This window comes from Polaribacter marinivivus (genome assembly GCF_042651285.1).
Taxonomy (GTDB): Bacteria; Bacteroidota; Bacteroidia; order Flavobacteriales; family Flavobacteriaceae; genus Polaribacter; species Polaribacter marinivivus.
In genome coordinates, this window is record NZ_JBHSCY010000001.1 from 1 (window position 1) to 52,791 (window position 52,791).

Genomic DNA, 52,791 nt, shown 5'->3' on the forward strand with positions numbered 1-52,791 from the left:
TTATCAACCAAATAAAATTAATGAAAAAATTAAAAAATTTAAACACCTAATATCAACACTTTTAAAATCAATATCTTAAAACCAAAAAAAATATTAACCAAATGAAAAATATAGCTGATTTAGTTATATTTAGATTGTTAAATACAAATTGAGATAACATTATATTGTATTAAAAATTGTTTTCTAATATCTTTGCACCCTTAAATAATTTTTTATTAAATGATTGAAATTACTTTACCTGATGGTAGTATTAAGAAGTTTGAAATAAATAGCACTCCTTTTGATGTAGCTAAAAGCATAAGTGAAGGTTTAGCAAGGAATATTATTTCTGCTAGTTTTAATGGCGAAACAGTTGAAACAACGACCCCTTTAACTTCAAATGGCTCATTAATACTACATACATTTAATGATGAAGCTGGTAAAAAAGCTTTTTGGCATTCTTCCGCACATGTTTTGGCTGAAGCTATAATAAGTTTTTATCCTAAAGCTAAATTAACTATAGGACCTGCTATTGATAATGGATTTTATTATGATGTTGATTTAGGTGAAGAAACAATTTCTGAAAAAGATTTTGGTTCTTTAGAAAAAAAGTTTTTAGAAATAGCTAGAGGAAAGCACGAGTTTAAAATGCGTGAAGTTTCTAAAGCTGATGCATTGGCATTATATAAAGAAGAGAACAATCAATATAAAGTTGAGTTGATTGAAAACTTAACAGACGGAGAAATTACTTTTTGCGACCACAGCAACTTTACTGATTTATGTAGAGGAGGACATATACCAAATACAGGCTTTATTAAAGCTGTAAAAATAATGAATGTTGCAGGGGCTTATTGGAGAGGTGATGAAAAAAACAATCAACTAACTCGTGTTTATGGTATTAGCTTTCCAAAACAAAAAATGCTTACAGAGTATTTAGAATTGTTAGAAGAAGCAAAAAAACGTGATCACAGAAAATTAGGTAAAGAATTAGAATTATTTACATTTTCTCAAAAAGTAGGACAAGGTTTACCTTTATGGTTACCTAAAGGTGCAGCTTTAAGAGGACGATTAGAAAATTTCTTAAAAGAAGCACAAAAGAAGGCTGGTTACGAAATGGTTATGACTCCGCATATAGGACAAAAAGAATTATATGTAACATCAGGTCATTATGAAAAATATGGAGAAGATAGTTTTCAAGCTATTAAAACTCCAAAAATGGATGAAGAGTTTTTATTAAAACCAATGAATTGCCCTCATCATTGTGAAGTGTATAACTTTAAACCTTACTCTTATAAAGATTTACCTAAACGTTTTGCAGAATTTGGAACAGTTTATAGGTATGAGCAAAGTGGAGAATTACATGGTTTAACACGTGTAAGAGGATTTACACAGGATGATGCTCATATTTTTTGTACACCAGAACAATTAGACCAAGAATTTAAAGAAGTAATAGATTTAGTGCTTTATGTTTTTGGCTCATTAGGATTTGAAGATTTTACTGCTCAAGTTTCTATCAGAGATATGGAAAACTTAGATAAGTATATAGGTGATGTAGAAACATGGGAAATTGCAGAAAATGCAATTATTTCTGCTGCTAAAGACAAAGGTTTAGATTTTGTAATTGAAGAAGGAGAAGCAGCTTTTTACGGTCCAAAATTAGACTTTATGGTTAAAGATGCTTTGGGTAGAAGTTGGCAATTAGGAACAATTCAAGTGGATTACAATTTACCTAAACGATTCGATTTAACTTATAAAGGTTCAGATAATGAATTACACAGACCTGTAATGATTCATAGAGCACCATTTGGTTCTATGGAAAGATTTATTGCTGTTTTACTAGAACACACAGGTGGTAATTTCCCTTTATGGTTAACTCCAGAACAAGTTATTATCCTGCCAATCAGTGAGAAATATCAAAATTATTCAGAAAAAGTTTTAGAATCGCTAGAAAATTCCGAAATTCGCGCCCTCATAGACGACAGGTCTGAAAAGACAGGAAGAAAGATTAGAGATGCAGAAGTAAGCAAAATACCATACATGGTTATTGTTGGTGAAAAAGAAGAAAATGAAGCAACTGTCTCTATTAGAAAACATGGAGAAGGCGATTTAGGAACTTTTACAATAGAAGAATTTGTAAAAATGATTAAAGACGAAGAAAAGAAAACAATAAAAAAATTTAAATAAATAAAGATTTTTATTATATTTTAGTTTAAAAATAAGTTTAATTAAAATTTAGAAGTTATAGCAATACGTAGAAGTCGGTCAAGAAGACCATTAAGAGTAATCAAAGAAGATCAACATAGAATTAATGAAAAAATAAAATATGTTGACGAAGTTCGAGTTGTAGGAGAAAATGTAGAAGTTGGTGTCTACCCTATAGCACAAGCCAAACAAATGGCAGAAGAACAAGGTTTAGATTTAGTTGAAATATCACCAAAAGCTAAACCACCAGTTTGTAAGATCATCGATTATAAGAAATTCTTATATGAACAAAAAAAACGTGAAAAAGCTTTAAAGGCAAAAGCCACTAAAGTTACCATTAAAGAAATACGTTTTGGACCACAAACAGATGAGCATGATTACGAATTTAAAAAGAAACATGCTATAAAGTTTTTACAAGATGGAGCTAAATTAAAAGCATTCGTATTCTTTAAAGGTAGATCTATTATTTTTAAAGAACAAGGTCAAATTTTATTATTAAAATTAGCTCAAGAGCTTGAAGAATATGGTAAAGTGGAGCAATTACCAAAATTAGAAGGTAAACGTATGATTATGTTTATCGCTCCTAAAAAAACAAAATAAATATTCTGCTAAAACCAGAATTTAAAATAATAAGTAAGTAGTTTAAATAGAAGGAGAAATGCCTAAATTAAAAACAAAGTCTAGTGCTAAAAAACGATTTAAAGTTACAGGTACTGGAAAATTAAAAAGAAAGCACGCGTTTAAAAGTCACATCTTAACAAAGAAGTCTAAAAAACGTAAATTAAAGTTAACTCATGACACTTTAGTACATAAAGCAGATGAGGCTAACATTAAGCAACAATTAAACTTAAAATAAGTTTAAAAAGGGAATTAATATTAATAACCATGGAGTTAGGCAAAAAACAGAAAGTATTCTTAAATGAATCGCCTACTACAAAAAAAACAATTTGAATTATGCCAAGATCAGTAAATTCAGTAGCTTCAAGAAATAGAAGAAAAAAAATCTTGAAAGCAGCAAAAGGTTACTTTGGACGTAGAAAAAACGTTTACACAGTAGCAAAAAATGCGGTTGAAAAAGGTATGTTATATGCATACAGAGACCGTAAAAACAATAAGAGAAACTTCCGTTCTTTATGGATTACACGTATTAACGCAGCAGCTCGTTTAAACGGAATGTCTTACTCACAGTTTATGGGGAAAGTTAAAGCTAACAATATCGAATTAAACAGAAAAGTTTTAGCAGATTTAGCAGTAAACAACCCAGAAGCTTTTAAGGCAGTTGTAGAGAAAATTAAATAAATAACAATACTTACTTATTCTAAAACCCAAACAATCTTGTTTGGGTTTTTTTATTACATTTACAAAAATTTATAACAAAAAATGAAATCCCTTTTTTTTACATTATTTCTTTTATTCATTCAGTATACAAGTTTTTCTCAAGAAAACAATAACGTAGTTATAGAAGACAAAACATTAGAAGGTCAGTTTGATAAAATTAATAGAATATCTACTTCTTATCAAACTTATAAAGTTATTAGTAAAGATAAATTTCAAGAACTAAAAAATAATGTTTTAGATTCTATAAAAGCATCAAACAAAGATCTTAAAGAACAAAAAGTTTTATTAAAAAAAGAAAGAGATAATGTTGCAAAATTAAATGCAGAATTAAATAAAACTAAAGAAGATTTAAAAAAAGCACAGGAGAAAGAAAATTCAATTTCTCTATTTGGATTTCAAATTAGTAAAGTTACATACAACCTTATACTTTGGTTAATCATAATTTCATTAGCTTTAGCTTTAGCTTTCTTTGTTTTTAAATTCTCTAAAAGTAATATTCTTACAAAAAAGGCTAAAGAAGATTTAGAAGATGTAGAACAAGAATTTGAAGTACACAGAAAAAAATCTCTTGAAAGAGAGCAAAAACTTCGAAGACAATTACAAGATGAAATCAATAAACAAAGAAACTCTTAATTTAGTTTTTCTTTTAAATTATCAAATTATTTATTTTACTTAAAAAAAAGTAAATAATAATCATAGTTCTTCTGTTAAATTACTAAATTATTACTAAACTGATAATAATATATTAACAAAAAAAAGCTTCCCTTAAATTTTGTAGTTTTGTCCGTATTTTATAAATTATCAATTCATTAAAATACACTAACTAAATTTATGAAAGCCTTATTTTTTACAAGAGAATTTCCTCCTTATGTTTATGGTGGTGCTGGTGTGCATGTAGAATATTTAGCTGAAGAGCTTGCTAAATTAATTAATGTTGATGTTAGAAGTTTTGGAGATCAAGATGTAAAAGATGAACATTTAACTGTAAAAGGCTTCCCATATGAAAATTCTATTTTCGATAATTCAGACCCAAAACTAAAAGCTATTTTACAAACTTTAAGTACTGGCATTCATATGAATGCAGATCCCATAGATGCAGATGTTGTGCATTGTCATACTTGGTATGCTCATTTTGCAGGAATAATGGCAAAATTGTGCTATGGCATTCCTTTAGTTATTACAACACATTCTTTAGAACCTCTTCGTCCTTGGAAAAGAGAGCAACTAGGTAATGGTTATGATGCATCTTCCTGGATAGAAAAAACAGCAATTGAAATGGCTGATGCATTAATTGCAGTTTCTGAAGAAACAAAAGTGGATGTTTTAAAATATTTTAATGTTGATGAAGAAAAAGTTAAAGTAATTTACAATGGTATTAACTTACAACAATACATCAAAACTTCATCAACTGATACTTTAGATACGTATGGGGTTGATAAATCTAAACCATATGTTCTTTTTGTTGGAAGAATTACAAGGCAAAAAGGAATTATACATTTAGTAAATGCTATAAAATATATAGATCCAGATACTCAAATTGTTCTTTGTGCAGGAGCTCCAGATACCAAAGAAATAGGTATAGAAATGGAACAAGCTGTTAATGAAGTTCAAAAAACAAGAGATAATGTTATTTGGATAGATAAAATGGTTGCTAAAGAAGAAATTATTCAATTGTATTCTCATGCAGATGTTTTCTGTTGCCCATCTATTTATGAACCCTTTGGAATTATAAATATCGAGGCTATGGCTTGTGATACAGCAGTTGTAGCAAGTGCTGTTGGTGGTATTAAAGAAGTCGTTGTAGATGGCGAAACTGGAATATTAGTGCCTGTAAAGCAGCAAAAAACAGCTCCTTTTGAACCCGTAAATCCAAATAAATTTGCCAAAGACTTAGCAGATGGAATTAACAAACTTATAGAAAATAAGGAGTTAAGAGAATCTATGGCTAAAAAAGGAAGAAAACGTGTAGAGGAATATTTCGATTGGATATCAATTGCAAAACAAACAGAAGAATTATATAAAACTTTAATCAAGTAGAAATGATAAACAACAAAGTATTAGGAATAATTTTAGGAGGAGGACAAGGGTCCAGATTATACCCATTAACAAAAGATAGATCTAAACCTGCAGTACCTATTGCAGGTAAATATAGATTAGTTGATATTCCTATTTCTAATTGTATAAATTCTGATATAAAAAGAATGTATGTGTTAACTCAGTTTAATTCTGCATCTTTAAACAAGCATATTAAAAACACCTATCATTTTAGTTTTTTTAGTTCAGCTTTTGTAGATGTATTAGCTGCAGAACAAACCATACAAAGTGATAAATGGTTTCAAGGAACTGCAGATGCTGTAAGACAAAGTATGCACCATTTTTTACAAAATGACTTTGAATATGCATTAATTCTTTCTGGTGACCAATTATATCAAATGGATTTTAATGATATGATTAAAAAACATGAAGAAAGTGGTGCAGAAATATCTATTGCAACCTACCCTGTAAATGCAAAAGACGCTACTTCATTTGGTTTATTAAAAACAAATGACGAAAACATAATTACTTCTTTTATAGAGAAACCAGGTGCTGAATTATTACCAAATTGGACTTCTGATGTAGGTAGTGATATGAAAGCGCAAGGTAGAGATTATCTAGCTTCAATGGGTATCTATATTTTTAATAGAGATCTTCTAAAAAAATTGATGGAGAATCCAGACACCAACGATTTTGGAAAAGAAATTATACCACAAGCTATAGAAAAACACAAAACTCTAAGCTATCAATATGAAGGTTATTGGGAAGATATAGGAAATATCGATTCATTTTTCGAAGCAAACATTGGTTTAACAGACGATGTTCCTCAATTTGATTTATATAATGAAAAAGGTGTGTATACAAGAGCACGTATTTTACCAACTTCAAAAATTTCTGGTTCTATTTTAAACAGAGCTGTTATTGGTGATGGTTGTATTATACAAGCAGAAAAAATTGAAAGATCTGTAATTGGTATACGTTCTAGAATTGGTAAAAATTCATTAATTTCTAATACCTATATGATGGGTAATGATTTTTATGAAACGTTAGAACAAGTTGCAGAAGAAAAAATAGAAATTATGATGGGTATTGGAGATAGATGCTACATTCATAATTGTATTATAGATAAAAATTGTAGAATTGGTGATGATGTAAGAATCAATGGAGGTAAACATATAGATGACATAGAAACAGATACTTACATGGTTAAAGATGGTATTGTTGTTATAAAGAAAGATGCAACTATACCTAAAGGAACTAACATAGGATAATCAAAATAAAATTTTAAAAATCAAATAAATTTCAATGCTAAACCAAAGTAGAATTGTTATAGAAAATGTTGCTCCACAAATAAATAATGGAACAATTTTTATAAAAAGAGTAGTTGACGAAATTGTAAATGTTACTGCAGATGTTTTAGTAGATGGACATGATGTTCTACAAACAGATCTTTTGTATAAACATAAATCTGCTAGAAAATGGGAAACCGTTAGAATGCAACCTACTTTTAACGATGAATATACTGCAAGTTTTGTAACAGAAAAACAAGGTTTTTACTCTTATAAAATTGAAGGCTGGGTAGATTATGCTTTAAATTGGCAACATGGAATTGAAAGAAAAATTGATGATTATCAACATGTAAATTCTGAATTATTAGAAGGTGCTGAGCTTCTATCTAATATCATAAAGAATATAAAAGGTGATGATAAAAAATACTTAGATCATCTTATCAATATATTTAAAAATCCAGAAGCATATAATGATGCAATAAAAGAAGCTGTTTCTCAAAGATTACATGATATTTTTGTGGATAATCCAGAAAAATTATTAACGCAAACTTCAAATGAATTTCAAGTTTATGTAGACCGTAAAAAAGCTCGTTTTTCTACTTGGTATGAGTTTTTTCCAAGATCTGCATCAGAACAAGAAGGTAAACATGGTACTTTTAACGACTGTTATAGACTGTTACCAAGAATAGCTAAAATGGGATTTGATACCTTGTACTTTCCTCCTATTCATCCAATTGGTGAAGTGAACAGAAAAGGTAAAAATAACACCACTGTTGCACAAGAAGGTGATGTTGGTTCTACTTGGGGAATAGGCTCTAAACATGGAGGTCATAAAGACATTCACCCTGAATTAGGCACTGTAGAAGACTTTAAAAACTTAGTTGCAGAAGCAAAAAATCAAGGTATAGAAGTTGCCATGGATTATGCTTTACAGGCAGCTCCAGATCATCCTTGGGTAAAAGATCATCCAGATTGGTTTAAATGGAGACCAGATGGAACTGTGCAGTATGCTGAAAACCCTCCAAAAAAATATCAAGATATATTACCTATTTACTGGGAAAGTAAAGATTTTAAGAACCTTTGGAAAGAATGTTTAGACACATTGTTCTATTGGATAGAAGAATGTGATATTCATGTTTTTAGAGTTGATAATCCTCATACAAAACCTTATTATTTCTGGGGATGGATTATTGATGAAGTAAAAAAGAAACATCCAGATGTTTTATTTTTAGCAGAAGCATTTACAAAGCCAAAAGTTATGCATCAATTGGCAAAACAAGGTTATACACAAAGTTACACTTATTTTACTTGGCGAGTTCATAAACATGAAATCATGGAGTATGTAAATGAGCTTACGCAAACAAATCAACGTGAATTTATGAGACCAAATTTCTGGCCAAACACACCAGATATTAATCCTTTTCATTTACAAGGTGCTCCAGAAAGTATGTATATATTACGTTATGCTTTAGCTGCTACATTAAGTTCTAATATTGGAATTTATGGTCCTGTTTTCGAACAACAAATAGACACACCTATTGCAGGAAAAGAGGAATATTACATGTCAGAAAAGTTTCAACTTTGTCATTATGATTGGTTTAAAGAAAATAAAATTACCACGTTAATTTCTAAAATAAATGCAATTAGAAAAGAACATGAATCTTATCAGCAAACTAACAATATCAAATTTTTAGAAACAGGTAATGATCAATTAATTGCATTCTACAAGTGGAATCAAGACAAAACTAATGAAACACTAACAGTTATAAGTTTAGACGCTTACAACTCACAATCTGGTTCAGTGCAAGTTCCTTTACATGATTTAGGCATTCATCATGGACATAAAATAGAAGTTTTAGATTTGGTGACAAGAAATTCTTATAATTGGTATCATGAGTGGAACTATGTTGAGTTACATCCTACTCTACCATTTCATATTTTTAAAATCAATAAATAGTATTTAAGTAATGGAAAACGCAAAAATAAAATCTACTAAAACTACTTTTTCTTCTAATAAAAAATGGGAAGAATTAATAGAAAGTAAAGATTTTATTGACGTTTTTTTATCTGAAGTTTTAGAAGAATACATTCAAAAACAACGTTGGTATGGAGGTAAATCTAGCCAACTAAAGTATATTGAATTAAGTGAGTATTTTAGAATTCAGCAAGGAGATGAAGTTTATTTTGGGTTGATTTTAGAAGTCAATTTTACAGAGGCTTTTTATCATCATTACTTTTTACCAATCTCTTTTGTTTCTGATGAAAATTTTGCAAAAGAAAACAGAATTCTACCAATAAAATTAAAAGATCAAGAAGGCTACATCATAGATGCTATGTATTTAGAGTCTTTTAGAAAAGTTGTTTATGAGAGAATTAGTAATGCACTTCCTGTAGATAAAACACCTGTTCAATATCATAAATCAGAGACATTTAATTTTCCAAAATATAAATCATCAAACTTTTTAGGAGCAGAACAAAGTAACACTTCTATCATCTATAATGATACCTTTATTTTAAAATTCTTTAGAAGAATTTATGCAGATAAAAATCCTGATTATGAAATGAGTCATTTTTTATCTCATAATAAAGAGTTTAAACATACTCCAAAATACTTAGGATCTATAAATATTGTAGATTCAGAAAACACCAATATAACTATTGGTTTAATGCAAGAATTAGTACCTAATAAAGGTGATGCTTGGGAGTACTTTTTAAAAGAAATACATAAGATCTATTTATCTATTGACAACAAACAAATAGAACTTAAAAACTTACCAGATATAGAACTTTTTAAAAGATGTTCAATTGTTAATTTACCTCCACAAATTGTAGATTGGGTGGGTTTAAATTTACTTACTAAAGTACAATTACTAGCTCAAAGAACTGCAGAAATGCACATAGCTTTAGGCTCTGAATTTGCAGATACTTCTTTTACTCCCACTCGTTTTAATGGTGATTATACTGTTTGGTTAAAAAATAGATTAACATATCAATTTCAAAACAGACTAAACTTAACAGAAAATAATCTTCATAAATTAGATGATTATTCTTTAAAACTAGCAAAAGAATTTTTAGAAAATAAAAATCTTATCCGTAAAAGATTAGTCAATTTTGATTGGACAAAACTAAAAGGAGAACGTATTAGAATTCATGGAGATTATCATTTAGGGCAAATTTTAGTTCAAGATGATGATTTCTGTATTTTAGATTTCGAAGGAGAACCAGAAAGTACCATTAGAGATCGTAAAGTAAAACAACCACCACTTAAAGATGTAGCTGGTTTGTTTAGATCTTTTCATTATGCTATTTACTCTACCATTTTTAATCATCAAGAAGAATATTCTAAAGACAAAGAAGAACTTTTTGAATTTGGAGAGTTATTATACAAATATTTTATCTCTGTATTTTTAGAAACTTACAGAGCTGTTACACAAGAAGCCAATTTATCTATTGGTTATACAAACGAAAGAGTATATTTATTAAAATATTGCTTATTAGAAAAAGCAATTTATGAGTTAGGTTACGAACTTAATTCAAGACCTAAATGGACTATAATTCCGTTAAAAGGTATCGCAAACATTATGAATTCATAAACTATGGCAAACACAAAAGCATTTAGTCTTTTTACAGATTTTGATATTAACCTATTTAAAGCAGGTAAACATTATAGGCTTTACGAAAAATTCGGCTCTCATATTGTTAATGTAGATGGTGAAGAAGGAACTTATTTTGCAGTTTGGGCACCAAGTGCTAAAAATGTATCTGTAGTAGGTGACTTTAATTTTTGGTTGGCTGGCGAACATCAATTAAATGTACGTTGGGATGGAAGTGGAATTTGGGAAGGTTTTATCCCTAATGTTGGTAAAGGCAATATTTACAAATACAAAATTCAAAGTTCACATAATGATGTAACTACAGAAAAAGCAGATCCTTTTGCTAGAAGATGTGAGCACCCACCAAAAACAGCATCTGTAGTTTGGCAAGATGATTATGAGTGGAAAGATAAAAAGTGGATGAAGAATAGAAAGAAAAACAACGCTTTAAATGCGCCTTTTTCTGTTTATGAAGTTCACTTAGGCTCATGGAAAAAACAAATCGAAGAAAACCGTTTTTTAAGCTATGTTGAGTTAGCTGATGAATTAGTAGATTATGTGGCTGAGATGAATTTTACCCACGTAGAATTTATGCCAATTATGGAATATCCTTATGATCCAAGTTGGGGTTATCAATTAACAGGATATTTTGCGCCAACATCAAGATTTGGTTATCCAGATGAATTTAAATATTTAGTAGATAAATTTCATGAAAAAGGAATTGGTGTTTTATTAGATTGGGTTCCCTCTCATTTTCCTTCAGATGATCATGGTTTAGGTTATTTTGATGGATCTCATTTATACGAACATCCAGACAGAAGAAAAGGATATCATCAAGATTGGAAAAGTTTAATTTTTAACTATGGTAGAAATGAAATTAAAGCTTTTTTAATTAGTAATGCTATTTTTTGGTTAGACCAATATCATGCAGATGGTTTACGAGTAGATGCTGTAGCCTCAATGTTATTCTTAGATTACTCAAGAGAAGATGGTCAATGGGAGCCAAATATTTATGGTGGTAACGAATATTTAGAAGCTATCGACTTTATTAAAGATATGAATTCAGAAGTATATGCTTCTTTTCCTGATGTGCAAACCATTGCAGAAGAATCAACGTCGTTTTCTAAAGTATCAAGACCAATTTACGATGGTGGTTTAGGTTTTGGCATGAAATGGATGATGGGTTGGATGCATGACTCTCTAGAATATTTTGCTAAAGAACCTGTTTACAGAAAACATCATCAAAATGATTTAACATTTAGCTTAAACTATGCATTTACAGAAAACTTTATGCTACCTCTTTCTCATGATGAAGTGGTTTATGGTAAAAAAGCTATTGTAGATAAAATGCCTGGAGATGAGTGGCAACGCTTTGCAAATTTACGATTGTTATATAGCTTTATGTACACACATCCAGGAACTAAATTATTATTTCAAGGAGGCGAATTTGGGCAAACATCAGAATGGAATTTTCAAACGAGTTTAGATTGGCATTTATTACAATATGATGTTCATAAAGGTGCTCAAAGTCTAGTTAAAGATTTAAATAAATTCTACAAAAAAGAAAAGGCTTTATTCGAAAAACAATTTTCACCTGAAGGTTTTGAGTGGATAGATCATGGAGATCATCAAAACTCTGTCTTATCTTATATAAGAAAAGGAGAAAATGAAAAAGATAATGTAATCATAGTTTTAAATTTAACACCTGTTCCTAGAGAAAATTATAGAATAGGTTTACCAAAATCAGGATCATTAAAACAAGTTTTTAATAGTGATGATAAAAAATATTATGGAACAGGAGAGTATAAAAACACAAAATTAACATCAGAAGAAAAAGAATGGAATAATAGACAACATTCTTTAGAATTAACTTTACCTCCATTAAGTATGATTGCTTTTAAATATAAATAATATTTTATATTATTAAAATAGCATAAGTAAGTAATAAAAAGATGATTTTTTTCTCAATAAAAGAAAAAAAATCATCTTTTTTTATGGTATCAAAAATTATATAAAAATGCTTAATTAATTAGCAGTTTATGTTTCTTGATTCACTTATTTTTGCACTTAAACGTTATCGTAAAAAACAAGTTTTATATTTCTTTGTAAAACAAACTTTTACGATTTTTACATTGCTAAAAAGTATCGCAAAATGATTGTAAATACAGAGTTAGAACAAAAAGGAAATTTATTTCCATCAAAAATAATCAACTATAAAAAAGACGTAGATAAATTATATTTTACTACAAGCAATAATGTAGTTTTACAGCTTACTGTTGTTAGAGACAGTGTTATAAGATTTAGATATTCTACTACAGGGAAATTCGACAACGATTTTTCTTATGGAATTACAGTACATGCTTCAAGAGGATATAGTTTTTTAAAAGTTACAGAAGATGAAACTCATTATATAGTTGCTACTAAAAAACTAATTTGTAAAGTAGAAAAATCTAGCTTACAAGTTAGTATTTATGATGCTTTAGACATGGTTTTAATTAACCAAGATGAAATTGGTTTTCATTGGGAAGAAAGCTATCAATATGGAGGTGACATTGTAAAAATGAGTAAAATCTCTCAAAAAGCAGAAAGTTATTATGGTTTAGGAGATAAACCAGTAGATGTAAATTTAAAAGGAAAAAGATTTGAAAATTGGGTAACAGATTCTTATGCATTTGGTAAAAATACAGATCCAATTTATAAGGCAATACCTTTTTATACATCAATTCATGATAATAAATCATATGGTATTTTCTTTGATAATACCTTTAAAACGCATTTCGATTTTGCACAAGAAAGAAGAAATGTAACTAGTTTTTGGGCTCAAGGTGGGGAAATGAATTATTACTTTATTTACGGACCTCAAATGTCTGATGTTGTTGCTAATTACACAGATTTAACTGGTAAACCTCATGCATTACCTCCTTTATGGGCTTTAGGATATCACCAATGTAAATGGAGTTACTATCCAGAAAATAACGTTAAAGAAGTAACTAGCAAATTTAGAGAACTTCAAATACCTTGTGATGCCATCTATTTAGACATCGATTATATGGATGGTTTTAGATGTTTTACTTGGGATAAAGAACATTTTCCAGAACCTAAAAGAATGGTTAAGGAATTAGAAGATGATGGTTTTAAAACCGTAGTTATTATAGATCCAGGTATTAAAATTGATTTAGAATACGATGTTTTTAAAGAAGCCTTAGATAAAGACTATTTCTGTAAAAGAGCTGATGGACCTTACATGAAAGGAAAAGTTTGGCCTGGAGAATGTTATTTTCCAGATTATACGAAACCAGAAGTTAGAGAATGGTGGTCAGGTTTATTTCAAGAATTAATAGAAGATATTGGAGTTAAAGGTGTTTGGAATGATATGAATGAGCCTGCTGTTATGGAGGTTCCTAATAAAACTTTTCCAGATGACGTTCGTCATGATTATGATGGAAACCCATGTTCTCATAGAAAAGCACACAACGTTTATGGTATGCAAATGGCGAGAGCTACATATCATGGATTAAAAAAATACTCTTACCCAAAACGTCCTTTTGTAATTACAAGAGCAGCTTACTCAGGTACACAAAGATATACTTCTACTTGGATGGGAGATAATGTTGCTACTTGGGAACATTTAGCAATTGCCAACAATCAAGCACAAAGAATGGCAATGTCTGGTTTTTCTTTTGCTGGTTCAGATATTGGTGGATTTGCAGAACAACCACAAGGTGAATTATTTGCAAGGTGGATTCAATTAGGAATTTTTCATGTTTTTTGTAGGGTACATTCTTCAGGAGATCATGGAGATCAAGAACCTTGGGTTTTTGGTGATGAAATAACTGATATTGTAAGAAAGTTTGTAGAAATAAGATATCAATTATTACCTTATTTATACACTGCTTTTTGGAAACATATTAATAATGGTACTCCAATTTTAAAATCACTAGTATTATTTGACCAAGAAGATCCTCATACACATTATAGAAGTGATGAATTTGTTTATGGAGAGCATATTTTAGTTTGTCCTATTCAAGAACCAAATGCAAAAGGTAGAAGAATGTATATACCAAGAGGAAATTGGTATAATTTCTGGACAGATGAAGTTGTTGAAGGTGGTAAAGAAATGTGGGTAGATGCAGATTTAGATAGCATGCCTATATTTATAAAAGAAGGTGCTGTTATTCCTAAATATCCTGTACAACAATATGTTGGAGAGAAAAATTTTGATGAAATTACCTTAGATGTTTATTACAAAATAGGCAAAGAAAAATCAGAATTATATGATGATGCACATGATGGATATGACTACAGAAAAGGTAGATATAGTCTAAGAACATTTAAACTAACAGGTAAAAAGAAAGAGTTTATTTTACAGCAACACAAAGAAGGTAAATTTGATGCACCTTACTCTAACTTTAAAATAAAATTCCACAATTTACCTTTTACTGTTAAAAAGGTACAAATTGATAATGTTGATATTGAATTAAATGGATTAAATTCTAAAGAACATACATTAACTATTAATAAAGAATTTACAGAGTTACATTTATTTGGCGAATAACTAAATAATGTTAAAAATTGAAAAGTCTCCAAAATGGAGACTTTTTTTGTTTTAGATGTTGGGGGGAAATTTAATTTTTTTGTGCCACCTAAATTTCTTTTTCTTAGCTAACTGATTTTTTTCATAGCAATTCTAATTCATAACAATTAATCTTTTTCTTAGCTATTTTTACGCTTCTTTATTTTTTCTTTTTCTCATTACAAAGGTAAAGAAGCAATGCAGTTTCAATTAACCCATATCATTTAAAAATTAACTCAAATAAAAAAGCCTCAAAAATGAGGCTTTAAATTTGATTATAGTAAAATGGTTAAAAACCATCACCTAATTCTTTAAGTTTTTCTGTATTTTCTGCTAACATTAATTCATCAATTATTTTTTGGATATCACCATTAACAATGTTAGATAAATCATATAATGTTAAACCAATTCTATGGTCTGTAACCCTACCTTGAGGATAATTATACGTTCTAATTTTCGCACTTCTATCTCCAGAGGTAACCATAGAACCACGTTTTGCAGCATCTGCTTCTTGCTTTTTAGCTAATTCTAAATCATATAATCTAGAACGTAAAACTTTAAAAGCTTTCTCTTTATTTTTATGCTGACTTTTTTGATCTTGACACTGTGCTACTAAACCAGTTGGTATATGCGTTAAACGAACTGCAGAGTAAGTAGTGTTTACGGATTGACCTCCAGGACCTGATGAACAAAAGAAATCTATTCTTACATCTTTAGGATTTATTTCTACATCAAACTCCTCTGCTTCTGGAAATACCATACATGTTGCAGCAGAAGTATGTACTCTACCTTGTGTTTCTGTTTGTGGTACTCTTTGTACACGATGTACACCAGCTTCGAACTTTAAGGTACCATAAACATCTTCTCCAGTAACTTCAAATTGTATTTCTTTAAATCCACCATTAGTACCTTCAGAATAGTCTACAGTAGAAACTTTCCATCCTTTACTTTCGCAATATTTAGAATACATTCTAAATAAATCTCCAGCAAAAATACTTGCTTCATCTCCACCTGTACCAGCTCTTAATTCTACAACTGCATTTTTAGAATCTTCTGGATCTTTAGGTATCAACATGAATTTAATTTTCTCTTCTAATTCAGGAATTCTAGCATTGGCTTCATCCATTTCCATTTTAGCCATTTCTACCATTTCTGCATCAGAGCCATCTGCTATAATTTCTTTAGCTTCTTCTATATTGTTTAGTAAAGATTGATATTCTTTACCAATTTTTACTACATCTCCTAAGTCTTTATATTCTTTACTTAATTGTGCATAACGCTTTTGATCAGCAATAATATCTGGCTGAATAATAAGGTCAGAAACCTCATCATAACGTTGTTTTACAATTTGTATTTTTTCTATCATCTTATCCTCGTTTCTTGGTTTGCGAATTTACAATTTTTATAGCTATATTTGGATAGATCAACCTTTTTTTATGAGATTACTACTTTTATCTATTTGCTTTCTTTGTATAGTTTCTTGTGATAATAATACAAAAAAAACTAAAAATCCTACATTTCTAATTGGTAATTGGAAACGTTTAAATGACAAACCTGGGAGTCAAACATTTGAAAATTGGAATTCAGATTTTAAAGGGCTTGGCTACACTATAAAAGATGGTAAAACTACATTTAGCGAACAATTAAGTATTGTTAAAATTAATGACACTTTACATTTACAAGTAGTTGGTGTTAATGAAAACCCAACACTTTTTAAATTCACAAAGCAAACAGATACTTCTTTTGTTTGTGAAAACCCACAAAATGAATTCCCAAAAAAAATAACTTATTTAGTTGATAACAATCAACTAAAAGCTATTGTACAAAATGATGATTTTAGAATAGATTTTATTTTTGAGAAAGAAAACTAGTATTCAAAAACACCAAACTCACTTTTTATAGTAAGTTTCTTTTTGGAAGAAGCCTCTACTCTACCTACAATTTTAGCATCAACATTAAAAGATTTTGATATGGCAATAATATCCTCTGCAATTTCAGGAGAAACATACAATTCCATTCTATGACCACAGTTAAATACTTGATACATTTCTTTCCAATCGGTTTTTGATTGCTCTTGTATCAATTTAAACAAAGGTGGAATTGCAAACATATTGTCTTTTATAATGTGCAAATCATCAACAAAGTGCAAGATTTTAGTTTGGGCACCTCCACTACAATGAATCATTCCATGTATATGCTCTGAATTGTATTTTGATAAAATTTCTTTAATAATTGGTGCATAAGTTCTTGTAGGTGATAACACTAATTTACCTGCATCAATAGGTGAATCTTCAACCTCATCTGTTAATTTTATATTTCCTGAATATACTAAATCAGAGGGTACAGCTGCATCAAAACTTTCTGGATATTTATCAGCTAAATATTTATGAAAAACATCATGTCTAGCAGAAGTTAATCCATTAGAACCCATACCTCCATTATATTCAGTTTCATAGGTTGCTTGTCCAAAACTTTCTAACCCAACAATTACATCACCAGCTTTTATATTCGCATTATCTATAACATCAGAACGTTTCATTCTAGCAGTTACAGTAGAATCTACGATGATAGTTCTAACTAAATCACCAACATCTGCAGTTTCTCCTCCAGTTGAATGAATGGTAACTCCGAATTTTTTTAAATCATCAATTAATTCTTCTGTTCCGTTTATGATTGCTGATAAAACTTCACCTGGTATTTTACTTTTATTACGTCCTATAGTTGAAGATAGCATGATGTTATCTGTAGCTCCAACACATAATAAATCATCAATATTCATGATTAGTGCATCTTGTGCAATACCTTTCCAAACAGATAAATCTCCAGTCTCTTTCCAATACATATAAGCTAAAGAAGATTTTGTACCTGCTCCATCTGCATGCATAATTAAACAATAGTCTTCGTCATTTGTTAAATGATCTGGTACTATTTTACAAAATGCTTTTGGAAACAAACCTTTGTCTATATTTTTTATAGCATTGTGTACATCTTCTTTAGAGGCAGAAACACCTCTTTGCGCATATCTTTTAGAAACTTCTTGACTCATGGTAATATGTTGAACTGCAAATTTAGGGTTTTCAAAAAAAAATCCTACTGTAAAGTAGGATGTTTTATTTTATCTTGTAAACAATAATTCTCTGTATTTTGTTAAAGGCCAAATATTATCATCTACCATAGTTTCTAATTTATCACAGTGATATCTTATTTCATCAAAAAATGGCTTTACTTTATTACAATAAGCCTCTGCTGATTTTAATCCTTCTAATTGATTTGCTTTTTTTCGTTCATCAATCATTTTTAAGGTTAAAGCATTAATTTCTGTGATATGATTAGAAATAGTCATGATTAATTCTATCTGCTCTTTTGCAATTTTTTTATATTCTTCTCCAAATATTTCTTTTAGATTTTTTGTGTTTTCTAATAAAGTATTTTGATAGTTTATAGCAGTAGGCACTACATGATTTCTTGCAATATCTCCTAAAACTCTACTTTCTATCTGTAAACGTTTCGTATATTCTTCTACATCAATTTCAAAACGAGCTTCTAATTCAATTCTGTTCATTACATCCATTTCTTCAAACAGATCAAAAACTTGTTTAGAAATCTTTACTTTTAATGCTTCTGGTGTTGTTTTATTATTACTTAAGCCTCTCTTTTTTGCTTCTTTTTCCCAAGAAATACCATAACCATCACCTTCAAAACGAATTTTTTTAGAATCTTTAATGTATTCTCTTAAAATATTAAAGATAGCCTCATCTTTTTTAAGACTTTTCTTATCTATTAATTCATCTACTTCAAGTTTAAACTCCTTTAATTGTTTAGCTACAATAGTATTTAAAACAGTCATTGGAATTGCAGAATTTGTATTAGATCCAACAGCCCTAAACTCAAATTTATTACCAGTAAAGGCAAATGGTGAAGTTCTATTTCTATCAGTATTATCTAGCAAAATTTCAGGAATCTTACCAATAATATTTAATTTTAAATCTGTTTTTTCTTGAGGTGATAATTTACCTTTTGTTACATTTTCTAATTCGTCTAAAACTTCAGAAAGTTGACTACCAATAAAAACAGAAATAATAGCTGGTGGTGCTTCATTTGCTCCTAATCTATGATCATTACTTGCAGATGCAATAGAAGCTCTTAACAATTCTTCGTATTTGTAAACAGCTTTAATTGTGTTTACAAAAAAGGTTAAGAATTGTAAATTCTTCATAGGAGTTTTACCTGGACTCAATAAGTTAGTTCCATCTGAAGTAGACAAAGACCAATTATTATGTTTACCTGAACCATTTATACCAGAAAATGGCTTTTCGTGAAACAACACTTTAAATTGATGACGTTTTGCAATTCTACCCATAATATCCATTAATAATGAATTATGGTCTACTGCTAAATTGGCTTCTTCAAAAATTGGAGCTAACTCAAATTGATTGGGAGCAACTTCATTATGCCTTGTTTTTACAGGAATACCTAACAACATGCTTTCTTGCTCTAAATCTTGCATAAAACTCATTGCTCTTGTAGGGATACTTCCAAAATAATGATCATCTAATTGTTGACCTTTAGCAGGTGTGTGTCCTAACAAAGTTCTTCCTGTTAACATAATATCAGGTCTTGAGTTTGCTAGTGCTTCATCAATTAAAAAATACTCTTGCTCCCAACCTAAAGTAGCATTTACTTTAGATGCATTTTTATCAAAATATTTACAAATAGCTGTTGCATTAGTATCTATAGCTTGTAATGCTCTTAATAATGGAGTTTTATTATCTAAAGCTTCACCTGTGTAAGAAACAAAAATAGTGGGTATACATAATGTAGTTTCATATACAAATGCTGGTGAAGTTGGATCCCAAGCTGTATAACCTCTTGCTTCAAAAGTATTTCTGATACCACCATTTGGAAAACTTGATGCATCTGGCTCTTGTTGAACCAACTGTTCTCCATCAAATTTCTCCATAGCTAAACTACCATTTATAGATTCAAAAAACGCATCATGTTTTTCTGCTGTGGCTCCTGTAAGAGGTTGAAACCAATGCGTATAATGAGTTGCACCTTTAGACATTGCCCAATCTTTCATGCTTACTGCAACTTGATCTGCTATTTTTCTATCAATCTTTGTTCCTTTTTCAATTGCATTCATTACACTTTCATATGCAGATCTAGTTAGGTACTGTTGCATAGCATGTTTATGGAAAACATTTTTACCAAATAATGAAGATCTTTTTTCTTTTTCTACAATTTTTTTTGGACTTCTTTTTAAGGTTTCTTGTAATGCAGCAAATCTAATTGTTGACATAATATGATTTTTTTATGGTATATTTTATTTTTATTACAAAGATACCCTATAAAAATTAGGGATAAAATTATTTTTAATTACTTTTTATTTTTTTACCCCCTTTTTTTTTTGATATGTATTTAAATTATATCATTTTTGTACCTAAATTAAGAAAACATAAATAAATTATATTATGGGTAAGTCTAAATTAGAATATATTTGGTTAGATGGATACTTTCCAACTCAAAACATGCGTAGTAAAACTAAAGTTGAAGAGAATTTCAGCGGAAAACTAGAAGATTGTCCAATTTGGTCTTTTGATGGTTCATCTACAAGACAAGCAGAAGGTGGTTCTTCAGATTGTTTATTAAAGCCTGTTGCAATATATCCAGATCCAGCAAGAAGAGATGGTTATTTAGTAATGACTGAGGTTTTAAACGCAGATGGTACACCTCACGTTTCTAATGGTAGAGCTACAATTGATGATGAAGATGATGACTTTTGGTTTGGTTTTGAGCAAGAGTACTTTATTATGGACAGAAAAACTCAGTTACCTTTAGGATTCCCTGTTGGTGGTTATCCTGCTCCTCAAGGAATGTATTATTGTTCTGTTGGTGGTAGAAACACACATGGTAGAGCCTTAGTTGAAGAACATGCAGATTTATGTATTGACGCTGGTTTAAATTTTGAAGGAATTAACCAAGAGGTTGCTTCTGGACAGTGGGAATTTCAATTATTTGCAAAAGGTGCAAAAAAAGCTGGAGATGAAATCTGGGTTGCACGTTATTTATTAGACAGATTAACAGAAAAATATGGTTGGTATATTGAGTATCACCCAAAACCATTAGGAAAAGAAATGGACTGGAATGGTTCTGGTATGCATGCAAACTTCTCTAATACTTTATTAAGAACTTGTGGTTCTAAAGAAGTTTACGAAAAAGTATGTGAAGCATTTAGACCAGTTGTAAAAGAACACATTGCTGTTTATGGTGAGTTTAATGACCAACGTTTAACAGGAGATCATGAAACTGCTTCTATAAATGACTTCTCTTATGGTATTTCTGACAGAGGTGCTTCAATTAGAATTCCAATTATCACTGTAGAGAAAGGTTGGAAAGGATGGTTAGAAGATAGAAGACCAGCTTCTAATGGAGACCCATACAAAATTGCAGGAAGAATTATAAAAACTGTAAAATCTGCAGACGTATAGTAGATTTAATTATTGATAAAAAAACTCCGAAATTTTAATTTCGGAGTTTTTTTTATGCATTTATTTTTTTGTTTCTGGAGGATAATTAGAAATAATTTCTTTCACAAATTCTTTAATTCTTTCTTCTTTTTTTTCTCTATTTTGAATTTTTAAAGCACCTGTACCAACTCCTTGCCAAATCAATTCTTTTTTATTTTTATCTATAAAATCTATAAACAAAGTACCTTCTGTATATTGAGAAACATTTACGTTATTCATACCATTATTCCACATCCAAGGGTTCCAACCCCAACCCCAGCCCCAGCCAAAATTGTTTTGATTTACATCTACCCTTTCTCTAGACTTAGTAAAAATACTAACTAGCATATCTGGATTTTCAGATTTTGTTAAACCTTTAGCAGTAAGTTCTGCCTCTATTACTCTTAAAATTCTTTTCTTATCTAAATCAGAAATATCAGCTTTATCTATTCCAGGCTTAAAAAAAGCAAACGTTTTGTAATTAGTAAAATTAACAGCTGTATCATAATCTGTTGTTACTTTTAATGAATTACAAGATGTCATTAAAATGACGCCAAATATTAATAAAATTACTTTTTTCATAAGAGATATATTTATGTTAAACTATCCAAAAGCGATTCATCAACTTTATTTGGGAGTGTAACTTTAAGTTGTTTTTCAGATTTCATAGCTCTTTTAATTGCAAAAATTGCTTCATCATTTCTTGCCCAACTTCTTCTAGAAATTCCATTATTTACATCCCAAAAAAGCATTGATTTTAAACGCTTTGTTGCTGCTTTACTACCATCAAGAAGCATGCCAAATCCACCATTAATAACTTCTCCCCAACCAACTCCACCTCCATTATGAATAGAAACCCAAGTTGCTCCTCTAAAACTATCTCCAATTACATTTTGGATGGCCATATCTGCTGTAAATCTTGAGCCATCATAAATATTAGATGTTTCTCTGTAGGGTGAATCAGTTCCTGAAACATCATGATGGTCTCTACCTAAAACTACTGGTCCTATTTTTCCTTTTTTAATAGCTTTATTGAATGCTTTTGCAATTTCTACTCTACCTTCTGCATCAGCATATAAAATTCTAGCTTGAGAACCCACCACTAATTTATTCTCTTGCGCACCTTTTATCCATTGGATATTATCAGCCATTTGTTGCTGAATTTCTTTAGGTGATTTTTCTTTTAGCTTTTCTAAGACTTTACATGCTATCTTATCAGTCTTTTTTAAATCGTCTGAATTCCCTGAAGCACATACCCATCTAAAAGGTCCAAAACCATAATCAAAACACATTGGTCCCATAATATCTTGAACATAACTTGGGTATTTAAATTCACGACCTAATTCTTTGTTAGGATTCATCACATCTGCTCCTGCTCTGCTTGCTTCTAATAAAAATGCATTTCCATAGTCGAAAAAATAAGTACCTTTTTCTGTATGTTTATTTATTGCTTTAGCATGTCTTCTTAAAGTTTCTTGCACTTTTTCTTTGAATAAAGTAGGATTTTCAGCCATCATTTTATTAGCCTCTTCAAATGAAATATCTACAGGATAATAACCTCCAGCCCAAGGATTGTGCAAAGAAGTTTGATCAGACCCTAAATCAATAAATATCTCTGCTTCATCAAACTTTTCCCAAACCTCAACTATATTACCTAAATAGGCAATAGAAACAGTTTCTTGTTTTTGTTTTGCTATTTTTACTCTTTCTACTAATTCATCTAAATCAGTTATTTTTTCATCTATCCAACCTTGATCTAAACGAACTTGAGTAATTTTAGGATTAACTTCTGCACAAACTGTTATGCAACCAGCAATATTACCAGCTTTGGGTTGTGCACCAGACATTCCCCCTAAACCAGCAGTTACAAATAAATTTCCTTTTGGTGGTTTTCCAATTTTTCTAAATCCGTTTAAAACTGTAATTGTTGTTCCATGAACAATACCTTGAGGTCCAATATACATATAACTCCCAGCTGTCATTTGCCCATATTGTGAAACACCTAAAGCATTCATTTTTTCCCAATCATCTGGTTTTGAATAATTAGGAATAACCATTCCATTGGTAACCACTACTCTTGGAGCATTTTTATTAGAAGGAAATAAACCTAAAGGATGCCCAGAATACATGACTAATGTTTGTTTATCTGTCATTTCAGACAAATATTGCATTGTAAGTAAATATTGAGCCCAATTTTGAAAAACTGCTCCATTACCACCATAAGTAATTAATTCATCTGGATGCTGTGCAACTGCATCATCTAAGTTATTCTGAATCATTAGCATGATAGCTTTTGCTTGTTCAGATTTTCCTGGATATTCTTCTATAGGTCTTGCATACAATTTATAATCTGGTTGAAAACGATACATATAAATACGACCGTATTTCTCTAACTCTTCTGCAAATTCAGACAATAATATTGCATGGTGTTTATCATCAAAATAACGAAGTGCATTTTTTAAAGCTAGCTTCTTTTCTTCATCAGATAAAATTTCTTTTCTTTTTGGGGCATGATTTCTAGATGTATCATACACTTTTTTTTCAGGTAAATTTGCAGGAATTCCTTGCTTAATCTTTTCTTTAAATGTCATTTTTAAGGTTGATTTTTAAAGTAGTACACAAATATATTCTTTTTGAGAGTTTATTAACACTTTATAATCATCAAAGATTAGTATCAATTTTTGAAAAATCCGTAAATTGCAAGCCATAAATCATACTTTTTTTACGAATGGAACAAATTAAACCTTATAAACCTAAACATAAAGTTAGAATTGTAACTGCTGCTTCGCTTTTTGACGGACATGATGCTGCTATAAATATAATGCGTAGAATAATACAATCTACAGGTGTTGAGGTCATTCATTTAGGACATGATAGAAGTGTAGATGAAGTAGTTAATTGTGCAATACAAGAAGATGTAAATGCTATTGCAATGACTTCTTATCAAGGTGGTCATAACGAATATTTTAAATACATGTACGACTTACTTCAAGAAAGAGGTGCAGAACATATTAAAATATTTGGTGGTGGAGGTGGAGTAATTTTACCAGAAGAAATTAAAGATTTAATGGATTATGGAATTACTCGTATTTACTCTCCTGATGATGGAAGAGAAATGGGATTACAAGGTATGATTAATGATTTGGTGCAACAATCTGACTTTGCTATTGGAGATCAATTAAACATTAATATTGAAGAACTAAAACAAAAAGAGGCAAGAAAACTAGCAAGAGTAATTTCTTCTGCAGAAAACTTTCCAGAAGTTGCAAAAGATACATTAGCTAAAATTCATGAAAAAAATAAAAATTCTAAAACTCCTGTTTTAGGAATAACTGGAACTGGAGGTGCAGGAAAATCATCTTTAGTAGATGAATTAGTGCGTCGTTTTTTAATAGACTTTCCAAATAAAACAGTGGGTCTAATTTCTGTAGACCCATCAAAAAGAAAAACTGGTGGTGCATTATTAGGTGATAGAATTCGAATGAATGCTATTAATAACGAACGTGTTTATATGCGTTCTTTAGCAACTCGTCAATCGAATTTAGCTTTATCTAAATATGTAAATGAAGCTGTAGAAGTTTTAAAAGCAGCTGAGTTTGATTTAATCATTTTAGAAACTTCAGGAATTGGGCAATCTGATACAGAAATCATAGAGCATTCAGACACTTCTTTATATGTTATGACTCCAGAATTTGGAGCTGCAACACAATTAGAAAAGATAGACATGTTAGATTTTGCAGATTTAGTTGCCATTAACAAATTTGATAAAAGAGGAGCTTTAGACGCTATACGTGATGTAAAAAAACAATACATGCGTAACAATAATTTATGGGATATTCATATGGATGATATGCCTGTATTTGGCACAATCGCATCTCAATTTAATGATCCTGGAATGAACTCGCTTTACAAAGCGATTATGGATAAATTAGTTGAAAAAACAAATGCAGACTTGGTCTCTAAAATGGAAATCACAAAAGAAATGTCTGAAAAGATATATGTGATTCCTCCAAAAAGAGTACGTTATTTATCTGAAATTGCTGAAAACAATAGAAGTTATGACAGTAAAGCCGAACAACAAGTAAATGTTGCTCAAAAATTATATGGTATTTATCAAACATTAGAGAGTGTAACAGGCGCAAAAGTAAGCTTAGATAAATCTGGAATTGATACTGATAAACTAACTAAAACTGAAGAAAATACTCAATTTATAAAATTATTAATTGGAGAATTTGATAGAGTTAAATTAGACTTAGATCCATACAATTGGGAAATCATTTTAAATTGGGATGATAAAGTAAAAAAATACAAAGACCCAATTTATACTTTTAAAGTAAGAGATAAAGAGATTAAAATTGAGACGCATACAAAATCACTATCTCACTCAGATATTCCAAAAGTTGCCTTACCAAAATATAAAGCTTGGGGAGATTTATTACAATGGAACTTACAAGAAAATGTTCCTGGAGAATTCCCTTACACTTCTGGCTTATATCCTTTTAAAAGAACTGGTGAAGACCCAACAAGAATGTTTGCAGGTGAAGGTGGACCAGAAAGAACCAACAGACGTTTTCATTATGTAAGCTTAGGTATGGATGCAAAGCGTTTATCTACAGCATTTGACTCTGTAACTTTATATGGAAATGATCCAGGACACAGACCAGATATTTATGGAAAAATTGGTAATGCTGGAGTTTCTATTTGCTGTTTAGATGATGCAAAAAAACTATATTCAGGATTTGATTTAAGTCATGCCATGACTTCAGTTTCTATGACTATTAATGGTCCTGCACCAATGTTGTTAGGTTTTTTTATGAATGCTGCTATAGATCAAAATTGTGAAAAATATATCAAAGAACATCAATTAGAAGCTCAAGTTGAAGCTAAACTTGCAGAAGTTTACGATGCAAAAGGATTAGAAAGACCAAAATATCAAGGAGATTTACCAGAAGGTAACAATGGTCTAGGATTGCTTCTTTTAGGACTTACAGGAGATCAAGTTTTACCTTCTGAGGTTTATCAACAAATAAAGAAAGATACCTTAGCACAAGTTAGAGGAACTGTACAAGCAGATATTTTAAAAGAAGATCAAGCTCAAAATACCTGTATTTTTTCTACAGAATTTGCTTTACGTTTAATGGGGGATGTACAAGAATATTTTATAGAAAAACAAGTACGTAATTTTTATTCGGTTTCTATTTCTGGTTATCATATTGCTGAAGCTGGCGCAAACCCAATAACACAATTGGCATTAACTTTAGCAAATGGGTTTACCTATGTTGAGTATTACTTATCTAGAGGAATGGATATTAATAAATTTGGACCTAACTTATCGTTTTTCTTTTCAAATGGTATAGACCCAGAGTATGCTGTAATTGGTAGAGTAGCTCGTAAAATTTGGGCAAAAGCAATGAAGCATAAATATGGTGCAAATCCAAGAGCGCAAATGTTAAAATATCATATTCAAACTTCTGGTCGTTCTTTACATGCTCAAGAAATTGATTTTAATGATATTAGAACAACACTACAAGCATTGTATGCAATTTATGACAATTGTAATTCTTTACATACAAATGCTTACGATGAAGCTATTACAACACCTACAGAAGAATCTGTAAGAAGAGCAATGGCTATTCAATTAATCATCAATAAAGAATTAGGATTAGCAAAAAATGAAAACCCAATTCAAGGTTCTTTTATTATTGAAGAATTAACAGATTTAGTAGAAGAAGCTGTTTTACAAGAATTTGATAGAATTACAGAAAGAGGTGGTGTTTTAGGAGCTATGGAAACTATGTATCAACGCTCTAAAATTCAAGAAGAAAGTTTGTATTACGAAACATTAAAACATACAGGAGAATTCCCGATTATTGGTGTAAATACTTTTTTAAGTTCTAAAGGTTCACCAACAGTTTTACCTGCAGAAGTAATTAGAGCAACAGAAGAAGAAAAGCAAAATCAAATAAAAACAAAAGAAAACTTGAATGAGGCTCATAAAAATAATTCTAAAAAACAATTAGAAATACTACAGGAAGCTGCTATTCAAAATGAAAATCTTTTTGATAAACTGATGGATGCTACCAAAGTTTGTTCTTTAGGGCAAATTACAGAAGCTTTATTTAAAGTAGGTGGTCAGTATAGAAGAAATATGTAAATAGAAAAAGAACTTCTCTTTATATAAAAAATAAATATCTATAACTTTTTAGTTATTTTCAGATAGAACAAAAAAGTAAAATCCGCATAATTTATGCGGATTTTACTTTTTAAAAAATTGTAAATTTTTATCAATTATACTTTTAAATAATTCTTACAATCGATTAATAATACTATAAAATAATCTTTATCCTCATAAGCTATTAAGCTACTTCTTTTGGTAAATTAATTCCTTTTGTTAATAATGTGATACCCATTACTAATAACCAAAGTACTTTAACATGAAAGAGAGGTTTATATATTTCAAAATTATCAGGGATTCCTAAAATAATTCCCATAGCTGCTAACCCAAATAAAACTGTAAACCAACCTAACCATTTGCTTACTAAATTCCATTTTAGAAATGCAGCTCCTAATAAAACAAAACCAACACCAGAAAAAATTCTACCAAATCGAATAAAACAAGTAACATATTGATTTGTAAACAAAATATCATCTATAAATTCCTGAATTTCTGCAGCTGATAATCCAGCTGTTTTTCCAACACCCCAAGCTCCAAAATTATAATAAAATGCATTAGCTATAGCTAAAGTAAACGTACCAACAATTATCATTCCTATACCAGGTAAAACTACTGTTCTGTAAGGTCTATTTGTAATTATAGATAATAATGCAAACATTGATATCCCCATAGTTACCCATCCAAAAATATGAAAACGATACATCCATATCCAAAACCAAACACTATCTCCTATTTTAGTAAAATCGGATGCTACAATATATTCTCCTATATGATGTGGTGATAATACCCAACCAAACCATAACAAAATAGCTGCTAATACAAATGCCCATCCTGTAAAACTTGTTTCAAAACTTTTCTTCATTCCTTAATAGATTAATTATTTAAAAATTTTGTAATATTAAAACATATTTACATCGCAGTTGGTAACAAATGTTACACAACAAAAACTGTAATGGTTGTAAATTGTGCATTTAAATAATTTATATAAAATAATTCCATGCTGAATCGAAGATCATTTGTAAAAAAATCTGTACTAAGTTCATTTGCTGCAATTGTAGGCGCAGAAATTGTATTTGGATCGAATATGATAGATGGTTATACACCACTTGCTCTTCAAGAACCTGACCCTTTTAAATTATTTAAAAAAAATAATGAAATGGTGGTTTTGAATGATAAGCCTTGGAATATTGAAGCAAAAGCTCATCTACTAGATGATAAAGTAACACCAAACTCTTCAATGTTTATTAGAAATAATGGTAAAATTCCAGAAAATATAAACGCTGATAATTGGAAATTAGTTATTAATGGTGAATCCGTAAAACAACAAAAAACATATACCTTACAAGAATTAAAATCTAAATTTAAACATTATACTTATCAACTAACTCTAGAATGTGGTGGAAATGGTAGAAGTGAATTTAATCCTCCTGCCAAAGGAAATCAATGGACTGTTGGTGCTGTACATTGTGCTTCTTGGACAGGTATACGTTTAAAAGATTTATTAGAAGATGTAGGTATAAAAAGTGATGCTGTTTACATTGCTTATCATTCTGCTGACACACATTTAAGTGGAGACCCTTCTAAAGAACCAATTTCTAGAGGATGCCCAATTTCTAAAGCAATGCAAGAAGAAACTTTACTGGCTTTTCAAATGAATGGTAAAGACATTCCATTAGCACATGGTTATCCTTTACGATTAGTTGCTGGTGGTTGGCCAGCTTCAGTCTCAGGTAAATGGGTAAACACCATAAGTGTAAGAAACATTGTTCATGATGGGCCAAAAATGACAGGTACTGCATACAGAGTGCCTTGTAAAAATGTTGCCCCAGGAGAAAAGGTAGAAGATAAAGACATGTGCATTATTGAGTCTATGCCAGTTAAATCTTTAATTACCTATCCAAAATCTGGTGCAATGATTAAAAAGAATAAATCATTAAACATTAGAGGTCATGCTTGGGCAGGAGAATTAGAGGTTTCAAAGTTAGAATACTCAATAGATTTTGGTGCAACTTGGCAAGAATGTGAATTAGAAAAACCTACAAATCGTTTAGCTTGGCAACACTTCTCAGCAACTATTCAATTTCCTAAAATCGGATATTATGAAGTTTGGGCAAAAGCTACTGATTCAAATGGAGTTGCTCAGCCAATGGTAGTTCCTGGATGGAATCCAAAAGGTTATTTAAATAATGCTTGTCATAGAATTGCAGTAAAAGTTAGCTAATGAAGCGTGACGAAGAATTCTTTAAAAAAATTAAAAAAGCTGAGAAAACTGCTCAATATGCTATGTTTTTTACCTCTCTAGCTACAATTTTATTATTGTTAAGTATTTATGATCCTACATTATCAATATTTAATAGTCAAGAGAAATTGTATGAAGAAGTTTTAGTTGATGAAGATAGGATAGAAAATGGAATTCACGTAAGAACTGGTTTAAAAGATGGTAAAGGACTAATGACTGTTGTGAACAATTGTACTAATTGTCACTCAGCAAAACTAGTAACCCAAAACAGAATGAATGCTGAAAGATGGAATGAAACCATCAAATGGATGCAAGAAAAACAAAATCTTTGGCAGTTAGGAGAAAACCAAGAAATAATAGTAAACTATTTGGTTGAGAATTATCCAGTAAATCAAATAGGAAGAAGAATGACTCTTTCAAACATAGATTGGTATGAACTTAAAGATTAATCTAATTTTAATAATTTTTTTGATGTTTTCTTGTAAAAAAGAAAGTGTAGAAAAATCTTATTCTAAGAAATCTAATTATTTAATTAATGCTAATGAATTATTAGAAATTGCTTCTAATAATAAAATTAAAATTCTTGATTTTAGAAAAAAAGAAGATTACCAAAAAGAACACATTAAAAATGCAATTCAAATATGGAGATCAGATCTAGAAAATCCTAATTATGTTTATAGTGGTATGATGCCTTCATCTCAACAAATTGAAAGATTATTTAGCGATTTAGGTATAGAATCAGAAGACACTGTTGTTATTTATGATGATAAAGGATTGTGTGAAGCTGCTAGGTTGTGGTGGATTCTTCAAGTTTATAATTTTAAAAATGTAAAATTATTACAAGGAGGTATTACTGCTTGGAAAACTATAAATGGAGATGTTTCTAACATAGAGCCGAAATTCTCTAAAACTTCATTTAAACTATCTCAAACTAATAAAAAGAATCTATTTATTTCAAAAGAAGAAGTCTACAAAGCTTTAAAAACAAATACTATTTTATTAGATACTAGAACTATAGCAGAGTTTTATGGTGATTATCATAAAAAAGGAGCTGCAAAACCAGGTAGAATTCCAAATAGTATACATATTGATTGGGCAGAAGCAATTAATTTTCATGGAAATCAATTGATAAAACCAATAGAGGAATTAGAAAAAATCTATAGCAAATTAAATATAAGAAAGAATGATTCGATAATTTTGTATTGTCATAGTGGAGTGCGTTCAGCGCATACAACATTTATACTTACAGAGTTATTAGGTTATAAAAATGTAAAAAACTATGATGGTTCTTGGACAGAATGGAGTCATTTTGACAATTTACCTCATGAAATAGGAAGTTCAACAACACTTAAAAAAAATAATCATGAATAAATATTTAGACGCATTTGTAAATGCATTTACAGGAACCGTAGACTGGACGTGGAAATCAATCATTTTTGAAGTTCCTTGGTATACCAATTATTTTTGGGGATTAATTGTAATTTCTTTAATCGTTTGGGGGTTAGAAATTGCTTTTCCTTGGCGTAAAAACCAGTCTATTTTTAGACGTGACTTTTGGTTAGATGCATTTTACATGTTTTTTAACTTCTTTGTTTTCTCTATAGTAATTAGTGGAGTTTATAAAATTTTAGGTTTGTTATTTGGTGAGTTTAATATAACAGCAAAATCTCTTGCATTATTTGATATATCTCAATGGAGCATGGGTATTCAATTACTTGTGTTTTTTATCATCTTAGATTTTGTACAATGGTTTACACATGTCTTATTACACAGATATGAGTTTTTATGGAGGTTTCATAAAGTACATCACAGTGTTAAAGAAATGGGGTTTGCAGCGCATTTAAGATATCATTGGATGGAAAACATCTTATACAAACCATTAAAAACCTTTGGTGTCATGATTATTGGAGGTTTTGAACCTGAACAAGCTTATATAGTTCACTTTATAACAATCGCTATTGGGCATTTTAACCATGCAAATATTAAAATTACTTGGGGTATTTTTAAATACGTATTTAATAATCCAGTAATGCACTTATATCATCATGCCTATAATGTTCCAGAAGGTAGAAATGGTATGAATTATGGAATAAGTTTAAGTCTATGGGATTACATATTTAAAACAAATTATGTACCTGAAGATAGTGGTACTATAGAAATTGGTTTTAAAGGTGATGATAAGTTTCCACAAGATTTTGTTGGTCAAAATTTATATGGTTTCACTAAGAAGGATTAAACTTAAAATCGCTTAATAGATTAAATTCTATATTTTCTTAGAAATATTTTCTATTGATTTTATAAATATATATTTTTAGTATAAATATATATTATGAAATTATTAGGTATAGGCTCAAGAATAGAGCATTCAACATATGGTAAAGGGGTAGTAACAAATGTTACTGCTAAACACTATTGGGTAACTTTTTTAGAAAACGGATTAGAAACAATTGATATTGACAGTGAATTTGAAATTATTGAAGCTGTTGAAGACGAAGTAGATAGCGTAAGTTTTTATGAAGTAGAAAAATCTCTAAAAGAAATTTTACAAAAATGGTCTGATGTTACTCAGATTTCTCCTATTGCAGATCGTTGGAAAGGAGGTAAATTGATAATTGAACCTAAAGACACAACTTTAGCTTCTAAAGAAATTCCTATTGATACATTTTTCCATAAAATAGTGTTGGTTAGAGATAGAATTAGAGTTATGGAACAAAAAATTAACTCTAGTAAAACACTAGATGATCAAGATAAAATTGACTTGCAACAATATATTACTAGAATTTATGGAAGCTTAACAACCTTTAATGTGTTGTTCAAATTAAAATCAGATCAATTTGTTGGTTCACGTTCTAAATAAAAAATGTCAGTTCGAGTGGAATTGATTTGGAAAAATCAATTTTATATCGAGAACTTTTATATGAGATTTCTTGATACAATTTTTTATAAACTCAAAAATAACTCTAAACAAAAAACGTTAGATTTTTTTTTGCATCTTTTTAAGTTTATTTTCGTCTATTTTTAAAACTCAATGAAACAAAAAGTTTTAAAAAAGGTATTTTATAGGCAACTTAATTTAGCCAAAAAATTAATTAACGAAAAAAAGTATAAAACTGCTTTTTATCATCTTGAAAACGCACATATATTAGGGCAAAAAAATATTTATAGACATACATTAAGCCACTATTGGATGCTTATTTATGCTCTTAAGAAAAAAAGTAAAAAAGAAATTTTTGGTCAGATTTTAAGAATTTTTGCTTCTATATTCTTTACCTTAATTTGGGTACCTAGAGGAAACACTGGTGGAACAAATATTTCACCCATTAAAATTTTACCAGTTAGAAAAGAATTAAAAAAATATTTTTAAATTAATGCATCTTTTTAAAGAGTTACAAGTCTACTATATGAACATTAAAAATTTATATTATGAAAACTTTTAAAAATACAAATTGTACTTGTGGCTGTGCTGCATGTATAAATGAAGATTGCAAAAACTGTACTTGTAAAAATTGTACATGTAAAAATTGTAACTGTTAGCAATGACCACAAAGCAAGTTTGGACATCTTATTCTAAAGATATAAAACATTTTATCATCAGCAAAGTAAAAGATACTACTATTGCTGATGATATTTTGCAGGATACTTTTATAAAAATCCATACCAAATTACATACACTTAAAGATATTAAAAAACTGAAAGCTTGGTGCTTTACAATTGCTCGTAATTCTATTTTAGATTATTGGAAATCAGAAAACAAAACATTTGAAATCATCAATTTTGAAAATGAAGAAACTATAGAAGAAAATATTCATACAGAAAAAGATTGTTTACAAGGTATTCTTAAAAACCTACCAAAAAAATATAGAGACCCCTTATTTCTATCTGATATAAAAGGATTAAAACAGCAAGAAATTGCAACGCAACTTAACCAAACATTATCAACTACAAAATCACAAATACAACGTGCTAGAAAACTCATTGCAAAAGGATTTATAGATTGTTGTGGTTTTCAATTGAATGCTGATGGAAATCTAGTTGGAGAAATTCAAGAAAAAGAAGATTGTAAAGTTTGTAGTTAATTCTTATTTTTATAAAAAAAAGAATGAATATCTATAAAAAAGAACTTCGAATAAAAATTAAAAAATCTAAAAATACTTTAGAAAAAACAAAAATCTATTTCGAAAATTATAATTATAAATTCAAAGAAAATGGAAATAACGAATATGTCTTTTTTAAGAAATTTTCTTTTCTTCAAGGATGGACATTTAATCCTTTAAATTGGGAGTCTGAAGTTATTGTTAACATATTTGAAGATGAAATTCTATTAAAATACAGTAATTATGGTAATGCACATATTACTCCATTTGCTTTTCAAAGTTTATTTGATAACTTTTTTAAAAACTTAGAATTATACCTCACCAAATCTATTTCATTTCAATTAGAAAATAAAAATGAAATCAATAAAGCGAAACAAAAAGTGTTATATAGCTTTCTCTTAATTATTATAGGTACACTTATTACTTTTGCTTTAGCCAAATTTCTAAATGAAACAATTAACTTTCAATTACTTCATAAATTTAGTATTATAGTTGGAGCCTTATTATCTTTAAAATTGATAAATACCTATTGGATAAAGAAATTTACTTAGAAATAATTATCTTGTAAAGGTTAAATTCACCAACTATGATACAATTAAAAAAAGAAGATATAAGTCAAGAAGTATTTGATTTATATGACGATTATGCTCACAATAAACTTACAAGAAAACAATTTCTAGAAAAATTATCTATGTATGCAGTTGGCGCAATTACACTGCCAGCTTTATTGAGTTTTATATCACCCAATTATATCGATTCTATTATTGTTCCAGAAGATGATCCAAGATTAGATTCTAAAATGATTACTTATGATTCTCCTAAAGGAGGAAATAAGATTGATGGGTTGTTATCTATACCTAAAGATGCAAAAGGTAAATTACCAGGAATTGTAGTTGTTCATGAAAACAGAGGATTAAATCCGTATATAAAAGATACTGCAAGATTAGCTGCTTTAGAAGGTTTTATAACCTTAGCTCCAGATGCTTTAACACCTTTAGGGGGTTATCCTGGAAACGATGATGAAGGTAGAGCTATGCAAAGAAAAAGAGATCGTTTAGAAATGCTAGAAGACTTTATTGCTGCTTACAATTATGTAAAAAATCATAAAAAATGTTCAGGTAAAGTTGGTGTAGTAGGTTTCTGTTTTGGAGGGTGGATTTCGAATATGATGGCTGTACAAGTACCAAATTTAGGTGCTGCAGTCCCTTATTATGGAAGACAACCAAATGACGAAATGGCTGAAAAAATAAAGGCGCCTTTATTATTACAATATGGTGAATTAGACAAAAGAGTTAACGCTGGTTGGCCTGCTTTCGAAAAAGTATTAAAGGCAAATAACATAGAATATGAAGCACATTTTTATCCAAATGCAAATCATGGATTTCACAATAATACAACTCCAAGATTTGATAAAGAAGCAGCAGATTTATCCTGGAAAAGAACTATAGATTTTTTCAAGAAACATCTTTCTTAAAAAAGAAAATTATAAAAAGGGTATTTTAATTTAAAATACCCTTTTTAATTATTTATCTAGGCACTCTAATTTCACTACCCAAAAACAAAGCATTTAAAAACAGTTTATTAGTACCATACCAAGCTCCTCTAAAGTTTGGATTATCAGCAAATAAAATCACTCTTCCAGCTCCAAGACCATTTACCAAAACAGAAGCAGATGGTTTTATAAAATGTTCTAAACTATTCTTTGACACAAAACCGTCTATATGAGGATTTTCTGTGTATTTGGCTACTGTAGAATAAGGATTTTTACTTGGTGCTAAAAACACCATATTATTTTTATAAACTGGTAATTTAGAATTACGATAACCAAAACCTAAAGGATGTGTTACATCTAAGTCTACTTGAAAAATAGCTCCTCCTACTCTTTCTCTTCCTAAATGTTCTGAGGCATCTACATAAGATAATCTTTTAATAGAATCCTTTTTATTTTTTGATTTTTTAGTTAATTGTTCTTTTGCTATTTTTTTATCAATGGCCCATTTTGCTCCATTTGCTATAGTAATTAATGTATTTCCTTTGGCTATCCAATTTTTTAGTTTTTGTTTTTGAACAGAATCAATTTGACTATAACTACCAGAAACCATAACTAAAGTATTGTATTTTTCTAGATTTGCTCTTCTAAAATTTTGCATTCTAATTTTAGTAATTGGCATATGAATTCTAGAATCTAATAAATGCCAAACTTCTCCAGCTTCATAAGAATTTACACCTTCTCCAATTAGCATAGCAGCTTTAGGTTTTTCTACAACTCTAAAATTATTACTTCCTAAATCTATCCCAGAAATACTAAACCCTGTTTCTGTACTAAATACAGGAATATTAAATTTTTCTTGTGCTAACTGAACCAATTGAAACACCTTTTCAGCATTCATTTTTTGTTTGCTTACTGGTAATAATAAACTACCATAATTAAAACTTTTTTCTCCGTTTACAGTTTTTATAGTAAAAGGTTTAAATGCAGACGCTAGCTTTAAACCCTTATTTTGTAAATAATATAAAGCTGCTGGTGTATTATAATCATCCCAATCTAAAATATAAGCGTAATTAGATTTAACTACGGGTTTATTATTGGTAATTGATGCTGTTGATAAAACTTCATCTCCAAGCTTTACTGATTTTAACCCCTTATAATCTACATTATAAAAGTTCGCAACACTCCATGCAGAAGCGTCATAAAAAACACTATCTCTATATTTATTATAGGTCTCAAACATCGTTTGCACCATTCTATGCTGAGGCTGTTTTAATGGAACAGTATATTTATTACCTTTTTTATAGACTTTAATTTTATGCGTTAATAAAAAATCTACAAATGCTTTTTCTCTGTTTTTATCATTTTCGACAGAAAACTCATATCCACCAAAACCAGATTTTACTTTTTTAGTTACAGCTGATTTAAAAAAATCTTGTTGGTATTTTCTTAAATAACTTTTATTTTCGACTGCAGCTTTAATAGTTGCAAAACTCGATGTAAGTTGATTTCTAATTGTAAAAGGGAATGTAATTTTCCCATAATCTGTATCTTGAACATGACCTCTAGAACTAGCCTGTTCAAACAAAATTGCTAAACCACCTTGTAAGTCTGGATAAGAAGAACCATAACCTGGATAAGTACCATCAAAAGATTCTTTTGTATAATATAAAGAGCCTAAATCATCTAAAGATTTTGAATAATACTTTGCAAACATGTTATTCAAATCTTCATAATTTTCTTTTGGCATTATTGGATCCCAAGAACCAATAGGTTTCATAGGCTCGAAAAAATAATGACTATTGGTGCCCATTTCATGAAAATCGGTAACTACATTCGGATACCATTCGTGCATCCATTTTAATTTTCCTTTACTTTCTGGATGCACTGCTAACAGCCAATCTCTATTTAAATCAAACCAGTAATGATTTGTTCTTCCTCTTGGCCAAGCTTCATTATGTTCAGCATCAATATTATCTGACACCAAATTTTTAGACTGATATTGGTTGGCCCATTGAGTATGTCTATCTCTACCATCAGGATTTATTGTTGGATCTATAAAAATTACAGCATTTTTTAGATAGTTTTTTACTTCTGCACTATTAGATGCCACTAAAGTATAAGCTGTTAGTAATGCAGCCTCTGCACTAGAAGGTTCATTACCATGAACATTATATCCTAATTGGATAATAACAGGAACATCTTCATAATTTTTAGCATCTTCATTGGTATTTACAAAAGACAAATGTTGTTGTTTTATTTGTTCAAGATTTTTTAAATTTTCGGTTGCACTAACAGAAAACATTACCAACTTTCTATGTTCATGTGTTTTTCCATAAACTTCTATAGAGGCTCTATCTGATATTTCAGCTAATTGGGTTAAATACCCAACAATTAAATCGTGTCTTGTGTGATGTTCTCCAATCTCATAACCCAAATATTCTTTTGGTGTGGGAATTTTTTCATTAAAAGGACCTTTACCTTTTAAATAATAATCTTGTGCAGTAATTGAATTAAAAACACAGAAAATTGATATAAAAATTACGATTAATCTAATAGTTTTCATTTTTTAATTTTCTTTTGTAATTAATTTTTTATTCCAGGTTGTTTTAATTTCCAGTTGTTTTTTGCTTTTTCTACATCTACCATTGCTTTTACTTCAGCTAATAGCTTTTTTGCATCATAAACAATACCGTCTTTAATGGTATATTTTACTCCACCAACTCTAACAACTTCATTGTCTTTAGTCAATTTTATAGCTCCTGTACCATATAAAACTTTTAAATTTTGAAGAGGATTGGCATCAACAATCACAAAATCTGCTAACTTACCAACTTGAACTGATCCTATTTTATCATCCCAACCTAAAGCTTCTGCACCATTTAAAGTTGCTGACCTAATTACTTCTAAAGGATGAAAACCAGCTTCTCTTAGTAATTCTAATTCTCTTATATATGCAAAACCATACAATTGATAAATAAAACCTGAATCAGAACCTGCTGTTACTCTGCCTCCTCTATTCTTATATTCGTTTATAAATGTCATCCAAAGTTGATAGTTTTTACGCCAATTTACTTCTTGTTCTGTGCCCCAATCATGCCAATAAGAACCATGAGATATTTTACTTGGTTCATAAAACTTCCATAAAGAAGGTAAAGTATAATCTTCATGCCATTCAGCTCTTCTAGCTCTGTGTAAATCTCTACTAGCTTCATAAATATTAAAAGTAGGGTCTAAAGTAAAATCAAGATCTAATAATTCATTCATCACATTATTCCAATGTTCTGAATAAGGTTTTGCTGCTTGTGCCCAAAGCTTTCCTGCTTCTTCAAACCTGTGTTGTTCATTTTGATAATTATAATCTAATGGATAGTTTTGAACAGTTCTATCATCAAATAAAGCTTCTGGCAAACCATACCAATGTTCCATAGAAGTTAACCCTGCTCTAGCAGAATGCAACACATTCCACCTAGCCACACTTAACTGAGCATGATGACAAGCAGAACCTAAACCTAATTTTTTATTTTCTTCTAAAGCAGCAGCCATAATTTCTGGTTCTGCTCCAAAAAATTTGATACCATCTGCACCATTCTTAGCATTACTTCTAACCCACTCTCTTGCTTCTTCAGGAGTATTTATTCCATTTTTTGCGCCACTACCAAACCCTACATAATCAAAAATTCTTGGCGCTACAATTTTATTGGCTGCACTTAATTTTTTTAATTCTTTTGCATTAATTCCACTAGGTTGCCTTACAGTTGTAATACCATGAGCCATCCAAAGTTTAAAAACATATTCAGGACTAGCGCCTTGAGAAGAACCTCCAATATGTCCATGCATATCTACAAAGCCAGGTAATAAATACATACCTTCAGCATCTAATTCTTTTCCTCCACTTTTTAATTTAGGTCTTCTGTTTTCATTGATTTTTACTCCAGGGTAACCCACAACTTGAACCTTAGTTATTTTGTTATCTTCTACAACAATATCAACAGGACCTCTAGGAGGTGAGCCATCTCCATTAATTAACATAACTCCCCTAATAATTAATTGATTAAATGGGCCTTCACTATTCGAATCTGTTTGAGAAAATAATGAGTTTATTGAGAGAGAAATTAATAGAAAAAAAAGTGTCTTAGTTAGTTTCATAAAAATAATTTTAATGACTTAAAGATACTATTTTTTTAGAAGCATAATTTTTAGTTTTAATCAAAAAAAAAGCAGTTTAGAATATTCTAAACTGCTTTCTAAAATTTTGTAGCGGGAACTGGACTCGAACCAGTGACCTTCGGGTTATGAGTTCGACAAAAACAACAATTTACCCGTCATTTATATACTTTTTAAATCAAAAACGTTTACGACAGCGTTTACGGTAATTTAACTTAATTTTGAACAAAATTAGTATATATTTTTAAAATAAAAATATTTTCTTTACTTTCACTCCGCTAAAGGAAAAGAAGTTGGACTTACCCAGTATAACATTACTTCAGAAAACACACAAAAAGAAAAAAAGGCTTTTAATTACGTTTTCTTATGACACTAAATTAATAGCTATAGCGAAGAAACTTCCAAACGCTATGTGGAGTAAAACTTTGAGATCTTGGTATATAGATTATTCTTTAGAGAATATTTTACTTGTAAAAGCTGAATTTAAGTCATTATGTTACATTAATGATAAATCTCAACCAAGCAATAATAAGTTTAAAAGACAATTAAATCAAAACCAAAAAGACTTTCTAAATGATTTCTACCTTTATTTAAAAGGAAAAAGATATAGCAAAAGTACGATACAAACTTATACTTTTTTTATTGCTGATTTTATAAGTTTTAATTCGCATATAGAATGTGTAAATTTAACAAACAGAGATGTTGAGATTTTTATTGAACAAATCTTTATTCCAAGAAAATACTCCATCAGTACACAAAGGCAGTTCATTAGCGCGATGAAACTATTTATTAATTTTTTTCCTCATAGTAAAATAAATAATTTAGAACTTGAAAGACCAAAAAAGGATAAAAAACTACCTAATGTCCTATCCCAAGAAGAAATCTTAAAAATTATCAAGTGTACCCAAAACTTAAAGCATAGAACAATAATTGCTTTAATTTATTCCTGTGGTTTAAGAATTGGAGAATTAATCAATTTAAAATTAGCAGATTTTCACATTGAAAGAAAACAATTAATTGTCAAGAATGGCAAAGGCCGAAAAGACAGATATGTAAGTCTTGCTGATAGCTTTTTACCTCTCTTATTAAATTATTATAATTCTTACAACCCTAAATTTTATTTTATTGAAGGACAAAAAGGAGAAAAATACAGTCAAGAAAGTATACGCCAGTTTTTGAAAAAAAGTTGTCTAAAAGCTAATATTGATAAAAGAGTTACACCTCATACATTAAGGCATAGTTATGCAACTCATTTATTAGAAAATGGCGTTGACATTAGGTATATACAATCTTTATTAGGCCATGCTAAACCAGAAACAACAATGATTTACACCCATGTAAAACGTAAAGATTTAATGGATATACAAAACCCCTTAGATATTGCTTTACAGAAGTTAAAAAACTCTGATAAACAAAACAAAAAACTTGGTTTATCCGGTAATATATAGTCGAAAACACATATATTTACTTGTATATAACCAGTTGGCAGTAATTTGAGAAACGAAATGCAAACATTCAGAATTAAAGGAAAAAGATTAAAGAATTGGAAGACATTCCACTCTGAATTTAAGAAAGAAATGAACTTTCCGGATTATTATGGAGAAAATATGAATGCTTGGATTGACTGCGTTGATGAACTGACTGACGAACCAACTATTTTACAAATTGATAACGGAAAATACTTGAAAGAAAACGAACCTGAATTATTTAACGCAATTTTGGAGTGTGGAGCTTTTGTAAATTATAGAAAATTAGAAGTCGGAGAAAAACCGAACTTGATAATTGCGACTGATTATTAAATGATAAAGTCTGAACTCATATCTAGAATAATAGAATTGACTGTCGAAGCCGAAAAATTTGAAAGTCAATTATTCGAACAGATAGAACTATTAACAGAAAAAGAATCGGAACATACTCGTGTTGGTTTGTATGTTTATCTAAAACCTGAAAATGGAATTGAAGAGCACAGATTATCTAAATCACAACTTGAACAGATGTTTGGTAAACATAATCACGAGTTAACCAAGTTTGAGCTGATTAATAAAAATGAAAATGTATTGGCTGATTTAACTGTTCACTTTTCTAACGGAATTATAGATTGTGTGGAAATTTGGAATAAATTAGGAGATTATCCAAAAGAAGAATTATTAACATACGAACTGAAAAGAATATAAAAAACTACTGCCAACACCGTGTATAGCTCATTGCTTGTGAATTTCCTACTCGGAAATTCTTGCGCAATTTGCTATCTTGTTTCCTTAATCGGAAAATCATACTGATTTTCCGCAACAAGCCATACACAAACACGTTGTAGCCAATTAAAAAGAACTCAAAAACTGAATGAAAGAAGCATCTGAAATATTAGTTTTAGAAAATCAAACAATCAAGTTATATGACGAAATAGATTTTGGGTTTGAATCAGTTGACAACTTAAAAAAATATAATCAAACTTTTATAAATGGTGATAAAAGTGCTTTGACTTCTAAAATAGGGATTGAAATATATGAAAATGAAAAATTATTATCAAGTTGCTTAATTGCGTCAGAAGGAAGTGGTACAGGTGTCTTTGAAAATTCAACTCTTATTAGTTATGGTGGACTTATTGTTTGTTGTGCAAACACAGTATTTAAATTGACATTACCTGACTTACAATTAGAATGGAAAACTAAAGCCGATTCATCTACTTGTTTTGAGGTTCATTATTTAGATACAGATTATGTAATCCACGGAGAACTTGAAATTACTCGACTTGACAAAAATGGAAAAATAATTTGGCAAAAAGGAGGACGAGATATTTGGACAACACCTGAAGGAATTGACGACTTTGTAGTTTATAAAGATTATATTTTAGCAACTGACTGGGAATATAATCGATATAAGTTCGGTTTTAACGGAAATCTACTTGAAGAATATAAAGTAGAACCAAATGTTGAAAAACATTCCAAGGAAACTATAAAACGTGAAAAATGGTGGGAAATATGGAAATAAAAACTGGCTACAACACCGTATATAATTTATTGATGGCTTTTTGCTTACTTACGAAAGTCCTCGCGGACTTTCTTTGTCCATAATTATTTAATAAATTAGTTGCTTGAAACACGCAACAAACCATATACAACAACGTTGTACACAACTTATGAAAAAGACTATTTCACTATTTATAATCTTATTGACATTAAGTTCTTGTAAGGAATATTTAAGTGAAAAAGATTTGAAATATATGCCATACAAAAATGGTGAAAGATTAATATTTGAAAATGAAAACTTAAATTTAATTGACACCATTATTATCTCAAATTTGGAGAAATTTATTCCTGATGGACCACAGTTGCATTTTAATGAAACTATAATAGCTAAAACTGGAGAAAGTTATTTGGTTAGAATAAATGCTGGTTATGGAAAAAACTCTGATTCATATCTTGAAATTGAAGGACTTATTGGAAAATTTTATTTAGAAGATTTTGAAAAATTGAAAAAACATAAGCTTGAATATGAAGGAAAAACTATTTATGATGTTATAATTTTAAAAACAGAAAAGGAGGGAAATAGTCGAATTAAAAAAGTTTATTGGAGTATTTCTGAAGGAATTATAAAATATGAAACCAAAAAAGGAAATATTTGGAAAATAAAGAATGAATAAAGCAGTGTACAACACCATGTATATTTTATTGCTTTCTTTTAGCCAACTTACGAAAATCCTCGCGGATTTTCTATTCAGTTTTTATTTGCTAAATTTACGCTAAACCAACGCAACAAAGCATACACAAACACGTTGTACACAAGCTCTGAAAAGCCAACCGCACAGTCAAGCACATTTTATTTTTTCGTTCCTCAAAAACAAAAAAAGCTTGCCTTTTCCACCATCTGAAAAACATAAAAATATAATATTTCAAATCAAATCATTTTTTTATATTTGACCAACATTGGACAAGTAAAAAATAGGTCAATGACAATTGGACAAAAAATAAAACAGCTCAGAGAACAATCAGGAATGAAGCAACGTGAATTGGCTTCAAAACTTGACATTGGAGAAGGCTTTTTAAGTAAAGTAGAAAACGACCAAAAACAAATTAAACGTGAAGACTTAAAAAAAATAAGTGACCTTTTCAAAGCTTCACATGAAGAATTAACAACATTATGGTTAGCTAATAAAGTTTACGATTTAATTAAAAATGAAAATCAAGGTTTGGACGCTTTGAAAATAGCAGAATCTCAAAAAAAATATTATAGAAAATGATAAAAACTTACAACAACGATAGGCATACAATATACAATGGTGATGCAATTGAAGTCTTAGAGACAAAAATTGAAGATAAATCAATTGATTTAATCTTTGTAGACCCACCTTATAACATTGGTAAAAACTTTAATGGACGCAAAGATAAATGGGCTATTGACCAAGACTACTTAGATTGGTGTTACAAATGGATTGACTTATGCTTAAAAAAACTAAAGGATGATGGTAGTTTTTATGTTATGACATCTACACAGTTTATGCCTTACTTTGATTTGTATTTACGAGATAAAGTTTCTATTCTGTCCAGAATCATATGGTCATATGATAGTTCAGGAGTTCAGGCAAAAAAATATTTTGGCTCAATGTATGAACCAATATTGTTCTGTGTAAAAGATGACAAAAATTACACCTTTAATGCTGATGATATACTTGTTGAAGCAAAAACTGGAGCAAAAAGAAAACTAATCGATTACAGAAAAAATCCACCACAACCTTATAATACTAAAAAAGTTCCAGGAAATGTTTGGGATTATCCTAGAGTAAGATATAGAATGGATGAATATGAAAAACATCCAACACAAAAACCAACTGCGTTACTAGAAAGAATTATACTAGCTAGTTCAAAGGAAGATGATACAATTTTAGACCCATTTTCTGGTACTTTTACAACTTCATTTGTCGCTAAATCATTAAACAGAAATTCAATAGGTATTGAAATTGATGAAGACTACACCAAAATTGGTTTAAGACGAGTTCTAGAAGAAAAATCTCTAAATGGCGAAGAATTAAAACCTGAGACAAAAACTTATCAAATTAAAAATCAATCACAGCATAAATTATTCGAACCTAAAATATGAAACACTCTTTTACAGCAACAATATTTGATGTCCTAAAAAAACATTTTGGAGAAGATGCACAAGCTATATTTAACAATAGCGAATTATTAAAATATATAAATCAAAAAACTGTTTCGGCAAATAAAGGTTCTAAAGCAAGAGGTAGTTTTGGTAATCTTTATGCTATTTATGTTCTAGTTGAAGATTATATTAATGGAGGTTTTGCGGAAAAAGGAGATTATTCCAAATACGAAGGAGCAAAGTTTTCGGACCTCTTTAAAAGACAGAGAGAATTACCATTTGGTGCTAAACTTCAAAACCACGCTTTAAATCAACGAATGAATCAAGAATTTAGAAAGTATTTTCCAACTTGTGACTTCATTCCAATTATTAGAGTTGTTGATACTAAACGATACTGGATTAATACTAATCTTATAGTCTTAAATGTTAATAAGAAAAACGTAAACTTATCTTACGCAATAATAGAAATCATTGATTCTTATGTAGCATCAAAAAGAAGTGCGTTTGAAAGTTTTATCGAAACCTGTGAAAGACTAAAAGACATTGAAAATGAAAAGCCCGAAGAAATTAAATCTTTCATCCTAGGTTTGTTAGAGCCAAATGTTGACGCAAGAATTTTTGAAATAGTTAGCTATTCAATTCTTAAAGCTGACTATAATGACCAAACAGTATATTTTGGTTTTGAAGAAGATTCTATACAACCTGAAAACCTCAAACTTTACAAAACTGGAAGGACAAATGCTAATGATGGTGGAATTGATTTTGTAATGAAACCTCTTGGAAGATTTTTTCAAGTTACAGAAACTACAGACGTTAAGAAATATTTTTTAGATATTGACAAGCTTGAAAAATTCCCAATAACATTTGTTGTCAAATCTACTGAAACAGTAAAAGAATTAACTGAAAGAATTAAGGAAGGAGCAAAACAACAATATTCAGTTGAGGCAATCGTGAATAAATATGTTTCTTGTATTGAAGAAATTATTAATATTGATAAGCTGAAGAATAGTTTGCAATCTGTAGAAGATAAGGGCAACATTCCTGACGTGCTAAATGAAATAATAAAACAAAGTAAAGTTGAATTTAATTATGATGTTGAATAGTAAACAATCACCTGACTTTTTGATTAAAACTGCTTGGCATTCTATCCAGAGAATGTATGCGGATATAGCACGTAAAAATGGTATTACACAGGCAATGGGTTTTGTACTCATTAGTATTGAAAAGCAAGGTAGTTCACCGTCAGAAATAGCAAAAAATGTTGGAATCAAAACAATTAGTCTAACTAGGATATTTAATGATTTAGAGAATAGAAAACTAATTACAAGAAATATTGATACAAATGATGGCAGAAAAGTAATTTTAAAGCTAACAAGAGAAGGTATCGAAGCTAGAAAAATCATATCAGAAATAATAACCGAATTCAATAATTTACTATGTCAAAATATTACAGAAGCGGAATTGTTGACACTTAAGAAAATTATTTTCAAAATTGAATCAGTAGCTGAACAATTTGTAGCTAATGTTGAAAAACAAAATGCCAACACATAAAGCCATACACATTTGCAATTAGCTTCAGCCTATGCGTAAGCCAAAAATCGCAAAAGAGTATGTCTTTGCCAACGCTGAATAACAATCTGAACGGAAAAAAGCCAGTGTACAACAACGTATATAAAAAATAGCGGTTTAATCGCTTAATTGAAAGAAAATGAATAAATTAAAGGTCATTGCTAAACTGAAAATGTAATGCGTAAATCCGCTACTTTTCATATACAAGACCGTTGTAACACATTTGACCAAACCAAGAAACTTTGAGTAAATTAAGAGAATTGATAGATCAAATCACTGAATTCGGAATTAATCCAAAAGTGCAATTGACCGACAAAACTGAAGTGCTGAAAAAACTGTTAGTCGGAATTTACTCGGAATTTCTAAATGTGGAATTTGAATTTGACGAAACTGATTATGATAAAGAACCTAGTTTTGATTACAACGAAATAAATGAAAATGTCAAAGCCAATTTTCCTGATTTTGATTGGTATAGTATGGTTTTGGATTCAAACAAAATGGAACCTAATATTGAAATCGGAATTGGAGACGAATTAGATGATTTGACTGATATTATAAAGGATTTGTTAGAAATAAAATGGCGAATGGAAAATACGAGCGAAAAAGATGCTATTTGGCATTTTGTACTTTTAATGAGAACTCATTCTGAACAACATTTGGTGGATTTATTAAAACGATTGAAAGAACGAAATGAATAAACGAAATTTATCTCCAGAATTAATAAAAGAAGCAAAAAGACATCCTAATGGTTGGGTTTATGTTTTGGATAAAGAATTCGAGGGAAAAGAGGAAGTTCCTGCTGAATTTATAAGAGGTGCTTGGAAAGTAAATGAAAGTGGAGAAATAACAGGAGAATTTGAAATAAACCCAAATTATCACGGAAACAAAAAATAAAAAACGTGTTACAACACCGTTTATAATTCATTGCTAGTACTCGCCTACTTACGAAAATCCTCTCGGATTTTCTTTGTCAGTAATTATCTAGTAACTTTATTGCTAAATCAACGCAACTAACCTTGTACAAACACGTTGTAATGCATTGTAAAAATTACTAATTGAAAATGGAAGATAAAATTGAAATTGAAATAAGTAGTACAAAAGTTTTATTGCTGATACTTGGCTCGCTTTTATTTGTAATACTTGGTATTTTAATGATTTTGAGCCCAGAAACGTATATAAATCCAATTTTTAAGAATGAAAATATTGTCAGAATTGTGGGCTATATTGGTGTCCTTTTTTTTGGCCTTTGTTTATTCTTTATTTCGAAAAAAGGATTTAAAAATAACTCTGGACTTATTATTGATTCACAAGGTATAACAGATAACTCAAACCTAAGCAATATTGGATTGATTGAGTGGAATGATATCGTTGGAATTGAAACCATGGAAATAGCTTCTAATAAAATAATACTGATTCAAACTGAAAAACCTGAAAAATACATAGATAGAGCAAAGAATAGAATTGCAAAAAAAATAATGAAGGCAAATTTTAACAATTATGGTTCGCCAATTTCAATAACCTCAAGTGCTCTCAAAATTAAATTTGATGATTTAGAGAAGGTAATTAAAAAGGAATTTGACAAACATAAAACATGAAAAAACGCATTACAACAATGGCTATAATTCATTGTGGCAGAGAGTTAAAACAAAGTTTAATTTATAAATACGGCTGATTTCTCGGCGGAATAATCCTGCGGATGATTCCACAACGAAATCATAGCCAAACACGTTGGCAACCATTATGACGAAAAAACTGATAATCATTTTAATTTTGTTGATTTCCAATTTGATTAATGCTCAAATAAAACAAAATGGCAATACACTTGAAATATGGACATTATTCAGCCCTGGAAATTTTGTCAATCAAAATGCCGAACAGATTGTCGAAAAAAAATGGCCTTTTAAGATAAAGGGAATCGCTGGAGACACATTTCCAGAAAATTTAATTGATTCTTTAGAAACTCACAACAACAGAATATGGAATTATCTTGACGCGAACGGATATTCTAACTCAAAGAAAAAATTTGAAACTGACTTGCAAACAGAAATTAAGAGAATAAAAAAAGCTGTCGATATTTCAAATTCAGACAAAAGAGTTATTGCTATTTTAGATAAATTGAGGAAAAAAGGACTTCAGAACTATACAGAACTGAATAAATTGTGCGATGTGAAATATGAGTTTTTATTATATAGTTTTAACATGAACGTTTTAGACAAAGAACAAACCTTTGAACTAAAATACATTGCGGATTTGGAAAAAGAAAAAATAAAGATTATTGACTAAAAAATATTCTCGAAAAATTTTAAAACATAGAGGAAGTTATTGTTAAACCCATTTAAAAAAGCAATTATTTATTGCTGTTACTCATTTTCAGCCACAATATGATTATTTAAATTCTTTGTACTCTTATATGAAAAACCTATTATTATTTGTTTTGACGTTAATGATTTTTAATATTTCGTTCGGACAAAGAAACGAATCGACTTTATTAAAGGATTATGATTTCTATATTGAGAAAAACATAGAAATGGGAAAATGGAGTACTAAATATTATCTCTCAAACGGACTTATTTCAGTCCAAGAAAATTATTGGAAAAATGAACTACGAAGCCGAACGGAATTTGAATACGACCGATTTGGAAATGTAGAACGAGAAATAAATACTTATGACATCAACGAGGGAAATACAAATGATATTTCAAATCTGAAATTGGAATATAATGACTCATTGCTGATAAGTCAGAAATTTAATTTTGGAATTACAGAGAAATATTCCGATTTCAATGAACTTGGAAAACCTCAAAAAATAACCCGAATTGATTCGTCAAAATTCACGCTTCTTCCTTACAAGGAATTAATGGAATATGACAAAAATGGGAACATTATAAAAACAACGGAATTCAGTAGATACGAGAATTTGGATGGAAAAACTATTAATGAAACAGCTACAACTTACTATAAATACAACGACCAAAACAATGTGATTGAAATTCACAGAGAATATCAACCGAGACAAGAGTTTCCAATTCCAATTACAGGTGGACCTTTTCTGTACGAATACGAATATTTTAGATACAAATACAATAAGAATGGACTTTGGACTAAAAAATACAAAATAGTCAACGGAATAGAATATTTAGTGGCGAAAAGAGAATTTAATTAACGGTTGCCAACACCGCATATAATACAGCGGTTACATTGGTCTTAAATTAAATTCCCTAACTTTATAAAAAATTTGGTACAGCGGATAATCACGTAGTGGCGGCGCCACTGCCCACGGCTGATTCGCACGCTGCGCTTCCCACTTTCGCTGACGCAAAATGTTGGCACTGCCGAAGCTGCCGCTCAAGACCCGCCGTATCATATGCAAACCCGTTACCTGCAAGCTGACAACCGATGAACACAGAACAATTAGTAAAAGCATTTTACACCGAGAAACAGGATATATTAAAATTATATTTATCTGAAAACCCTGAAACTAAAGTCGGACAATTAATTAAGTCACTTAATCTGACTGGGGAACAGAATGCAATAATGGAAAAAGTTATGAACACGGCATTGACTGATGTTTTTTACACTATACTTTTAGGTTTGGACGGTTGTGCTTCGATTGGCGGAATACAAGAAATGTATGACTTAAAAGACGAAAACGGAAATCAATTAAGCGGAGAAATAGATGCTTACGTTTATGAATATTTTCACGAATAAAATATATAAATGTTAATAGGATATTTCGACTATTTAATTATTGCGGTTTTAATCTTCCTAAATATCAAGTATTGGAAGACAAATTTTGAGAAAAAAGTAGGCTGTTTATTGGTTTTGCTTTTGTTTGGGTTCGTACTTCCATTTATTTCAATGATTATCGAATTGCAAATTGTTGGAGAATGGATGGATAGTTTTGAAGTTGTTTATACTTTTTTACGATTTCCTACTTATTGGGTAATTGGAATTATTCAAATGATAATTATCGGAATTAGATTGAGCAAAAAACCAGATGAAGAAAGCGAAACTGAAACAATTGATTAAAATAAAAAAAGCCAGCAGGTAACACCGTGTATAATTAATTGCTAGGTCACTGCCGACTTACGAAAATTCCGCTGGAATTTTCTATCTGTGATTTGTTTACTAACTTTAAGGCTTAACCACGCAACTAACCATACACAAAACCGTTGTAAAACATATCACAAAAGCTTCCTAAAAAGGAATGTATAAATTTGAAATTATGAAATCACTGAAAATCTTGATATTCCTTTCATTTATTTCTTGTAGTATGGGAATGGCTCAAAATGAAAACATCACTTTCCAAAAACAAGAAGTATTAAACGCTCAATCAACAAGAATTTCGGCAATGATTCAAGCTGATATTGACAAACTAAATGACGTTTTGACCGATGACTTGACTTATGCTCATACAACTGGTTGGACTGAAACAAAGACGGGATATCTTGAAACAATAAAATCTGGAAGAATTAATTATGTTTCATTCGTTCCAAAAGATGTCGAGGTTAGAATATATGGAGAAACAGCCGTTTTGACTGGCAAGGTTGATGTCAATTTAGGGCGAACGGATTTTACAATTCGATTTTTAGAAGTCCAACGTAAAGAAGATGGAATTTGGAAGTTGACTGCTTGGCAATCTGTTTTAAATAAAGTGGATTAAAAGAGTTGAATAAAATACGTTTTACAACAATGTATAACCGCAATTACGGCGGATTCGACTACGTCCGAATCCACTCGGAATTGCTAACGCCAGTTCTTAACCGAAAAACATTAACTTTAATCCCGTAACTGACGGTTATACGAGACCGTTGTGCACAATTTAAAAAATGAATATGAGGTTAACATCTGCTATACTATTCCTTCTTATCAACTTCCAAGTTTTTGGCCAATCAAAAGTTGAATACGGATCTAATCATGGTCAATATTTAGAAATAGATAATACCAAAATTTATTATGAACAATATGGCGAAGGCTCACCTATCCTTTTATTACATGGAGGTATGGGAAGCATATCAAATTTCAATACATTAATCCCTGATTTATCCAAACACTTTAAATTAATAGCAATCGATAGTCCTAGTCATGGTAGGTCTTATAGTATTGACTCTTTGAGCTATAATATACTAGCGGATTACGTAGTTAAAATAGTTGATAAGTTAAAATTTGACAAAATTGATATTATTGGTTATAGTGATGGTGCAATTATTGGAATGTTAGTAGCCGATAAAATCCCTAATAAAATAAATAAAATAGTATTTGGCGCAGGTGCATTAAACCCACATTCTAGTACACCAGAAGGCTTAAAAATTCTTCAAAATTTTAGTCCTGAAATACTTCCAGAAGAGTATGTTACTTCTTATAACAAGAAATCCCCTAATCCTAATCATTGGGAAGAGTTTGTTTACAATTCTAAAGAAATGTGGTTAGAAGACATTTGGATTCCTAAAGAAATACTACCTAAAATAGAAAGCAAGGTTTTGATACTTTTTGGGGATAGAGACCCATTTATTCCCTTAAACCATAGCTTTGAAATATATAATGATTTACCAAATGGTGAACTTTGTATTTTACCAAAAAAGGGCCATGACATCTTTAATAACTCAAAAATAACAAATGACATTCTATTAACTTTTTTGTCTAAAAACTGATAAAAATAAATAATAAAAACTGTGCACAACACCGTGTATAATTAATTGCTAGGTCACTGCCGACTTACGAAAATTCCGCTGGAATTTTCTATCTGTGATTTGTTTACTAAATTAGTTGCTTAACCACGCAACTAACCATACACAACAGCGTTGCCAAAAATTGCTCAATCAGTCTAAATCTGAATAGAAAATTATGATATTAAAAGAAATTAAAAAGGAAAATAATTAAAATTCTGAAAACAAAATTATGGAGTTATCACTCAAATGTTGAATTTAGAAAGTTTTTGGAATTGAGCAAAATGCGGAATCTGAAAAACTCGAAATTAAATTCTTTACGGAATTTCTGACTTAAATAAAAAGACTTTTATGTTATCACATTTTGGGGAATTGAAAAAAAAAGAAAAATCAAATGAAGAACATAAATTTTCTTTAAGAAAAAAATTACGAAAAATTAAAGAAAACTATATTGGATATGGGAAAAATGGAAAAAAAGAATATGAATTTCCTCAATTATCTGAAATAGAATTAAAAAAATTTAAAGAGAAATGGATTAAAAATAGAAAAAGGGAGAAAATAAAAACGAATATTATTATTACTCTAGCAATTATTTTTGGAATAATAATGGCTTTTTTATTAAGGTTTTATCTCTAAGGAAATTTATAATCAGGTTAAAAACAAAGCAACATTTTGGCAACAACGTGTATAAAAAATTGCTATTTTTAGCTTAATCAAAATTAGTTGCTTTTTTGCAAACTTCTGAATTTCCTTCGGAAATTCCTCGTTCACAAAAAACGCAACT

General features: G+C 29.8%; 50 protein-coding genes. 42 read left to right on the forward strand and 8 right to left on the reverse strand.

From position 1 onward, the window contains the following. Window positions 1-219 precede the first annotated feature (219 nt). The 11 genes from thrS to ACFOWD_RS00055 all read left to right on the forward strand — a co-directional run bounded on the left by thrS (window position 220) and on the right by ACFOWD_RS00055 (window position 14,990). On the forward strand, window positions 220-2,163 hold the full coding sequence (gene thrS / locus ACFOWD_RS00005; protein ID WP_377407045.1) for a threonine--tRNA ligase: 1,944 nt from the start codon (window positions 220-222) through the stop codon (window positions 2,161-2,163). Between the two features lie 99 nt (window positions 2,164-2,262). Beyond that, window positions 2,263-2,781, forward strand: a complete 519-nt coding sequence (gene infC / locus ACFOWD_RS00010; RefSeq protein WP_298995604.1) for a translation initiation factor IF-3 — start codon at window positions 2,263-2,265, stop codon at window positions 2,779-2,781. A gap of 58 nt (window positions 2,782-2,839) precedes the next feature. After that, complete coding sequence (gene rpmI, locus ACFOWD_RS00015) at window positions 2,840-3,037, forward strand: 50S ribosomal protein L35 (RefSeq protein ID WP_298995505.1); 198 nt, start codon at window positions 2,840-2,842, stop codon at window positions 3,035-3,037. 98 nt (window positions 3,038-3,135) lie between these two features. After that, window positions 3,136-3,480 carry a 50S ribosomal protein L20 gene (rplT, locus tag ACFOWD_RS00020; protein ID WP_298995507.1) on the forward strand — a complete coding sequence of 115 codons (345 nt, stop codon included), beginning with the start codon at window positions 3,136-3,138 and terminating at the stop codon, window positions 3,478-3,480. An 81-nt stretch (window positions 3,481-3,561) separates the two neighbouring features. Continuing rightward, window positions 3,562-4,152 carry a hypothetical protein gene (locus ACFOWD_RS00025; protein ID WP_377407047.1) on the forward strand — a complete coding sequence of 197 codons (591 nt, stop codon included), beginning with the start codon at window positions 3,562-3,564 and terminating at the stop codon, window positions 4,150-4,152. 198 nt (window positions 4,153-4,350) lie between these two features. Beyond that, window positions 4,351-5,556: a glycogen synthase gene (gene glgA, locus ACFOWD_RS00030; RefSeq protein WP_377407049.1), complete on the forward strand. Its 1,206-nt coding sequence runs from the start codon at window positions 4,351-4,353 to the stop codon at window positions 5,554-5,556. A 2-nt stretch (window positions 5,557-5,558) separates the two neighbouring features. After that, the gene (locus tag ACFOWD_RS00035; protein WP_377407051.1) at window positions 5,559-6,824 is read left to right on the forward strand and encodes a glucose-1-phosphate adenylyltransferase; all 1,266 of its coding nucleotides are present in this window, start codon (window positions 5,559-5,561) and stop codon (window positions 6,822-6,824) included. Window positions 6,825-6,858: 34 nt separating this feature from the next. Next, on the forward strand, window positions 6,859-8,799 hold the full coding sequence (locus tag ACFOWD_RS00040; protein ID WP_377407053.1) for an alpha-1,4-glucan--maltose-1-phosphate maltosyltransferase: 1,941 nt from the start codon (window positions 6,859-6,861) through the stop codon (window positions 8,797-8,799). A 10-nt stretch (window positions 8,800-8,809) separates the two neighbouring features. Then, complete coding sequence (locus ACFOWD_RS00045; protein WP_377407055.1) at window positions 8,810-10,435, forward strand: maltokinase N-terminal cap-like domain-containing protein; 1,626 nt, start codon at window positions 8,810-8,812, stop codon at window positions 10,433-10,435. 3 nt (window positions 10,436-10,438) lie between these two features. Then, window positions 10,439-12,346, forward strand: coding sequence for a 1,4-alpha-glucan branching protein GlgB (gene glgB, locus ACFOWD_RS00050; protein WP_298995517.1), 1,908 nt, complete (start codon window positions 10,439-10,441; stop codon window positions 12,344-12,346). A gap of 241 nt (window positions 12,347-12,587) precedes the next feature. Next, the gene (locus ACFOWD_RS00055) at window positions 12,588-14,990 is read left to right on the forward strand and encodes a glycoside hydrolase family 31 protein (RefSeq protein WP_377407057.1); all 2,403 of its coding nucleotides are present in this window, start codon (window positions 12,588-12,590) and stop codon (window positions 14,988-14,990) included. 307 nt (window positions 14,991-15,297) lie between these two features. Here ACFOWD_RS00055 and prfA read toward each other — a convergent pair whose 3' ends face one another. Then, window positions 15,298-16,374 (reverse strand): peptide chain release factor 1, encoded by a 1,077-nt coding sequence (prfA, locus tag ACFOWD_RS00060; RefSeq protein WP_377407059.1) that lies wholly within the window; start codon window positions 16,372-16,374, stop codon window positions 15,298-15,300. A 70-nt stretch (window positions 16,375-16,444) separates the two neighbouring features. Here prfA and ACFOWD_RS00065 point away from each other — a divergent pair, with 70 nt between their 5' ends. After that, entirely contained in the window at window positions 16,445-16,879 is a 435-nt protein-coding gene (locus ACFOWD_RS00065) for a DUF6265 family protein (protein WP_377407061.1), read from the forward strand. Here ACFOWD_RS00065 and ACFOWD_RS00070 read toward each other — a convergent pair. Together ACFOWD_RS00070 and ACFOWD_RS00075 are read right to left on the reverse strand one after the other, a co-directional pair. Continuing rightward, a complete protein-coding gene (locus ACFOWD_RS00070; protein WP_377407063.1) occupies window positions 16,876-18,054 on the reverse strand; it encodes an AIR synthase related protein in 1,179 nt (392 codons plus the stop codon). The genes ACFOWD_RS00065 and ACFOWD_RS00070 overlap by 4 nt on opposite strands. Window positions 18,055-18,123: 69 nt before the next feature. Then, window positions 18,124-20,307 carry a glutamine synthetase III family protein gene (locus tag ACFOWD_RS00075; RefSeq protein WP_377407065.1) on the reverse strand — a complete coding sequence of 728 codons (2,184 nt, stop codon included), beginning with the start codon at window positions 20,305-20,307 and terminating at the stop codon, window positions 18,124-18,126. Between the two features lie 172 nt (window positions 20,308-20,479). On the opposite strand from ACFOWD_RS00075, the gene ACFOWD_RS00080 reads away from it, so the two are divergent. Further along, a complete protein-coding gene (locus ACFOWD_RS00080) occupies window positions 20,480-21,496 on the forward strand; it encodes a glutamine synthetase beta-grasp domain-containing protein (RefSeq protein WP_298995534.1) in 1,017 nt (338 codons plus the stop codon). 60 nt (window positions 21,497-21,556) lie between these two features. On the opposite strand, the gene ACFOWD_RS00085 is transcribed toward ACFOWD_RS00080, so the two are convergent. Then, the gene (locus tag ACFOWD_RS00085; protein ID WP_377407067.1) at window positions 21,557-22,096 is read right to left on the reverse strand and encodes a DUF4136 domain-containing protein; all 540 of its coding nucleotides are present in this window, start codon (window positions 22,094-22,096) and stop codon (window positions 21,557-21,559) included. Window positions 22,097-22,107: 11 nt separating this feature from the next. After that, complete coding sequence (locus tag ACFOWD_RS00090; RefSeq protein WP_377407069.1) at window positions 22,108-24,105, reverse strand: urocanate hydratase; 1,998 nt, start codon at window positions 24,103-24,105, stop codon at window positions 22,108-22,110. Between the two features lie 137 nt (window positions 24,106-24,242). Here ACFOWD_RS00090 and ACFOWD_RS00095 point away from each other — a divergent pair, with 137 nt between their 5' ends. After that, on the forward strand, window positions 24,243-27,668 hold the full coding sequence (locus ACFOWD_RS00095; protein ID WP_377407071.1) for a methylmalonyl-CoA mutase family protein: 3,426 nt from the start codon (window positions 24,243-24,245) through the stop codon (window positions 27,666-27,668). A gap of 202 nt (window positions 27,669-27,870) precedes the next feature. Here ACFOWD_RS00095 and ACFOWD_RS00100 read toward each other — a convergent pair whose 3' ends face one another. Further along, the gene (locus ACFOWD_RS00100; protein ID WP_377407073.1) at window positions 27,871-28,551 is read right to left on the reverse strand and encodes a hypothetical protein; all 681 of its coding nucleotides are present in this window, start codon (window positions 28,549-28,551) and stop codon (window positions 27,871-27,873) included. Between the two features lie 138 nt (window positions 28,552-28,689). Here ACFOWD_RS00100 and ACFOWD_RS00105 point away from each other — a divergent pair, with 138 nt between their 5' ends. The 9 genes from ACFOWD_RS00105 to ACFOWD_RS00145 all read left to right on the forward strand — a co-directional run bounded on the left by ACFOWD_RS00105 (window position 28,690) and on the right by ACFOWD_RS00145 (window position 35,496). After that, window positions 28,690-29,910 carry a sulfite oxidase gene (locus tag ACFOWD_RS00105; RefSeq protein WP_377409585.1) on the forward strand — a complete coding sequence of 407 codons (1,221 nt, stop codon included), beginning with the start codon at window positions 28,690-28,692 and terminating at the stop codon, window positions 29,908-29,910. Continuing rightward, a complete protein-coding gene (locus tag ACFOWD_RS00110) occupies window positions 29,910-30,377 on the forward strand; it encodes a monoheme cytochrome C (protein WP_377407075.1) in 468 nt (155 codons plus the stop codon). The genes ACFOWD_RS00105 and ACFOWD_RS00110 overlap by 1 nt, the downstream gene beginning before the upstream one ends. Further along, the gene (locus tag ACFOWD_RS00115) at window positions 30,361-31,299 is read left to right on the forward strand and encodes a sulfurtransferase (RefSeq protein ID WP_377407077.1); all 939 of its coding nucleotides are present in this window, start codon (window positions 30,361-30,363) and stop codon (window positions 31,297-31,299) included. Before ACFOWD_RS00110 ends, ACFOWD_RS00115 begins: the two co-directional genes overlap by 17 nt. Next, the gene (locus ACFOWD_RS00120) at window positions 31,292-32,164 is read left to right on the forward strand and encodes a sterol desaturase family protein (RefSeq protein WP_298995555.1); all 873 of its coding nucleotides are present in this window, start codon (window positions 31,292-31,294) and stop codon (window positions 32,162-32,164) included. Before ACFOWD_RS00115 ends, ACFOWD_RS00120 begins: the two co-directional genes overlap by 8 nt. Before the next feature lie 93 nt (window positions 32,165-32,257). Beyond that, window positions 32,258-32,785: a hypothetical protein gene (locus tag ACFOWD_RS00125; protein ID WP_377407079.1), complete on the forward strand. Its 528-nt coding sequence runs from the start codon at window positions 32,258-32,260 to the stop codon at window positions 32,783-32,785. 171 nt (window positions 32,786-32,956) lie between these two features. After that, a complete protein-coding gene (locus tag ACFOWD_RS00130) occupies window positions 32,957-33,292 on the forward strand; it encodes a DUF3703 domain-containing protein (protein WP_377407081.1) in 336 nt (111 codons plus the stop codon). Between the two features lie 172 nt (window positions 33,293-33,464). Further along, a complete protein-coding gene (locus ACFOWD_RS00135; protein WP_377407083.1) occupies window positions 33,465-34,004 on the forward strand; it encodes a sigma-70 family RNA polymerase sigma factor in 540 nt (179 codons plus the stop codon). 23 nt (window positions 34,005-34,027) lie between these two features. Continuing rightward, window positions 34,028-34,573 (forward strand): hypothetical protein, encoded by a 546-nt coding sequence (locus ACFOWD_RS00140; protein ID WP_377407085.1) that lies wholly within the window; start codon window positions 34,028-34,030, stop codon window positions 34,571-34,573. A 35-nt stretch (window positions 34,574-34,608) separates the two neighbouring features. Continuing rightward, window positions 34,609-35,496 (forward strand): dienelactone hydrolase family protein, encoded by an 888-nt coding sequence (locus ACFOWD_RS00145; protein ID WP_377407087.1) that lies wholly within the window; start codon window positions 34,609-34,611, stop codon window positions 35,494-35,496. A gap of 52 nt (window positions 35,497-35,548) precedes the next feature. Here the strand turns inward: ACFOWD_RS00145 and ACFOWD_RS00150 are convergent, their stop codons facing one another. Further along, entirely contained in the window at window positions 35,549-38,077 is a 2,529-nt protein-coding gene (locus ACFOWD_RS00150) for a M14 family metallopeptidase (RefSeq protein WP_377407089.1), read from the reverse strand. Between the two features lie 20 nt (window positions 38,078-38,097). Further along, window positions 38,098-39,660 carry an amidohydrolase family protein gene (locus ACFOWD_RS00155; protein ID WP_377407091.1) on the reverse strand — a complete coding sequence of 521 codons (1,563 nt, stop codon included), beginning with the start codon at window positions 39,658-39,660 and terminating at the stop codon, window positions 38,098-38,100. 311 nt (window positions 39,661-39,971) lie between these two features. On the opposite strand from ACFOWD_RS00155, the gene ACFOWD_RS00160 reads away from it, so the two are divergent. From ACFOWD_RS00160 to ACFOWD_RS00250, 19 genes are all read left to right on the forward strand, one after another. Continuing rightward, complete coding sequence (locus ACFOWD_RS00160) at window positions 39,972-41,126, forward strand: tyrosine-type recombinase/integrase (protein WP_377407093.1); 1,155 nt, start codon at window positions 39,972-39,974, stop codon at window positions 41,124-41,126. Window positions 41,127-41,183: 57 nt separating this feature from the next. Beyond that, complete coding sequence (locus tag ACFOWD_RS00165) at window positions 41,184-41,477, forward strand: barstar family protein (RefSeq protein ID WP_272023417.1); 294 nt, start codon at window positions 41,184-41,186, stop codon at window positions 41,475-41,477. A 36-nt stretch (window positions 41,478-41,513) separates the two neighbouring features. Then, a complete protein-coding gene (locus ACFOWD_RS00170) occupies window positions 41,514-41,852 on the forward strand; it encodes a hypothetical protein (RefSeq protein WP_377407095.1) in 339 nt (112 codons plus the stop codon). Between the two features lie 166 nt (window positions 41,853-42,018). Continuing rightward, entirely contained in the window at window positions 42,019-42,666 is a 648-nt protein-coding gene (locus ACFOWD_RS00175) for a hypothetical protein (RefSeq protein WP_377407097.1), read from the forward strand. A 148-nt stretch (window positions 42,667-42,814) separates the two neighbouring features. After that, on the forward strand, window positions 42,815-43,318 hold the full coding sequence (locus ACFOWD_RS00180; protein ID WP_377407099.1) for a hypothetical protein: 504 nt from the start codon (window positions 42,815-42,817) through the stop codon (window positions 43,316-43,318). A gap of 306 nt (window positions 43,319-43,624) precedes the next feature. Next, entirely contained in the window at window positions 43,625-43,915 is a 291-nt protein-coding gene (locus ACFOWD_RS00185; protein ID WP_377407101.1) for a helix-turn-helix domain-containing protein, read from the forward strand. After that, window positions 43,912-44,772 (forward strand): adenine-specific DNA-methyltransferase, encoded by an 861-nt coding sequence (gene yhdJ / locus ACFOWD_RS00190; protein ID WP_377407102.1) that lies wholly within the window; start codon window positions 43,912-43,914, stop codon window positions 44,770-44,772. Before ACFOWD_RS00185 ends, yhdJ begins: the two co-directional genes overlap by 4 nt. Beyond that, window positions 44,769-45,875, forward strand: coding sequence for a hypothetical protein (locus ACFOWD_RS00195; RefSeq protein WP_377407104.1), 1,107 nt, complete (start codon window positions 44,769-44,771; stop codon window positions 45,873-45,875). The genes yhdJ and ACFOWD_RS00195 overlap by 4 nt, the downstream gene beginning before the upstream one ends. Further along, window positions 45,850-46,323: a MarR family winged helix-turn-helix transcriptional regulator gene (locus ACFOWD_RS00200; RefSeq protein ID WP_377407106.1), complete on the forward strand. Its 474-nt coding sequence runs from the start codon at window positions 45,850-45,852 to the stop codon at window positions 46,321-46,323. The genes ACFOWD_RS00195 and ACFOWD_RS00200 overlap by 26 nt, the downstream gene beginning before the upstream one ends. 260 nt (window positions 46,324-46,583) lie before the next feature. Next, window positions 46,584-47,039, forward strand: coding sequence for a DUF5063 domain-containing protein (locus tag ACFOWD_RS00205; protein ID WP_377407108.1), 456 nt, complete (start codon window positions 46,584-46,586; stop codon window positions 47,037-47,039). Further along, window positions 47,032-47,235 (forward strand): hypothetical protein, encoded by a 204-nt coding sequence (locus ACFOWD_RS00210; protein WP_377407109.1) that lies wholly within the window; start codon window positions 47,032-47,034, stop codon window positions 47,233-47,235. Before ACFOWD_RS00205 ends, ACFOWD_RS00210 begins: the two co-directional genes overlap by 8 nt. 167 nt (window positions 47,236-47,402) lie before the next feature. After that, the gene (locus tag ACFOWD_RS00215; protein WP_377407111.1) at window positions 47,403-47,936 is read left to right on the forward strand and encodes an STM3941 family protein; all 534 of its coding nucleotides are present in this window, start codon (window positions 47,403-47,405) and stop codon (window positions 47,934-47,936) included. A gap of 145 nt (window positions 47,937-48,081) precedes the next feature. Continuing rightward, window positions 48,082-48,624 carry a hypothetical protein gene (locus ACFOWD_RS00220; RefSeq protein ID WP_377407113.1) on the forward strand — a complete coding sequence of 181 codons (543 nt, stop codon included), beginning with the start codon at window positions 48,082-48,084 and terminating at the stop codon, window positions 48,622-48,624. 127 nt (window positions 48,625-48,751) lie between these two features. Next, window positions 48,752-49,504 carry a hypothetical protein gene (locus ACFOWD_RS00225; RefSeq protein WP_377407115.1) on the forward strand — a complete coding sequence of 251 codons (753 nt, stop codon included), beginning with the start codon at window positions 48,752-48,754 and terminating at the stop codon, window positions 49,502-49,504. Between the two features lie 233 nt (window positions 49,505-49,737). Further along, window positions 49,738-50,049 carry a hypothetical protein gene (locus tag ACFOWD_RS00230; RefSeq protein WP_377407117.1) on the forward strand — a complete coding sequence of 104 codons (312 nt, stop codon included), beginning with the start codon at window positions 49,738-49,740 and terminating at the stop codon, window positions 50,047-50,049. 150 nt (window positions 50,050-50,199) lie between these two features. Beyond that, entirely contained in the window at window positions 50,200-50,370 is a 171-nt protein-coding gene (locus ACFOWD_RS00235; protein WP_377407119.1) for a hypothetical protein, read from the forward strand. A gap of 196 nt (window positions 50,371-50,566) precedes the next feature. Further along, window positions 50,567-51,004: a nuclear transport factor 2 family protein gene (locus tag ACFOWD_RS00240; protein ID WP_377407121.1), complete on the forward strand. Its 438-nt coding sequence runs from the start codon at window positions 50,567-50,569 to the stop codon at window positions 51,002-51,004. 172 nt (window positions 51,005-51,176) lie between these two features. Beyond that, the gene (locus ACFOWD_RS00245) at window positions 51,177-51,992 is read left to right on the forward strand and encodes an alpha/beta fold hydrolase (RefSeq protein WP_377407123.1); all 816 of its coding nucleotides are present in this window, start codon (window positions 51,177-51,179) and stop codon (window positions 51,990-51,992) included. A 366-nt stretch (window positions 51,993-52,358) separates the two neighbouring features. Further along, window positions 52,359-52,643, forward strand: a complete 285-nt coding sequence (locus ACFOWD_RS00250) for a hypothetical protein (RefSeq protein ID WP_377407125.1) — start codon at window positions 52,359-52,361, stop codon at window positions 52,641-52,643. The last annotated feature ends 148 nt before the right edge of the window (window positions 52,644-52,791 follow it).

Coding starts and splice junctions, on each gene's coding strand:
- thrS (WP_377407045.1), top strand. CDS start 220: ATGATTGAAATTACTTTACCTGATGGTAGTATTAAGAAGTTTGAAATA.
- rpmI (WP_298995505.1), top strand. CDS start 2,840: ATGCCTAAATTAAAAACAAAGTCTAGTGCTAAAAAACGATTTAAAGTT.
- rplT (WP_298995507.1), top strand. CDS start 3,136: ATGCCAAGATCAGTAAATTCAGTAGCTTCAAGAAATAGAAGAAAAAAA.
- ACFOWD_RS00025 (WP_377407047.1), top strand. CDS start 3,562: ATGAAATCCCTTTTTTTTACATTATTTCTTTTATTCATTCAGTATACA.
- glgA (WP_377407049.1), top strand. CDS start 4,351: ATGAAAGCCTTATTTTTTACAAGAGAATTTCCTCCTTATGTTTATGGT.
- ACFOWD_RS00035 (WP_377407051.1), top strand. CDS start 5,559: ATGATAAACAACAAAGTATTAGGAATAATTTTAGGAGGAGGACAAGGG.
- ACFOWD_RS00040 (WP_377407053.1), top strand. CDS start 6,859: ATGCTAAACCAAAGTAGAATTGTTATAGAAAATGTTGCTCCACAAATA.
- ACFOWD_RS00045 (WP_377407055.1), top strand. CDS start 8,810: ATGGAAAACGCAAAAATAAAATCTACTAAAACTACTTTTTCTTCTAAT.
- glgB (WP_298995517.1), top strand. CDS start 10,439: ATGGCAAACACAAAAGCATTTAGTCTTTTTACAGATTTTGATATTAAC.
- ACFOWD_RS00055 (WP_377407057.1), top strand. CDS start 12,588: ATGATTGTAAATACAGAGTTAGAACAAAAAGGAAATTTATTTCCATCA.
- prfA (WP_377407059.1), bottom strand. CDS start 16,374: ATGATAGAAAAAATACAAATTGTAAAACAACGTTATGATGAGGTTTCT.
- ACFOWD_RS00065 (WP_377407061.1), top strand. CDS start 16,445: ATGAGATTACTACTTTTATCTATTTGCTTTCTTTGTATAGTTTCTTGT.
- ACFOWD_RS00070 (WP_377407063.1), bottom strand. CDS start 18,054: ATGAGTCAAGAAGTTTCTAAAAGATATGCGCAAAGAGGTGTTTCTGCC.
- ACFOWD_RS00075 (WP_377407065.1), bottom strand. CDS start 20,307: ATGTCAACAATTAGATTTGCTGCATTACAAGAAACCTTAAAAAGAAGT.
- ACFOWD_RS00080 (WP_298995534.1), top strand. CDS start 20,480: ATGGGTAAGTCTAAATTAGAATATATTTGGTTAGATGGATACTTTCCA.
- ACFOWD_RS00085 (WP_377407067.1), bottom strand. CDS start 22,096: ATGAAAAAAGTAATTTTATTAATATTTGGCGTCATTTTAATGACATCT.
- ACFOWD_RS00090 (WP_377407069.1), bottom strand. CDS start 24,105: ATGACATTTAAAGAAAAGATTAAGCAAGGAATTCCTGCAAATTTACCT.
- ACFOWD_RS00095 (WP_377407071.1), top strand. CDS start 24,243: ATGGAACAAATTAAACCTTATAAACCTAAACATAAAGTTAGAATTGTA.
- ACFOWD_RS00100 (WP_377407073.1), bottom strand. CDS start 28,551: ATGAAGAAAAGTTTTGAAACAAGTTTTACAGGATGGGCATTTGTATTA.
- ACFOWD_RS00110 (WP_377407075.1), top strand. CDS start 29,910: ATGAAGCGTGACGAAGAATTCTTTAAAAAAATTAAAAAAGCTGAGAAA.
- ACFOWD_RS00115 (WP_377407077.1), top strand. CDS start 30,361: ATGAACTTAAAGATTAATCTAATTTTAATAATTTTTTTGATGTTTTCT.
- ACFOWD_RS00120 (WP_298995555.1), top strand. CDS start 31,292: ATGAATAAATATTTAGACGCATTTGTAAATGCATTTACAGGAACCGTA.
- ACFOWD_RS00125 (WP_377407079.1), top strand. CDS start 32,258: ATGAAATTATTAGGTATAGGCTCAAGAATAGAGCATTCAACATATGGT.
- ACFOWD_RS00130 (WP_377407081.1), top strand. CDS start 32,957: ATGAAACAAAAAGTTTTAAAAAAGGTATTTTATAGGCAACTTAATTTA.
- ACFOWD_RS00135 (WP_377407083.1), top strand. CDS start 33,465: ATGACCACAAAGCAAGTTTGGACATCTTATTCTAAAGATATAAAACAT.
- ACFOWD_RS00140 (WP_377407085.1), top strand. CDS start 34,028: ATGAATATCTATAAAAAAGAACTTCGAATAAAAATTAAAAAATCTAAA.
- ACFOWD_RS00145 (WP_377407087.1), top strand. CDS start 34,609: ATGATACAATTAAAAAAAGAAGATATAAGTCAAGAAGTATTTGATTTA.
- ACFOWD_RS00150 (WP_377407089.1), bottom strand. CDS start 38,077: ATGAAAACTATTAGATTAATCGTAATTTTTATATCAATTTTCTGTGTT.
- ACFOWD_RS00155 (WP_377407091.1), bottom strand. CDS start 39,660: ATGAAACTAACTAAGACACTTTTTTTTCTATTAATTTCTCTCTCAATA.
- ACFOWD_RS00165 (WP_272023417.1), top strand. CDS start 41,184: ATGCAAACATTCAGAATTAAAGGAAAAAGATTAAAGAATTGGAAGACA.
- ACFOWD_RS00175 (WP_377407097.1), top strand. CDS start 42,019: ATGAAAGAAGCATCTGAAATATTAGTTTTAGAAAATCAAACAATCAAG.
- ACFOWD_RS00180 (WP_377407099.1), top strand. CDS start 42,815: ATGAAAAAGACTATTTCACTATTTATAATCTTATTGACATTAAGTTCT.
- ACFOWD_RS00185 (WP_377407101.1), top strand. CDS start 43,625: ATGACAATTGGACAAAAAATAAAACAGCTCAGAGAACAATCAGGAATG.
- yhdJ (WP_377407102.1), top strand. CDS start 43,912: ATGATAAAAACTTACAACAACGATAGGCATACAATATACAATGGTGAT.
- ACFOWD_RS00195 (WP_377407104.1), top strand. CDS start 44,769: ATGAAACACTCTTTTACAGCAACAATATTTGATGTCCTAAAAAAACAT.
- ACFOWD_RS00210 (WP_377407109.1), top strand. CDS start 47,032: ATGAATAAACGAAATTTATCTCCAGAATTAATAAAAGAAGCAAAAAGA.
- ACFOWD_RS00215 (WP_377407111.1), top strand. CDS start 47,403: ATGGAAGATAAAATTGAAATTGAAATAAGTAGTACAAAAGTTTTATTG.
- ACFOWD_RS00220 (WP_377407113.1), top strand. CDS start 48,082: ATGACGAAAAAACTGATAATCATTTTAATTTTGTTGATTTCCAATTTG.
- ACFOWD_RS00225 (WP_377407115.1), top strand. CDS start 48,752: ATGAAAAACCTATTATTATTTGTTTTGACGTTAATGATTTTTAATATT.
- ACFOWD_RS00230 (WP_377407117.1), top strand. CDS start 49,738: ATGAACACAGAACAATTAGTAAAAGCATTTTACACCGAGAAACAGGAT.
- ACFOWD_RS00235 (WP_377407119.1), top strand. CDS start 50,200: ATGATTATCGAATTGCAAATTGTTGGAGAATGGATGGATAGTTTTGAA.
- ACFOWD_RS00240 (WP_377407121.1), top strand. CDS start 50,567: ATGAAATCACTGAAAATCTTGATATTCCTTTCATTTATTTCTTGTAGT.
- ACFOWD_RS00245 (WP_377407123.1), top strand. CDS start 51,177: ATGAGGTTAACATCTGCTATACTATTCCTTCTTATCAACTTCCAAGTT.
- ACFOWD_RS00250 (WP_377407125.1), top strand. CDS start 52,359: ATGTTATCACATTTTGGGGAATTGAAAAAAAAAGAAAAATCAAATGAA.